The organism is Betaproteobacteria bacterium, assembly GCA_016720925.1.
Classification (GTDB): Bacteria; Pseudomonadota; Gammaproteobacteria; order Burkholderiales; family Usitatibacteraceae; genus UKL13-2.
The window spans coordinates 807,403-847,896 of sequence record JADKJR010000001.1; the positions used below are offsets into that span (position 1 = coordinate 807,403).

22 protein-coding genes and 1 pseudogene (1 of these 23 only partly in view) are annotated in these 40,494 nt (G+C 60.5%); 9 read left to right on the forward strand and 14 right to left on the reverse strand.

The annotated features are described in order from the left end of the window. The 7 genes from IPP88_03865 to aceB all read right to left on the reverse strand — a co-directional run. Window positions 1-2,193 carry the 5' portion of an EAL domain-containing protein gene (locus IPP88_03865; protein MBL0121884.1) on the reverse strand. 261 nt of this gene lie to the left of the window's left edge, so 2,193 of the gene's 2,454 nt are visible here — the first part of the coding sequence; it begins with the start codon at window positions 2,191-2,193; the stop codon falls past the left edge of the window. A gap of 448 nt (window positions 2,194-2,641) precedes the next feature. Further along, complete coding sequence (locus tag IPP88_03870) at window positions 2,642-6,943, reverse strand: hypothetical protein (protein ID MBL0121885.1); 4,302 nt, start codon at window positions 6,941-6,943, stop codon at window positions 2,642-2,644. Window positions 6,944-7,312: 369 nt separating this feature from the next. After that, the gene (locus IPP88_03875) at window positions 7,313-10,951 is read right to left on the reverse strand and encodes a tail fiber domain-containing protein (protein MBL0121886.1); all 3,639 of its coding nucleotides are present in this window, start codon (window positions 10,949-10,951) and stop codon (window positions 7,313-7,315) included. Between the two features lie 37 nt (window positions 10,952-10,988). After that, window positions 10,989-12,071, reverse strand: a complete 1,083-nt coding sequence (locus IPP88_03880; protein ID MBL0121887.1) for a hypothetical protein — start codon at window positions 12,069-12,071, stop codon at window positions 10,989-10,991. 424 nt (window positions 12,072-12,495) lie between these two features. Next, entirely contained in the window at window positions 12,496-15,084 is a 2,589-nt protein-coding gene (locus IPP88_03885; GenBank protein ID MBL0121888.1) for a serine/threonine protein kinase, read from the reverse strand. 63 nt (window positions 15,085-15,147) lie between these two features. Next, window positions 15,148-15,699, reverse strand: coding sequence for a sigma-70 family RNA polymerase sigma factor (locus IPP88_03890; protein MBL0121889.1), 552 nt, complete (start codon window positions 15,697-15,699; stop codon window positions 15,148-15,150). A gap of 339 nt (window positions 15,700-16,038) precedes the next feature. Then, a complete protein-coding gene (aceB, locus tag IPP88_03895) occupies window positions 16,039-17,640 on the reverse strand; it encodes a malate synthase A (protein ID MBL0121890.1) in 1,602 nt (533 codons plus the stop codon). A gap of 170 nt (window positions 17,641-17,810) precedes the next feature. On the opposite strand from aceB, the gene IPP88_03900 reads away from it, so the two are divergent. After that, on the forward strand, window positions 17,811-18,725 hold the full coding sequence (locus tag IPP88_03900) for a LysR family transcriptional regulator (protein ID MBL0121891.1): 915 nt from the start codon (window positions 17,811-17,813) through the stop codon (window positions 18,723-18,725). 93 nt (window positions 18,726-18,818) lie between these two features. Here the strand turns inward: IPP88_03900 and IPP88_03905 are convergent, their stop codons facing one another. Next, window positions 18,819-20,789 carry a hypothetical protein gene (locus tag IPP88_03905; GenBank protein MBL0121892.1) on the reverse strand — a complete coding sequence of 657 codons (1,971 nt, stop codon included), beginning with the start codon at window positions 20,787-20,789 and terminating at the stop codon, window positions 18,819-18,821. A 273-nt stretch (window positions 20,790-21,062) separates the two neighbouring features. Here IPP88_03905 and IPP88_03910 point away from each other — a divergent pair, with 273 nt between their 5' ends. The 4 genes from IPP88_03910 to IPP88_03925 all read left to right on the forward strand — a co-directional run bounded on the left by IPP88_03910 (window position 21,063) and on the right by IPP88_03925 (window position 29,410). Beyond that, window positions 21,063-24,236 (forward strand): hypothetical protein, encoded by a 3,174-nt coding sequence (locus tag IPP88_03910; GenBank protein ID MBL0121893.1) that lies wholly within the window; start codon window positions 21,063-21,065, stop codon window positions 24,234-24,236. A 282-nt stretch (window positions 24,237-24,518) separates the two neighbouring features. Continuing rightward, window positions 24,519-25,337 (forward strand): ferredoxin--NADP reductase, encoded by an 819-nt coding sequence (locus IPP88_03915; GenBank protein MBL0121894.1) that lies wholly within the window; start codon window positions 24,519-24,521, stop codon window positions 25,335-25,337. A gap of 247 nt (window positions 25,338-25,584) precedes the next feature. Further along, window positions 25,585-27,708, forward strand: coding sequence for a S9 family peptidase (locus IPP88_03920; protein ID MBL0121895.1), 2,124 nt, complete (start codon window positions 25,585-25,587; stop codon window positions 27,706-27,708). A gap of 25 nt (window positions 27,709-27,733) precedes the next feature. Next, on the forward strand, window positions 27,734-29,410 hold the full coding sequence (locus IPP88_03925; protein ID MBL0121896.1) for a hypothetical protein: 1,677 nt from the start codon (window positions 27,734-27,736) through the stop codon (window positions 29,408-29,410). 57 nt (window positions 29,411-29,467) lie between these two features. Here the strand turns inward: IPP88_03925 and IPP88_03930 are convergent, their stop codons facing one another. Genes IPP88_03930 through IPP88_03940 form a run of 3 tightly spaced genes read right to left on the reverse strand, consistent with a single transcriptional unit; the run spans window position 29,468 to window position 31,918 of the window. Next, complete coding sequence (locus tag IPP88_03930; GenBank protein ID MBL0121897.1) at window positions 29,468-30,700, reverse strand: hypothetical protein; 1,233 nt, start codon at window positions 30,698-30,700, stop codon at window positions 29,468-29,470. 49 nt (window positions 30,701-30,749) lie between these two features. Beyond that, on the reverse strand, window positions 30,750-31,283 hold the full coding sequence (locus IPP88_03935; GenBank protein MBL0121898.1) for a hypothetical protein: 534 nt from the start codon (window positions 31,281-31,283) through the stop codon (window positions 30,750-30,752). After that, window positions 31,280-31,918: an RNA polymerase sigma factor gene (locus IPP88_03940; GenBank protein ID MBL0121899.1), complete on the reverse strand. Its 639-nt coding sequence runs from the start codon at window positions 31,916-31,918 to the stop codon at window positions 31,280-31,282. The genes IPP88_03935 and IPP88_03940 overlap by 4 nt, the downstream gene beginning before the upstream one ends. Window positions 31,919-32,251: 333 nt before the next feature. On the opposite strand from IPP88_03940, the gene IPP88_03945 reads away from it, so the two are divergent. Both IPP88_03945 and IPP88_03950 read left to right on the forward strand, forming a co-directional pair. Next, on the forward strand, window positions 32,252-32,590 hold the full coding sequence (locus IPP88_03945) for a hypothetical protein (protein ID MBL0121900.1): 339 nt from the start codon (window positions 32,252-32,254) through the stop codon (window positions 32,588-32,590). Window positions 32,591-32,622: 32 nt separating this feature from the next. Beyond that, window positions 32,623-33,060, forward strand: coding sequence for a hypothetical protein (locus tag IPP88_03950; protein MBL0121901.1), 438 nt, complete (start codon window positions 32,623-32,625; stop codon window positions 33,058-33,060). A 147-nt stretch (window positions 33,061-33,207) separates the two neighbouring features. On the opposite strand, the gene IPP88_03955 is transcribed toward IPP88_03950, so the two are convergent. The 3 genes and pseudogenes from IPP88_03955 to IPP88_03965 all read right to left on the reverse strand — a co-directional run bounded on the left by IPP88_03955 (window position 33,208) and on the right by IPP88_03965 (window position 38,734). After that, on the reverse strand, window positions 33,208-34,863 hold the full coding sequence (locus tag IPP88_03955) for a Mur ligase (GenBank protein MBL0121902.1): 1,656 nt from the start codon (window positions 34,861-34,863) through the stop codon (window positions 33,208-33,210). A gap of 185 nt (window positions 34,864-35,048) precedes the next feature. Continuing rightward, window positions 35,049-37,883 carry a cyanophycin synthetase gene (gene cphA, locus IPP88_03960; GenBank protein MBL0121903.1) on the reverse strand — a complete coding sequence of 945 codons (2,835 nt, stop codon included), beginning with the start codon at window positions 37,881-37,883 and terminating at the stop codon, window positions 35,049-35,051. 10 nt (window positions 37,884-37,893) lie between these two features. Beyond that, window positions 37,894-38,734: pseudogene (locus tag IPP88_03965) on the reverse strand (cyanophycinase). Window positions 38,735-38,884: 150 nt separating this feature from the next. On the opposite strand from IPP88_03965, the gene IPP88_03970 reads away from it, so the two are divergent. Continuing rightward, entirely contained in the window at window positions 38,885-39,787 is a 903-nt protein-coding gene (locus IPP88_03970; protein ID MBL0121904.1) for a recombination-associated protein RdgC, read from the forward strand. A gap of 91 nt (window positions 39,788-39,878) precedes the next feature. Further along, the coding region (locus IPP88_03975) for a glutathione S-transferase family protein (GenBank protein MBL0121905.1) at window positions 39,879-40,494 on the forward strand (616 nt) is incomplete at its 3' end.

The window sequence follows — 40,494 nt, forward strand, 5'->3', positions numbered from 1 at the left end:
AAACGAACTCATGCCGCTGCCGAAGTCATCAAGCGAAAACTGGCAACCGATGCGTTTGAATTCGTTCATGAAGCGGATGGCTTGGCCAAGGTTTGAAATGGCAGCCGTTTCGGTAATCTCGAAACAGATCGACCGCGGGTTAATGGGGAATTGCGCGAACTGCTCATGCAAAAAATCCGGGAAGTGCTCATCGCCCAGCGTTTGGCCGGAGAGATTGATGGCGGCTACGATGGTGTGAGGGGCGCCTTCATCCTGGTGGCGCGCCAGATTCGCCGCGAACGTCGCGCTGACGACCCATCGATCGATCAACGGCATTAGTCCAAAATGCTCGGCGGCGGGAACAAAAGCCATCGGGGCGATGACATTTTTCCCGGCGCCAGACATCCGCAGCAACACTTCATAATGGGTCGGCTCTCCGACTTGCTCTCGCAGCGGCGAAATGGCCTGCCAATAAAGGTGAAACTGGTTGTGTTCCAGTGCATGGAGAATGCGTTCCCGCCAGTCGATCTGACTGCGCCGCAGGGCGATCTCATTGTCGCCCGGCTGGAAAATGCTGATGCGGTTACGGCCCTTGTTCTTGGCTGCCTGGCAGGCGGCATCGCCCGCGGCAAGCAGGTCGGCGACATTTTGCCCCTCGAGGGCCACGACGCCAATGCTGACACCCATCGAAAAGGACTGGTCTTTCCACGCAAATCGGGTGGCATGCACGGCTTCGCGAATGGTCTCCGCCTGTTCGCGGGCCTGTTCCAGCGTCACGTTTTCGAGCAACACGCCAAATTCATCGCTACTCATGCGCGTCAGCATGTGTCCACCCGCGACGTTGGCGCGAAGTATCGCCGCAATCTGGCGCAGCGCCTCGTCGCCGGCTGCGTGGCCACAACTATCGTTGATCACCTTCAGCAGGTCTACATTGAGATACAGAAGGATATGGCTTGCACCGGATATATCGCCTGAAAGTGTCCGCAGGCGTGCCTCGAGTTCGCTGCGGTTCAGCATGTCCGTGAGTGCATCATGGTGGATCATGTGGCTGATGCGGCTTTCCGCCTCGACGTTCTCGGTGATGTCCCGTGAGAGCGAGTAGCAACCAAGGACACGGCCCTCGGCATCGATGTCCGGTATCAGCGTGACTTCGACAAAGCGAAGGCGGCCGTCGGCGAATCGCACATCGCGCTTGTAGCTGACCGCAGAGCCGGCCAACACGGCTTCCAGATAGGGATGGTATTGCCGGTAAGTCGATGCCCCGATCACATCGCGAATGTGCATGCCGACAATTTCTTCGGGGTCCACGCCGAAAAAATCGGCGTAGCGTTTGTTGGCGAGAAGGTAACGCAAGCTGGTGTCGGTATAGAAAATCATCGCGGGCACGTTGTCGAGCACCAGGCGAAGCTGCGCTTCCTTGAATCGCAGCGAGCTCTCGTCGTGTTTGCGCGTGCTGATGTCGACAATGGTGCCGGACATGCGAATCGCGCGGCCGGATTCATCGTGACCGGTCGTTTTGCCGCGCACCTTGATCCATTTCCACCAGCCGGATCGCGTCATGACGCGAATCTCGACGCCATTGCTGTTCAAGTCTGTGTTTTTCAGGACGCCTTTCAGGGCGTCCAGCGCCACCGGCTGATCATCCGGGTGTGTCAATGCCAGCAATGTGTCCAGAGTGGCGACGGTATCTTCGACGGGTTGCCCGAGCATCTCGGCCCACATGCTGCCCAGGAAAATTTGCCCGGTGGTCAAGTTGGCGTCCCACATCGCAAGATTGGATGCGCGCATCGCATAGTCGAGGCGTTCCTTGGCGTGCGTCATTTCAGCGTGCGCGATCACCGAATCCGTCACGTCCGAAGACAGCGAATAGACGCCAATCACACGTCCGGCCGCATCAATATCCGGCACCAGGTTGACCCTGACATGGCCGGACTGGCCGATTGGCCTGACGTGTTCGCGTTCGTAGGAAACCGCTTCGCCCTGATACGCGCAAGTGAAGAAGGGCTCGATGGCACTGAATGCTTCCGGGCCTGCCAAGTCTCGCAGATGCATACCGGCCGTATCCTCGATCGCGATGCCAAACCAGTTCGCGGCCGCAAGGTTGAAGTAGCGAATGCGCCAATCGGCATCGTAATAGGCAATCAATGCCGGGACGTTTTCCACGATCAGGCGTAACCGTGCGTCGGTGGTGGCGGGAATGGTTTTGGCGTGCATGGGCGTCAGTGTCTCATGGGCATCGCCTGTTGGCGCGGAGGTTAGGCTAAGCGATGATGGCTTTGTGCTGGCCGGGAGGCACTATTCTTATGCCGTCGGAATTAAGGACTTCTTAAATGCGGGCGAGAAAAGTAAGCGATTGCGCAACGTTGTTGCATTGCGCAATGCTGCTTACCGCGCGACCAATCGGGAATTTGTAGCCTGTCGCACAAACAAAGGCGCCCGCAAACTGCGGGCTCCTTTTCGACGCAAAAATTCTCGGGCTCTCCGTTATGCAATCGCCCGGTATGCCGGCAAGGTCAGGAACCCTTCGCGGTCGTCGTCGATGTTCGGTTATTCAAACATGGCCGCGCAGAGCAGGGCTTGCGCCTTCAGCGCCTCACTGAAGCTGCGATACATTTCCCCGTCCTGATTCCAATGGCGGATGCGCGCTTTTGCGGATCTCAAACTACGGCGCACCACCCTGCAGGTTTCTCAGGATGGCGCCGCCTTCGCCGCCGACCAGCACGGTGTTCGCGTTGAGCCACGTCGCTGAATAGAGGTCGAAAGAGATCGGCAAGTTTTGCCGTACCCAGGTCAAGCCGAAGTCGGTGCTTCGCAGGATGCCGTCGTAGCCGACCGCGATGCCGATGCCGGTACCGTTGAAGGACGCCCCAAGCTGGCTGCCCAGCACCGCGGTGTAGACCCGAGTCCACGTTTGCCCGCCGTCGGTGGTGCGCTGCCAGCCCGTGCCGTCGGCGACGATCGCGATGGTATCGCTGACGTGGGCAATGCTGTTCACCCCTGCCATCCCCGCCGGGTTCAGCAGCGACCAGCTCGCGCCCGCGTCGGTGCTCCTGAGCAATCCGGAATAGCCTCCACCGGCCAGACAGAGCGTGCTGGTCAGGCAGCGCACCGCCCGGATCACACCTGTAATGCCACTGGGTGCAGCGCTCCAGTTCATGCCGCCATCGGTCGTACGCAGGATGCGGCCGTTATCGCCGACGACCAGGCCGATGCTGGCCGTGATCATCGTGGTGCTGGTTAGCGTCTGCGGCCCGAGCAGATTTTCGTAGACAACCGTCCAGGTCTGGCCGGCATCGGTGGACCGCACAATCCGGCCGTCCGGGTTGATTGCGATTGCCACCTGCTCGCTGGCAAACGACGGCGCGGTATAGCGCGTGCCGGTGCTGGCCCAGGTGGCACCGGAGGTGATGCTGCGCAGAAGGAACCCGGCGTTGGCGATGGCGCCCGCCAGCACCACGCTGCCACTGGGAGAGACGGACAGTCCGGTGATCCGTTGATCGTAGATGCCGCCGCCGATGATCGACCATGATTCACCACCATCGACAGTACGGGCGATTTGACCACCGTTGTAGCCGACCGCTAGTCCGGTGGTCGGGGTCGCAAAACGCAGGCGGTAGACATTGCTGCCACCGCCAATGAAACCGACGTTCCAGGTCTGCCCCGCGTCGGTGCTGCGCATGGTTTGCGAGAGATTGCCCATGACCACGACGGTGTTGTCGTCGGCGAACGCGACCGCGGTGCCCGCATCACTCATTGGCGTAATCACCTCCTGCCAGTTGTCACCGCTACCGGTGCTGCGCGCCACCTGTCCACTCGGACCGACCGCGATGCCCACACCGGCCGAGTTGAACGCCATGTCGTAGTAGGTTGATGTGATGGCCGGGTTGCTCACATCGGTCCAGTTCAGGCCGGCGTCGGTTGATCGCAGGATCGTACCTTGTCCGCCATAAATCAGTACTGTGGTCGCATCAGCCCACGCCACGCCGCCATAGAAATCCGTCACCACGCCGGCCGTAGAAGGTGCGTTGCTGACACTGCTCCAGGTCTGGCCGCCGTCGTCGGTCCGCCAGATGCCGAGATTGCCCGCAGCGACGCCCACCAATGCATCGGCAAACGCAAGTTTCGTGACCGCAATCGTGCCTGGAAAGCCGGCATCGAGGCGACGGGTCCACGTCACCCCGCCGTCGGTGCTGGTGAATATGCCGGAATTCTGCGTCGAAAAAACACTGAACCATCCGGCGGCGACCAGCAACCCCGGCGCCGGGTTGGCGACATCACTCCAGTTAGCCCGCCCGGGCTCAAACGACGTTTGCCAGGTATTGCCGGTATCACTGGTCCGCAAGGTGGTGCCGGCGCGACCGACCGCGGTGAAGGTGCCGCTTCGATAAACCAGGCCACCGATTCCATTGGCCTGTGGCAGCGGCGTGGCATAGCACCAGCCAATCGTACCGGCCAGGCAGGCACCGCTGGTTGCGGTCGGTATCGCGTTGACGGCGAGCGCTGCCGGGATGCTGGTTGCGCTGGGGTTGATGCCGTTGCTCACCGTCACGATCAGCGCGAGGCCGTCACAGGCGGCGGTGAGGTTGGACAAGGTGATGGTGGTATTGCCATTGCTGTAGGTCACCATGCCGCTGCAGGTACCGCCCGGCACGGCGAGGGCGAACCCGCCGCTGACCGATGGCAGATTGGCGGGATTGCCGGCGAACCGCCAAGTGAAATTGAGCGTCGAGGTACCGGTTGCGGCAACGCCAAAGGTGGCGCTGCCACCGACGGTGGTGGTTTGCGCTGCCGGCTGCTGGGTGATCTGCGGCGCCACCGGGGTCGAGGTGACCGTTGCCGTCGCAAACGTACTCGGCACCCCGCCAGGCGCGGCAACATTGGTGGCCACGGCGCGATAGCGTTTCCCGTTGTCGCCGATTGCCACCGGCACGGTGCAACTGGCGCTTACGCTGGATGAATATACCGACTGCGTGCCGGGACCGCAGCTTGCCTGGACAGGCAGGTCGGTGAAGGTGGTGGTTGAGGCCGGTGCCGACTGCCACTTCAGCTGCGGTATCGGCTGGCCGCCTGCGATGACGCTGAAGCTGACCGTCTGGCCAGCCACCACCGATCGATCGACCGGATTCAACGTGAACACCGGCGCCGAGGCGGATGCCAGGACCGACAGCGTGGCCGGATTGGAGGGAACGCAGGCTGTCGGCGATGAGCAGACCAGCACCTGGAACTGTGTGCCGTGATTGGCAAGTTGCGCCGCAGCGAGCGTGTATGTCGGCGAGGTGGCCCCGTTGATGGTGGCGAATGCGGCGTTGGCATTGGCCCGGCTTGACCACTGGTAGGTCAGATTCGCGCCGCTGGCGACAACCGTGAAACTTGCCGCCTGGCCGACGATCACGCCGATATCGGCTGGCTGTGCGGTGATGGTTGGCAGCACGCCGTTGTAGCGCACCAGGATCGGAATGTCGGTTTCGAAACTGAAACCAACCGGCACGTTGCCGGTGCCGATGCGAAATGCGGTGGTCGTGTAATCAGCGATGGCGGTGACGCGCAGCAGACGGCCGTTGGCGCTATTGGCGCCGGGAATCTGCGCGGGGTCGATGGTCACAGTGAAGGGGATATTGACGCTGGTGGTCACATCAACGGGGTTCGGGTTAAAACCGCCTCGTGCACCAAGCACGGAAATGCGGTCGGTGCGAACGGTGCCGGCCGGCCGCGTCCACCAGACCATGAAGGTGCGGGTCTGGGGCACATCCGTTACATACCACAGGGGCAACTGCACGCCGTTTGGGCCGCGCAGCACCTGTACGATCGTGCCCTGCTGGTCAAGCAGGGTCAGCCGCAGCTCGTGATTGGCAGGGCACCCCACGCCGCCAACCGTCCATTCATCTGTCGGGACCGCTGAGCAGGTGCCGATCACAAAGTAAGACAGACCATCGATATCGGCCGCCATGCGAGCCGGATCGGTGCTGATATTGCGCATGACGCGCCAGTTGCCGCCGAGTTCGGACTTCAGCAGGATCGGCGTCGCGCCGGCCGGAATCTGCGCCGCCGCAAGCGGGATCGAAAATACCGCGCTACCTTCGAAGAGCTGGCCATGCGGTGTGACGGCATAGACAGGCGTCAGTGCGTTCAGGCCGGCAAGCGCGGGGGCGCCAGTGTCGTTGCGGTCCACGCGGAAGGTCACCGGATCGGTGACGGCATCGGGCGGCACCACGACCTGCACGCCATCGGGACCGTTGATCACGCCACCGCCGGCGCCAATCGTCGCGCCCACCAGGACCGGTGGCACCGCCAGGGCCAATCCCGATCGGGCCTTGACGGCCGCGATGTCGGCTGCCGTGATCGCGCCGGACGCGTTCACGTCGAACCGGGAATTCGCGGCGCCGGCCGCCTGGCCCGATCGCGTTTTCACGGCAGAGACATCTCCGGAATTGATTGAGCGCGTGTCATTCACATCGCCGACCAGGAAACCGAGCGAGGCCGAGACGTTCAGCCCGATGCCATTCACGTTCGTCAGCGTTACGGTGACGCGCTTGTTGTCGGCGATGGCGGGGAGGGTGACGATAACCTCGCTGCCGGAAGGCGCGGCTGTTGCACCGGCCATAAGCGCGAGGCCATCTTCAACCACACTCAGGTTGCCCACTGAAGTGATCGGGCCATCAAACTGGAACACCACCGCGTGCCCGGCGCCGGTGGCACGCGGTTCAATGGTGATAACGCCGGATGTGCTTTGCGAGGTGTCAATCGGCAGATCGAACGCGCCGGCACTGGCCTGATGCGTCTTCCGCGCCTGCACGCCCGTGAGCGTGATTGCCTGTGCCGACAGGGCGCCAAGCGTGAGTGCGATTGTCAGCAGCGACAGCGCCTTCCTGCGAATCATCTTGGCGGTGTGAAGGCCGCGAGATGTCGGTGAGAAAACGCGATTGCCAACGCACGTGGCAGGGTCGATGCGCGGGAGGTGAGTCATGTTCGTCTTCCTTCGTTTGTGCGGCAGTTCAAAGGCGGTAAGTCAGGCACGTGGTGCTGCGAAGTTGAGATGACACATTCCGGAACGCTGTATGGCGGGCGTATCGAAACCTGAACATCAAACTCAAGCATTGGTGAGGTGTCTGGGCCACTTTCATCCTGAGAGGCGCATGGGTGCTAGGTTTTGTCATCGAAAGCCAAGAAAACTCGTAGGGCGGGCAAAGCGCAGCGTGCCAACGTACGCCGCCGCGGTTGGCACGCTGCGCTTTGCCCGCCCTACGTAAAGTTGTCTTCGCCGCACCTGTCAGCGTGATGGCGATGAGCAACCGTTTCTGCATCGTTCGATTCATGATTTGCACCCCTGCTGGTTTCACTTCAACCCCAGCGCGGCCTTGATGCGCTGCAGCTCAAATTCAAGTCCCGAAATGCGCGCTGCCTGTCCGGCAATCGTTGAGTCTTTTTCTTTCATCAGTTGATGCAGTCCCTGGATCGCCGCCATCGCCACGCCATCGGCATCCACGGTGGCAATGGTCTTGTCGTCATAGCCCACGCCAAATGCCGCACGGAAATCCTGCGCGGTCGGGCCGATGTGGCGGATTTTTTCCTCGTTGCGGTATTTCCACGATTGCAGCGGCATCTTCACCAGCGCAGCCAGCACCTTGGCGCCATCGACCAGTTCAAACGCTTCTTTGGTGGCGCGATCACTGGTGGAGGTGAAGGTCTGCGCGCGGGCCACGCCGCTGACCGCCGGTAGCGATGTCGGTAAGCCGACGGTGAGCGTCATCAGCGCTACACCGGCTGCCCCTGGCGCAAACACCGTATCGCTATGTGTGCCGCCTTGGTACCAGGCGAAGTTGCCTTCGCTCCGCTGATACAGCGTGTCGGATTGCACACCGATGCCGTAGGAACTCGGCCCCCACAGGTTGAGCATCTGCCGTGTGGTGCTGCCGAAATCGAGTTCGCTGTTCGGGTTGATGCGTAGCCTGCGCGTGGGGTTGCCAAGGCCGTCGATGGCGGTGACGAAGCGCACGCCGCCGGTAGCGCGGGCGGAAAATTCATTGTGCGCGTCGGAGTAGAAGTTATGGCCATTACTATCCGACCAGACGAATGCGCCGTCAGTTTCTGCCTTGGCACGGGTGCCAGCAGCAAAACTGTTTAAACCACTCGCGAAATTGTTTGACCCTCCTGGGATCATGGCGCCGCTGCCACCTGCGATGTTGGACGAGCCCCCGCTGACAGTGCTGCCTTCACCGGATGCCGTGTTGAAAGTTCCGCCACCAACGAACGCAAAGGCGCCCGCCGTGTTCTTCGTGCCGCCACTTATCGTTCCGCCGCTGCCAGTCACCAAATTAAAGTAGTTAATGACGCGATCACCGCCGCCGCCTATCGTCGCACTACCTACTCCTGGGCTTACCTGATTTGTTGCGATGCCCCCAATAATGTTGGGACCTGAGGATCCAGGTTCGATCCGTATGGCGCGAATTCCGCCTGCAAATAGATTTAGTGCCGCATCGTCTGTCGTACCCAGCACCGCATCCGCCCCAAACGTATTACCTCCCTGCTTGAAAAAATTCCCGGTGAGTGTCGCCGAATTTGGATCGACCGCAATCGTGCCGCTTCCAGTAATCGTCCCTCCGCTCAAACCCGCGCCCGCCGTGATGCTGGTTACCGTGCCGCCGGAATTGGTGTCCGCATCGGTCGCACACGCCCATAAGCTGCCGCTCCATTTAGGCACCTGGTTGGTTGAGCAGGCGGTGGTTGGCAGCAGGTTGGTGGCCGCTAGGTTGATCGTGCCAGTTGTGCTGATCGGCCCGCCGGTCAGACCCGCGCCGGTGGCGACATTCGTAACCGTGCCGGAACTGCTGGTGGGCGTACTGCACTGCCAGTCCGTCCCGTTCCATTGCAGGAAGCTGCCACCGGTACATGCCGCAGCCGGCACGCTGTTGGCGTCAGCGGCACACGTCCACGCGCTGCCGTTCCACTTTGGAATTTGATTGGCGCTGCAAGCGGTCGGTGGCATCAGTTGCGTGGCCGCGAGGCCGATGGTTCCGCTTGCTGTGATCGGGCCACCCGTGAGCCCGCTGCCGGTGGCGACGTTGGTCACCGTGCCGCTGCCACCAAGTGTCGCTGCCGTCCCAAGTTGCCCGTTGCTGTCGATGATGACCGGCAGCCCATCGGACGCGCCAGGCGTCACACCGCGAACGCCGGCGATGAACGCGCGCGTTTGCACGGACCCGATACGGGTTGTAACCGTATCCGATGCGGTCCCCGAATTGCCGATGGCGATATTGCCACCGCCAGATATGATGCTGGCGCCTGCACCGGTACCCAATGCAATATTATTGTTTCCGGCCACGTTATTGACGAGCGCGTTTGTGCCGAGCGCGGTGTTGTTGACGCCGCTTGTATTGTTTTGAAGAGCGCCGGCACCGCTCGCCGTGTTGTTGTTCCCGCTCGTGTTACTGCGCAACGCATTACTGCCACCGGCGGCATTGGCGAAGCCGCTCGTGTTGGCGCGGAGCGCACTGGCACCGAGCGCCGTATTGCCGGTGCCGGTCATCGTAAAGTTGCCTGCGTCCAAACCGACATAGGTGCTGTCGAAACCGAAGTTGTGCATGAACGGCAAGCCGTCCTTTACGATGTTGCCCGTGAAGGCCGAGGACGAATCCACCATCGTCAGATTGCCGGTGATGTTGTTCGGCCCGGCAGGACCTTGAGGACCTTGGGGGCCGGTTGCTCCCGTCGCACCGGTCGCACCCGCAGGTCCGGTCAACCCGATCGGACCTTGCGCGCCTGCCGCACCGGCTGCCCCCGTGAGCCCGATCGGCCCCTGTGGACCGGCAGGTCCCGTGGGCCCGACAGGCAGCGATGCCAGCGTGCCGAGCTGTCCTGCGCTGTCGATCACCACCGGCAACGCCGCGCCGGCGGGCGTGACGCCGCTGATGCCGGCGATAAATGCCTTGCCTTGGCTCGCGTCGCCAATGCGGATGGAGCCCGTTTCCGCCGCGGTGCCGGGATTTCCGATGAAGATGTTGTAGTTGCCGGCCGTGAGGTTGAATCCTGCGCCCTGACCCAGTGCGATGTTGTAGGTTCCCGTTGCATTCCCCGGCAATGCACTCCCGCCGATGGCCACATTACCGACGCCGCTGGAATTATTCTTGAGTGCGCCGTCACCGACAGCGGTGTTGTTGCTGCCGGTCGTGTTATTGCGCAAAGCATCGACACCGGATGCCGTGTTGACGAAACCGGTGGTGTTTGCCGTGAGTGCGTTTGCGCCAAGCGCGGTGTTGCCGGTTCCCGTCATGGTGAGGTTACCCGCGGCCATACCAACGTAGGTACTGTTGAAACCGAAGTTATGGATGAACGTCGCGGACCCCTTCAGGATATTTCCTGCCGACGCGGTCGAATCCACCATCGTCAAATTGCCGGTGATGTTGTTCGGCCCGGCAGGACCTTGCGAGCCGACGGCTCCTGCTGGGCCAACGGGTCCTGTCAATCCGATCGGCCCCTGGAGTCCGCTCGGACCTGCCGGGCCGGCTGGACCCGCAACGGCCCCGATGACATTCGCCACCGGAATCGTTGCTGTCGTGATCGAACCACCAATCTGCGAACCGGCAAGTGTCGCACTACCATCGAGAGCGGCAGCGCGAAATGCGTAAGGACTGCTCGACAGCGGCTGGCGTGGCGCCATCTCCGGGTCGGCGTTGATCGATACTGTCAGCCAATACGGCACGTTGAACGGCAATGGAATCGGCGTCGTTGAGCCGATGAGCGCGTTGAAATTACCGTTAATGACCGTGACGGCAGGGTGTGTCTCGGTATAGAGCAAGGCGCCGCCGGTGGCGGCATCGTAGAGCTTGAATGTTATTGCCACCGCGCCGTTGATGGGCGTGCTGCCGGCATTGGTAAGGTAGCCTTGGTAATTGATCGCCCGCGGTGGCGCGGCGAGGGCGAGTGGTGCGAGCGCGCTGAGGCCAATGGCGAGGATGAAACGCAGAAGAGTAATCATGTTTGATATGCTTCGTCGTTGATGGCGGTCGAATGCCTCATGGCGATTTCCGGGGTGGATTCTCAAGGCGCGCGGCGGCGGCTTCGGATTCGGCGACCGAAGGCAAAGGTCTGCCGAGCAATGCGCGCATGCGTGACTGGTCGATGGCGTCGAACAATGCCTGCCTCGGCGCGCCTGGCGGGATTGGCACGAATTGAGGGCCGGTAATGGTCGCGCTGACGTTGCTGGCCTTCAGGCTCCCGTCCGGGCTCGGGCTGCCGACACTTGCAATGGCGGCGCTTGCATCCGCCGTCGCGAGGCGGTTTGTGTTCATGCGGAAGGTGAGCAGCAATTCAACCACACTCGGCTGCAATGCATCAGCCGCAATGCGCAATGGCTCAGTCCGCGGTTTTACGCCCGCCCGATGCGTGCGCTCGATGGCCTTGGCCTGTTCTTCAAGCGCCCTGCCTTCGGCAACCTTCTCCTCGGCGAGTTTGCGATCCGCCGCCGACAGCTCCGGATCGCTACGCCTAGCCCTTTTCGGCTGACTGTTGTAGGCAGCGCGCGATTGTTCGCTCAGTTGCTGGTGACGAGCCGCCTGTTCCAGCGGCAGCGTCTCAAGGGCGGCGATCTGGTCAAGGAGTTGCCGGCGTTCTGCATACCTGCGGTCCTGATCGGCCTTCGGCCATGTGAACAGATAGCTGGCGCCATGGGCTATCTCCCAGCTGCGATCCTTGCGATCTTTCGAACACGGCGAACCTTCGCCCGCAATCCGCGGCGGCGTCTTGAAGTCGTAGGGTTTGCCACGCAACGTCATGTTCGCCGGCGTTGCTGGAATCAGCGCCGCCAGCGCGGCAACCGCACGCTGGTGGTAGTCGTTTTCGGCCGTCGTGGGCTCGCGCGCACAGTTGCCATCGGCGCGAACGATGGTAGTGAATACGCTCAACACCAGCGACGCCGCCACCTTGGCGTTCGTGCGCAGGAAACGTTTGGTTGTTGATAAATGGTTCTCCCTGACGAAGCGGTTTGCCGTCGCGGCGACCAGCGCGGTATTGGCGCTGACCCGCGTGTTGGCACAGGGCCTGAACGTGGTGGCAATGTCAAAGAAGGCATTGGCGGCCTTGCGGAATAATCGATGCATGCTGGACTCCGGCATTTGTGACGTGAGCATTGGCTTCGGGAATCGGCCCTCAATACCAGGCACGCGGACGGCGACGTCACTTCATGACGACACGCCCGCCGGAAATCTCTGAAGTCCGATCTGAATGTCAAAACGCGGTTTTTGGCGGGAACCCGCCAAAATAACCCGTGGCGGCACGCGGAAGCGATTCGCGACAACGCTTGCGGAAATTTTCAGGGCAGTTTTGTACTCGATCGGTGGTGAGCGCGCTGGGCGAAGCGCACTTTGCGCGTCAATTTCCCTTGATGCTCTCGTGCGCGGCGTGATTTGATGCCAAGCGTGGGGCGAAGCGTTTGTGTTTGGTTCGCGTTGCCGGCGCAGTGGTCAACAAATCTTCGCACCGGATACAGCCACCATCAATTTGGCACGCTAACGCCCAAAGTCGTCACCCCACGCGAATGAGCGAGGCGATCAGCTCGTCGCACTTTTTGATCTCGGCACTAATTTCTTCGACAGCCTGCGCCGCAAGCTGGGCATCTATTTTGCGATCGACTAATTCCTGCCGGAAAGCCCGCGATAGCAGATATTGCGCGCGCGCCTCTTTGATGTATTCCACGCGGCGCGACAACGGAAGAGCGGTATTCCGCGCCAACTCGTAGCGGGCACGACCGATTTGGGATCGAGCAGACGCCACATTGGCGCGTACCTGTGCACCTTCCCTCGCTTCGGCAGACATACGCGAATGCACCGCAATCGCCTCGCGCGCATATTCGACGGCCTGTTCAAATCGGCGCTGCGCGTACTCGACTTTGCTCGACACGGCCAGCACCCGGACATAGGTGAGCGCATAGGCTGCGTTCGCCGGCTCGACCGCCAAAAGTCGTCTGCCCTGTTCGCGCGCTTTTTCAATATTGATCGACGCACCCTTGCTGTCGCCGAACTGTTGCATCGATTCGGCTTGATTGCTATATCCCTTGACGAGCGACAGGAGATGGGATTTATTGCCAGCGTCATCGCGTACGAGCGTCTCCAGCGTGGCAATCGATTTTTCCGTCAGTTCAATGGCACGCGGCAAGGCCTCATTTCTGCTGTTCAATTCGATGCCTATTGCAGCCCGTGCATAGGCACGCGCAAGGCTTGCACGCGCGAGCAAGTCTCCCGGTTGGTCGCGCAACAGTGCTTCCAGTATTTCAATGGCGCGTTCCAGTTGCATGGTTGCGGCAGACCTGTCCGAATTGACGATAGTAAGAGACCAGCCATATTCAGCCAATGTTTCGCCCAGATTGCGCCGATCGACAAGGTCGGCTCCCGGCAAACGGACAATTTTTTCAGCAAGGCGTGCGGCTCTTTCAGTCTCTGGCAGCGGGCTCTCACCCGCATTGGTTTGCAGGCGGGCGCCGAGTAATGCCAGCACCCGTTGCTCACGCATCAACCGGATATTTTCCGGCTCGCGCAAAGCGAGCGAGTCCAGAATGGCGCGCGCACGCTCAACATTTTGTTTCGCGCTAACGGACTCCCCCAAGTACGAACCGTAAATATCGCCCTTTATTTCGGCGAGCTTTCGATATGCACCCGCGACTTCAAGCGCCAGCTCAGGATCATCACTACTTTCATTGGCGAGACTATCCAGATATTTTAGTGCCGTGCCCACGAGGACTTGTCGCGCTTTCAATGTGCCGGAGAGGTTTTCGATTTCGCTGTGAACGTCGAATACGAACGAGTTGGCGAGCGTTCTCACACTGGCAAAATGCTTCTCCGCGCGTGCCTTTTCGGCTACCACCTGGCGCCGCTGGGTCTCGGCCACGCCCAACCCGGTCGCCAGCGCAATCACCACCGCCACGCCGGCGCGGTGACGCGCGAGGTAACGGCCGAGCAGGTAACGGCGGGTGCCTTCGCGCGCCGAGACCGGACGCCGCTCGAGGTACGCGGCAAGATCGGCGTCGAACGCTTCGACACTCGGATAGCGTTGCGCGGGGTTCTGTCGCAAGGCTTTCAGGACGATGGCATCCAGATCGCCGCTGAGCGAGTCAGCAGCAATACCTGCGGGCATGTTCTCGAGCGCGGGTCCGGGCTTCAACGTCGACGGGAGCTGAATTTCCTCGGTGGTGATGACCAGTTCGGTGAATGGCCGGCCTTCGCGCACTGCGCGGTAGGCGGGCTGGCCTGTCAGCATTTCGTACAGGATCAGGCCGAGCGCCCAGACGTCAGTGGTGGTGCTGATCAGTCCGCCGGTGATTTGTTCAGGTGAGGCGTAGCGCAGCGTCAGCGCCCGCCCGCCGGCCTGCGTGAGCTCGGTCTGGTTGGCGGGTGATGTTTCATCGATCAATTTGGCGATGCCGAAATCCAGGAGTTTCACCGCGCCTTCGGCATCAACGAGGATGTTGGCGGGCTTCAGATCGCGATGCACCACCAGGTGATGATGGGCGTGCGCAACAGCGGCGAGAATCTGGCGAAACAACCGGATGCGCGTTTCGCAGTTCATCGTTCTGGTGGAAAGGTATTGGAGGAGCGGCTCGCCCGTGACCATGTCCATCGCCATCCAGGGCTGTTCCCTTCCGCCATCGATGTGGCTGACCCCGGCGTCGATCAGTCGCGCAATATTCGGATGGCTAAGTGAGGCCAGGATGCTGCGCTCGCGCAGGAATCGCGCGGCGGTGGCCGTGCCCTGCACGACGTTGACCGGCAGCTTGAGCGCAATTTCGCGATTGACATGTCCGCCCGTTTGCGCGGCGCGCCAAACCTCACCCATTCCGCCGCGGCCCAGCAAACTGACCAGCCGGAATGGGCCAATAATCTGCCCGGCGGCAAACGGGCTGACCGTTGGCGGAGGCGGCGCGAGCCGCGGGATGGTTTCGAATTCGGCTCGGCGGGTCGCTTTCTCATGGTTTTCAATCAACCGCCGTAGTACCGGCACCAATGCCGGCTCGTGCAAGTCCATTTCCGACAGCCACGTCGTGCGCGTGTGAGCGTCGAGCGACAGCGCGGTGCTGAGATGGGGTTGGACTTTCAGCCAGGTTTCGCGGTCGATTTGCATGATTGAAAGGCTAAACGTCTTTTCTTGCCAATCCCCGCCACGCGGGGGCAAACTGCCAGGCGTTCACGGCTCGATCAACGTCATCAGCAGGGCTCGCGCCATGTTCCACTCGCGTTGCACCGTGCGCACGGATACGCCCAACGCCTCGGCAAGTTCGGACTCGTTCAGCCCGCCGAAGAAGCGCATTTCGACCAGCCTGGCCAATGCAGGGTCGATCTTGGCGAGCGCATCCAGCGCGCTGTTGACCGTTTCGATGTCGAGGTTCTCCGGTACCGCAGCGCCGCTCGCCGTGTCGAGGGTAACGACAGCATGGTCCCCGCCACGCCGTTGCGCGCGCTCCTTACGAACAATATCAAGCACAATGCTGCGCACCGTGCGCGAAGCGTAAGCAAGAAACTGCAGTCGGTTCTCGAATGTCCGCGCGCCGCCCGCCGTCAGTTTTACATAGCAGTCATGCACTAGCGCGGTGGTTTGCAGGCTGCCTTGCTGCCCGGTGCGGGTGATGCGTGCATGGGCGATCCGCTTCAGGTCCGGGTAATTCTCGGAGAACGCCTGGTCCAGATCCGCAGCGGAAATCTGGTCCAGCGTTTGTAACGCTTCGGCAATCTCGCTCATGGGCTGGCACGCGGGCTGGCTGAATCGACCGGGTGATTGTAACAGCCACCGGATCAGGCCAGTCGGCGCAATGATGCCGACCGTCTATGAACGGCGCGCCCGCTGCGGTGGTGAGCGTCGCACGTTTTGGACGTGCCGTTTTGTGCCGCGAAAACGGTAAAGACTCAAGCGCTGGCGGGACTTTTCTGGCATTTATGGCCTGGAGGGCGCGACAGTGCTTGACTTTGGCATTGGCACACGGAGCCATCGGCGCTAATTCCTGTCGTTTCCGGTTGTCCGCAAAAGACAAAGCCCGCATCAAGCGGGCTTTGTCAGGTTGCGTAAATCAGGATGCGGGTATCAAGCAATCGCCCGGTACGCGGGCAAGGTCAGGAACTCTTCGTAGTTGTCGTTCAGGATCAGCGTCTCGAACATGGCCGCGCCTTCGGCGTATTTTCCCGCCGCGTAGGCGGTGTCGCCCACAATGCCGGGCGTTTTTTTCAGTTCATCCGCGGTGAGCTGGAAGACCATTTCCTTGGTGACCTTGCGGCCATCAGCGAGAACGCCTTTCGGTGATCGTATCCATTGCCACACCTGCGAACGCGAAATCTCGGCGGTGGCGGCATCTTCCATCAAATTGAAGATCGGCACGCAGCCGTTGCCGCCCAGCCACGAGCCCAAGTACTGGATTCCCACCTGGATGTTGTTGCGCAATCCGGCTTCGGTGATGGGGGCTTCCGGACGAAAATCGAGCAAGTCCTTCGCGGTGAAATTGTCGTCGTCGCGCTGGCGATGAATCTGGTTGGGCGTTTTCATGTGTTCATCAAACACCGCTTTGGCAATCGGTACGAGGCCCGGATGCGCGACCCATGTGCCATCGCAGCCGTCGGTGACTTCGCGTAACTTGTCGGCGCGCACTTTCTCCATGGCAGCATCATTCGCGGCGGGGTCGTTCTTGATCGGAATTTGTGCCGCCATGCCGCCCATGGCGAATGCCTGGCGCTTGTGGCAGGTCTTCACAAGCGAAAGTGCGTAGGCGCGCAGAAATGGCGCCAGCATCGTCACCTGGCTGCGATCGGCGAGGCAGAAATCCTTGTTCAGCCGGAATTTCTTGATTGCCGAGAAGATGTAGTCCCAGCGGCCGATATTGAGGCCTGCGCTGTGTTCGCGCATTTCGTAGAGGATTTCGTCCATCTCGAATGCCGCAACAATGGTCTCGATCAGCACGGTGGCCTTGATGGAGCCCTGCGGTACCCCGAGTTCATGCTGTGCCATGACAAAAATGTCGTTCCACAGGCGCGCTTCCAGGTGCGATTCCATTTTCGGCAAATACAGATATACGCCGCTGCCGCGCGCCAGCAGTGTCTTCACGTTATGGAAAAAATACAGCGCGAAATCGAAGATGGCGCCGGAGACGGCCTTGCCGTCGAGCGTGACGTGCTTTTCATCCAGATGCCAGCCGCGCGGGCGCGGAAACAGTATGCCGGGCTTGTCGATGAGTTTGTACTGTTTTCCGTTCTGCTCGAAGGCGATGGTCCGCAGGTTGGCGTCGCGCAGGTTGATCTGGCCTTCGATCATGTTCTGCCACGTGGGGCAATTTGCATCTTCAAAGTCGGCCATGAAAGTGTTGGCGCCGGAGTTCAGTGCGTTGATCACCATCTTGCGGTCGGTAGGGCCGGTGATTTCCACGCGGCGATCCTGGATGTCGGCTGGGCAGGGCGCGACGACCCATTGGCCGTCGCGAATCCGCTTTGTTTCCTCCAGAAAATCCGGCAGATGGCCGGCGTCGAATTCTTTTTGCCGCATGGCTCGGGTCGCCAGCAGGGATTGCCGCGCGGGATCAAATATGCGCGCAAGCTTGACGAAAAAGGTAAGCGCGTCCGGCGTCAGAATGCTTGCGTATTCTGGCGTGACCTGAGCGTTGATAGCGAGGCCGGCGGGCAATGAACGTACGGTATTCATGATTACTCCTTGTACTGCGACGAGATTCGGTCAGGGAAATGCTGAATCGAGCGGAAAACTTTCGACATTACGCGAATTGTATTACCATACTGAAACAATGATAATCGCCAATAATACATAAGCATTTGATACCGGCGAACTTGGGGCGTGATCATTTTGGGAGGCGATACGTGGATCGATTGAAAGCGTTGCAGACATTTCTGGATGTTGCCAAAACCGAGAGCCTGTCAGCGGTCGCGCGCGACGAAGGCGTAACCCCGGCGATGGTCGGACGCCGTATTGATCAACTTGAGGAGCAGTTGGGGGTAAAGCTGTTCAAGCGATCCACGCGAAAGATCACGTTGACGCCGGAGGGCGTTTCATTCCACGATGACGTGCGCAATATTCTGAACGAGTTACGCGCCGCCGAGGAGTCTCTGACCGCCGGGGCACGAAGTGCGACCGGTCGATTGATTGTTTCGGCGCCAACGTCATTCGGGCGCAAGCACATTGCGCCGCATTTGCCGGCGTTCGTTGCGGCGCATCCAAATCTCAACGTCACGTTGCATTTGTCAGAGCGGATTGTGGACCTTAAGAACGAGCGCGTCGATCTTGCAATACGTATTGCCGACCTGAAGAATGCCGACCTGATCGCCACCAAACTCGCGTCCAATCATCGCATTGTCGTTGGTTCGCCCGAGTACTTCAAGCGCAATGGAAAGCCCTCGGTACTTGCTGACCTTGCCAAACACAATTGTCTGGTGACGGCGACCGAGGAGGGATTGTCCGACGGCTGGTCATTTCGCGACAGCGTGCGCAATGTCACGGTGAAAGTCAGTGGGCACTTGCATTGCAATGATGGAGAAGTGCTTACGCGCTGGGCTCTTGCCGGGCATGGACTTGCATGGCGCAGCGCCTGGGAAGTTTCCGAGGAGATTGTCAAAGGGCGCCTCACCGAAGTGCTGCCGAAATTCGCCGCGCCCGGCCACGATATTTATGCGGTTTACCCTGACCGCAAATTCCTGCCGGCAAAGGTCCGCCTTTTCATCGATTTCATGAAAAAGGCTTTTGGCGACCCGCCTTATTGGGAATCAATAAAGAAATGAGTCACCAGCGACGCGCCATTTGTGACGCGCAACGTTGAAGTGGTTCAGCAGCCGGGCTATTGAAGCTGCAAGCAAAGGCCCCACGTCGCCGAACTAATTCTTGGCTTGACCGCCTTCCGTCGGCCCTTCATGGCGCGGCTTGGTCACGTGCTCGGGCGACGGCTTTACGGCAGGTGGCCTGGCATCCCTGACATCCTTGTTGGGCGGCGACTGGGGATAAGGCGCTGACTGTCGCGGCACGCCAGTCGGCACGGCAATCTGTGGCGTGGGTTGAGACTGCACGTTTGGCTGCGGCCTTTGCTCGCGGGAATATGGCATGCGTACTTCCCGATCTGTCATCACCGGTGCGGGCTCGATCCTTGACGGTCGCGCGCTCGGCGTGGCGCCGGTTTGAGGCGGGACGTATGTCGGCTGCTGACGCGATTGTGGCGGCGATGGGGGCGATGTGGTCGAAGAGGGCGGGCTAACACCCACGGCGGGCGCCGGGAATGCGCTGCCTTGCCCTTGAAATCCGTGTATGCCGTTTGCACTTTGCCCCGGTATCGCTGGTGCGGGCTCGGGCGTTGCCCGGCGCGCCGGAAGTGGACCGCCGGCACTTGGTTCGGCTGCCCGGATTTTCGGTGTCGGCGTGCCAGGAACAGGACGGGTTTGCCCTGGACCCTGCATGGGTGGCGGGACATTGGTAAATCGTGGGTTAGGCGCAAGGTTGCCCCGCTGGCCGTCGTCGCGACGGTCCGGCATTTGCGTCACCGTGTTCCTCGGCAGTCGGGGAGTGTCTGGCGCGGCGATCGGTCCCTGGCCCGCGATGACATTGCGTGGCAGGTGCGTTCTATGGTTGCCGACCGGATTGCCATTCATGAATACCTGATTTGGCACGATGGTCGCGCCCGGCACTTGGTTCCGATAGCGGTTTGGCGGGTTGATGGTGATGTTGTTTGTCACGTTGTTGATGCGCCGAAGATATTGCGGACTCGTGTTGTAGTGGGGAATGAAGTGTTCGCGTGGCGCCAGCGGGAACCAGCCAACGGCCGGGCCCGACGCAATGCGCAGGCCAGCGCCGGGGCTGCCGAACCAGGCAACCAGCGCCGGCGCATAGACCGGCCGGCCGACATATGGCCCGGGCCACCAGCACCAGCGCGAGCGCACCTGCACCCAGCGCCCGTAGTGAAATGGCGCGAATCCCCACGGCGCATCGTCGATCCAGGTCCAGCCCCAGGGGCGCACGTTGGTCCAGCGTCCATACCGGTAGGGCGCCCAGCCAGCCACCACCAAGCGTGGCGCCCACAGGCGGCCATATTCATTGTCGTCAATCCAGTCGCCGTTTGCGTCGAGATCCTCATAACCCGTCATGTATGGCGAAATGAGCGCGTCGCTGACCCCATCGCGTGTCTCCACGCGCGCATAACGCTGGTGCGTCTGGTCCCACAACTGATCGCGGCTGTCCGCCCAGCGGTCAAACGGCGATTCCCGTGCTGCATCGTAGCGAAAATCAATGGCGGTTCCGGAGATGCGAACAGTAAGTTGCTTGCCCGCATCAATGGTTAGCCGTGTGTCCTCGCCATTGGTGCTTTCAAATCGTGCCCTGCCGGAAAAGACCGACACACGGCTTTCATTGTTGTCTGGCAGCACGTCGAGCCGGTACCGCCCATTGCCCTCAAGCATGAAACGGCCCTCGCTGGTATCGATTTGCAGGTTCTCGCTTGCATCGAGGTTGCCGAGTTGACGCAGGCGCGCGTTGATTGAGCCGCGTTGCAGAAATCCGATCGCGATATCATCCTGCAAATTGATGACATCAAGGACTGAATCGTCGTTGATGCGGATTGCGGAAGGGCCGATTCTCACTTCGGCGCGGGCATTGCCTTCTGTCCAAAGCGAGTTTTCGCTTGTGACGGGATAATTGAGCTGCGCCTTCTGCCAACCGTCTTCGCGGTCGCCATAAAATGAAACGGTCCCTTCAATGAATGAAATCCGCCCGACGCGGCCCGGCGGCTCCGCCCAAACAGACGCCGAAACCAACGTACATGCTGCAATGCACAAGCCGCGAAAGAGCGTTGACACATTCATGATGATTCCCATATGTGGAAGACGGAATTTTCATGGATGTAACGGGCAACACTGACTGTTCGTTGACGCACGTTCCGGGCGATGACGAATCGCGGACACCGCATGCGTCAGGCCGGGGCCGACGGCTTGAGCTGCCGAAACGCAAGGATTCATGAGAAGATTGATCCTCAGGATCGAGCGCATCCGGCGATTCCATTCGGAGTGTGCCTTCAAAACGCATCGATTCCAATTCCGGCGCTACGTTAGCTGTCTTTTTTGAAAAAGAGTGACGCGATGGATTTGAAAACGATTTTCACCAAGACCGCCAAGGGCGTGACACAGGTCAATCAGAAGACCCAGTCGCTGTCGCGCGATCTGATGAAGGTGCTTAAGGCCATTGATGGCAAGTCAAACGTGAGCGCGTTGGCCGTAAAGGCCGACTATCCCGTGCCCGCGCTGGAAAAGGCGCTCACGGCGCTGAAGAAAGATGCCTTTATCAAGGTATTCGAAGTCAGGCAGGAAGCGCCGTTGTCGGATTTCGGTGGCGATGATGACGATTTCGATTTCACCGCGCCGAAAAAGCCGGCGGCGAAGCCGATTGACTTGAGTGCCACCCAGGGATTCAAACCCTCGCAGTACCGGACGCCAGCGTCCGCCAGTCAGGTAGAACGCGCCAGCGCGCCGGCACCAAGCTATGAGGCGCCGCGGCCCGACCCGGCCCTTGAAGCCGCGCTTGCCGCCGCGCGCGAAAAGGCGCAGACGGAAGCGCGCGCCAAGGCCGAACGCGAAGCGCAGATCCGGGCGCGACTGGAAATTGAGGCACGTTCGAAACGGGAGGCCGAACAGCGCGCGATGGAGGAAGCCAAACGCGCGCAAATCGCCGCTGAAACGGCGCGTGTCGATCTTGAAGCCAAGAAAGCGGCGGAAAAGAAGCAAAAGGACAGTATTTCCGACACGCGCGACCGGTTGACGCGCGAACAGATGGAGAAGGAATCCCAGCAGCAGCGCGCGCTCTCCGAGGCGCGTGCCAAGGCGGAAGCCGAAGCGCACGCGTTGGCGCAGGCGCGCATCAGGGCCGAGGCCGAGGCCAAGGCCCTTGCGGAAGCGCGTGTGCAAGCGGAAGCCGCGGCGAAAAAGCAGCAGGAAGAGGTCGTCGCCGCGCAGCGCGAATTGCGCCATCAGTTGAAAGAAGAAATCGAAGCCAAGATTCGCGCCGAGATGGCGGAGAAACTTGCGGTCGAAGTCGAAGAGAGCGGACGCGCCGAAGTTGAAGCCGCTGTAATGGAAGAGGCTCGCGAAGAGGCGCGGCAGATGCTGGAAGTGCGCCTGCAGGAAGAGCGTCTGTCACTTACCCGTGCGACGGAAAACGCAAAACGCACCGCCGAGGACGCTGCCAAAGTGATGCTGGCCGAGCAGGAAGTGCGGATCCGCGCCGAGATGGCCGCACAAATTGCCGCCATTACCGCGGAGAAAACGCGTGTGGAAGTCGAGGCACGCAAGGCGGCCGAAGCACAGGCCGAGCTCGCCGCAAAAGCAGCTGCCGAGATGGGCGCGCGCTTGAAGGCCGAAGAGGACGCGCGCAAGGCGGCCGAGGTGGAGGCCGAAAACCGCAAGAAACTTGACGCGCAAAACCGTCTGCGCATGGAAGCGCGTGCACGGGAAGAGGCCGAGGCGCGGGCAAAATCCGACGCGGAAATGCAGGCCCGGCTTACCGCCGAGAAGGAAGCCAAGGTGCAAGCGCAGGCGCGTGCACTGATCGAGGCCGAGATGCGCGAGAAGTCCGATCGCGAAAATCAGATCAAGATTGAGAACGAGCGACAAGCGCGCGAAGAAGCCGAAAAGAAGGCGGCGGCCGAAGTCAAGGCACGCGAGATCGCGTCACGTGCCGCTGCTGAGCAGGCAGAAGCACGCGAGCGGGTTGAACGGGAGGCAAATTTGCGTCTCGCGGAAGAACGCCGCGAAGCCGAGGAGCGACTCTCGGAAGAACGGCGCGAAGCCGAAGAGCGCCTGTCGGAAGAGCGCCGTGAGGGTGAAGAGCGCCTCAGCATTGAACGCACGGCGCGTGAAAAGGCCGAAGAAAAATCCCGTGCTGAAGAAGAAGCCGAGGCGCGACAACGTGCCTCGCAAGTTGCGCGCCTCAAGGAATTGTCCGACCAGCATGAATACGAGGTATCGCAAGGCATTGACCCCGACGCGGCGAAGAAAGCAAAGCGCTATGCCAAGAAGAAGTCCGGCGGAACGCTGCGCTGGGTCGGCGTGGGCGTGATGGCGCTGGTAATTCTTGGCGTGACCGCGCTGCATTTTGTGCCGCTCGGCGCCGTCAATTCGCGTTTCGACAAGGCGCTCACCGAGTGGATACATGATGACGTGTCCTCAAGCGGTCTGCGCATCGCACTGCTGCCGAGCCCGCATGTCAATCTGGACCAGCTGGCTTTGGGCAAGGTATTGGATGCCAAGGCAGCCAGCGGCAAGATCTACATGGATGTCGGTACCTTGTTTGGTGACAAGTTTGTCATCGACACGCTTGAGCTATCAGGCATATCGATCGCGCCCGATGCGCTGCCACGCGCCATGAAGTGGGCGAATGCGGAAGGCCGGGGAAAAAGCATCGAGATCAGCAAGATTGCGCTGCGAGCGGCCAGGATTGAAGTCAAGGGCGTGACCATCTCTGATTTTGATGCGGATCTGCAGATTGACAAGAGTGGCAGGATTGTCAAAGGCAGTGCGCGCGCCAGGGACGGCAAATGGTCGCTTGACGTATCGCCCAACAAGGCCAGCAGCGGTGACGCGGCGGGCGCGAGCGGTGAATGGATTGTTGAGTTTTCCGGCCGCAACCTGAATCTGCCGATGGGCGCGCCGCTGCTCTTTAGCAGCATCAATGCCAAAGGGATCATGTCCGGCGATAGCCTGAGTTTTCCGCAGGTCGACGCGCAATTATTTGAGGGAACCGCGAGCGGCAATCTGCGCGTCGACTGGAAGCAGGGCGTGGCGTTCAGCGGCGAATTCAGCGCCGACAAAATCAAGGTCGATCAATTGACCGACGTGTTTACCCGCGACGTCGCGCTCAAAGGCCGGCTTGAAGGCCAGTTCACCGCCTCCGGAAACGCGCCGACCGTCGGGGAATTGTTCAACATGCTGTCCGTCCAGGGCGTATTCATGGTGAAAGACGGGGCGATTGGCAACGTCGATCTGGTTCAGGTCATGAGATCACCAGGCAGCGTGGGTGGACAGTCGAAGTTTGCAGAGCTTGCCGGACAATTGCGAATTGGCGACGGTGTGATCCACTACGACAAGCTCAAGCTCACGGGCGGCGTCCTGCATGCCAATGGCAATGTCGCCGTGGTGAATAGCAGTAGTGCGCTTTCGGGCAGCGTGAGTGCCGAGATTCGATCTACCGTCGCGCAGGACCGCGCAACGTTCAGCGTTACCGGCAAGGTCGCGCGCCCGGCGCTGAGGCGAGGCGGCTAGCCAGGAAACCCTGAATCGTAGAGAGCACAGAGGCCACGGGAAAGTTCTGGAATTTCAGCTTTTGCTTCATGTTCTCTGTGCTTTCCGTGTTCCAGGGCTTTCCCGCAAGAATTTAACAAACGCCAACACTGGCGCGCCTTATCGGGCACAAATGCCTGAAACGCCCCGCCAAATGGCGATCTGCGTGTTCTTATCATGGTTAACGCAGTCGCACTGGCGTTAATTCCGAGTAATTTGATAAACTATTACAATCCCGCGCCGTTGCGCAATCAAAAGTCCTCAATGTCAGACGTTTCCGCCACCGGCACGACCGCCGTGTCCGCCAGCCCCGCTGCAAGATTCACGGAAGAACCGGTCGTCTGGGTGCATCGCTGGAGTGCGGGCTTGATGTCGTTCCGTGTCCGCCGCGATCCCGCCTATCGATTTGCCCCGGGTCAATTCGCCCGCATTGGCCTGCGCAAGGAGAACGGCGAACTGATCTGGCGCGCATACTCGGTCGTCTCCGCGCCGCACCAGCCGTTCCTTGAATTTTTCCTGGTCATTCTGCCGACCGGCGAATTTTCCAGCCGTGTCGGTAGATTCAACGTCGGCGACAGCATGCTGGTGGAACAAGTGCCCCAGGGATTTCTCACGGTCGATCGCTTCAAGCAGCCGGGACGCGAGCAGGATTTATGGCTGATGGGTACCGGCACTGGCCTGGCGCCGTATATCTCCATGTTGCGCGATGAAGTCGTGTGGCAGCGCTTTGAACATATCGTGCTGGTGCTATCGGTCCGTGAGCGCCAAGACCTGGGTTACACGGAAGAACTCGAGCAGTTGGCCGCCGCGCATGCAAAGGAAGGGCTGGCGAAATTCCATTTCGTGAAAACGCTGACGCGTGACACCCTGCATGGTGCCCTGCATGGACGCATCAATGCGCTGCTCGAATCAGGCGATCTGGAATCGGCGGCCGGCGTGGCGTTATCCGATGCACGGTCGCGGTTCATGCTTTGCGGTAATCCGCAGATGGTCGAGGGCATGCGCACGCTGCTGAAATCTCGGGGGTTCCGCATGAATCGCAAGCTCGAGCCTGGGCATATCATTGTCGAGAACTATTGGTAAATTTTGATTCTGGCGCGATTTTTTGGCGCATTTTGCACAAACGCCCTGCCGCGTGCTAGCTTCATCCCCTGAAGATAATTTGCCAGCGGAGTCGACATTGAAATTCAACGCTCGTGGAATCAGCGTCATCACAGCCTGCTTGTGGATCGCCAGCCTGCTTGCTTCCTGTGCAGCGCCGCCTCCAGTGGAGACTCCAAAGCCGGCAGCAATTGTCGCGCCTGCCCCACCAGAGCCTTCGAGAAAGCCGGTGCCGCCTGTTGCCGCAGTCAAGCCTGTGACCGAGGTTTTTTTCGGCCAGAGTGTCACCGATCCCTACCGCTACATGGAGGATGTGAAGAGTCCGGAGACGATTGCATACCTCCGCGCGCAGGGCGAATTCTCGCGCAAGACCCTGGATGCACTGCCTGGCCGCAAGGCCATGCTGGACCGCATTAGTACACTCTCCGAATCGACGACTGCCATCAGCGGCGTGCAAGTGACTGGCGAAGGTACCCAGCCACGCGTGTTCTACTACAAACTTGCCCCAGGTGACACAGCGCGAAAACTATTTGTGCGCGACGGTTTCGCCGGGGCTGAGCGCCTGCTATTTGATGCCGCAGCAATTTCGGGGCCCGGTCGGCGTTTTGCAATCGATTCGTTCATCGCGTCACCCGACGGGCGCAATGTCGTGGTAGGCGTCGCCGCGGGCGGATCCGAGGAAACGAGCTTGCGTATTGTCGATGCCACGACGGCGCGTGATTCCGGCGTCGTCATCGACCGCATCGGATTCCCCGACATAACGTCATGGGCTCCGGACGGCAAGTACTTTTTCTACAATCGCCTTCCCGAACCGAAAGTCGGCGCGCCGAAAAATCGTTATCTCCATAGCATGGTTTTTCGGCACGTGTTGGGACGCGCAATCGAAAAGGACGAGCAAGTATTCGGTCCGGGACTCGACACCCGGATCAACTTCGCCGACATCGATATCCCGAGCGTAACCATGACGGCCGATGGAAAATTTCTCGTCGGCCAGATCCGGCATGGCGACATGCACGAGCTGACGCTTTACGTCGCAAATGTAATGACGTTTACGCAGGGGCAAACCTGGCGGATCGCGGTCGAACCGAGGAATGAGGTTATCTCATTCGCGGTACACGACAATGCACTGTTTCTGCTGACGCACAAGGATGCCCCTCGTTTCAAACTCGTCCGCACCGGTATTCAGCGCCCCGACTTCGACAAGGCAACGACAATCGTCGCGCACGGCGATACCGTCATTCGAGAATTGGCCGTCGCCCAGGATGCACTCTATATACGCGAACTCTCCGGCGGGCTCGATCGGTTGCAGCGTCTCAATTTCAGCCAAAGCGTATTCAGCGGCGGCAAACTGGAGTTTGTGCGCTTGCCATTTGATCTGGCGATACGACAGATGATCGCTCATCCCAAGCGGCCGGGTGCTCTACTCAGGCTGGAAGGTTGGACCGAAGCGCCGCGCTACGTCAACATCGAGGAGCGCAGCGGCAACCTCATCGACACCAAGCTGCATCCGAAATCAAACGTGGATTTCGATTCGATCGACGAAGTCCGCTTGATGGCCACGGCCAGGGACGGCACGAAAATACCCGTCTCGCTGATGTACAAGAAGGGCACGACCCTCAATGCGGATCGCGCCACATTGTTGCGTGCTTATGGCGCATACGGGATCACGCAGTCGCCCGCATTTTCACCGACAACCCTGGCGTGGCTGGAACGAGGTGGCATTATCGGCACTTGTCACGTGCGTGGCGGTGGCGAATTTGGTGAGGCTTGGCATAAGGGTGGCCAGAAACTCACCAAGCCAAATACCTGGCGCGATCTGATCGCCTGTGCCGAGTACCTCGTCGAGCGCAAGTTTACACGCAAGGAAAAGATGGCCATTCAGGGCGGCAGCGCGGGCGGCATCACCGTGGGCCGTGCGTTGACGGAGCGGCCCGATCTGTTCGCGGCCGTCGTGCCGGCCGTGGGTCTGCTCGATGCAATGCGCGCGGAATTCACACCCAATGGACCGCCGAATATTCCCGAATTTGGCAGCGTGAAAACCGAAGCGGGATTCAAAGGCTTATTCGCGATGAGCTCATTGCATCAGGTGAAGGATGGAACCCGGTATCCGGCGGTGCTGCTGATGCACGGCGTGAATGATCCCCGCGTGGAAGTCTGGCATTCCGCGAAGATGGCGGCGCGCCTGCAAGCGGCGACCGCGGCTGACCGTGATGCCAATCCGGTCCTGCTGCGATTGGATTACGATGCGGGACACGGCATCGGCTCAAGCCGGTCGCAACGCAACGGGGAAATTGCGGATATTTATTCGTTCCTGCTGTGGCAGTTTGGCGATCCTGCCTTCCAACCGAGATAGAACAGTTCAGCCGGATTTTTCATCGATGACAACCGTGTCCGAAAAAGTCGTCCGCGAATTCAACCACACGCTGCTGTGGCCGATAACCTTGCAGCCTTTGCACCGTGAGGCGGGTGGTGCGCTCGTGTCTTTCTGGGACATGCTGAAGCGCCGTCCAGGGCCATGGGAGTTCGTCGAAGACGCGCTGTTGATCGAGGACGAGTCATGCCTCGCTGGCTACGAAGAGTTTGTCTATTTCCTGCCCTATGTGCAGAGATTTTTGTATGGTGTTGGCGATGGCGGTCGCGGCGCGCAGTCTTCGCTCCACACCTTTCAGCGCCATGATCTGAAAGAGGTTCGCCTGCGGACGGAACCCGGTGCGGAAGAAATCTCACTCGAGGTGCGGCGCGCGCGGCTGTATTTTTTCTATGACATCGAGGTCGCGCTGGCGGTACTGGAGGTGGCGGGCGAGAACATCCCGCTCGATATCGCCGTCGAAATCATGGATCGCTTTGGCCGCCCGTATCCGCCCGCATGGGAGGCGGATGGCCGTGGCGCGCATTGCCTGCACAGTGTTGAGTTCTGGGGCCATGACGCGACGGGCGCGCCGGCGCTGCTTTCCAGCTCCGATTATGGGGACCGTGAAAAGTATCTCGAACTGGTGCGAAACCAGCGCCAGACGCCGCTGTCCCTTCACTGGGAGTATTTTCTTTCGCCGCTGATTCCAGCCTATCTGCCCGGTGGCGTGCTGAAGTATCACCAGATCGAGAACAAGCGCATTCCGATCATGAGTTACCTTTCGTTCGACGACCCGCGCGCCTTGTCGCGTGGCGACATGGTGCGCATTGGCTTTGCGGCCAAGTGGGGCGAATCGGATACCTTGCCGTACGCGTCTGGATTTCTCGCCGGCTTTGAGCGCGATTACGCCTACGACCGTTATTGGGATCCCGGCAATCAGCAGTCAGGGATGAGTACGCGCTATTTTTTTTGTGGCGTGGGGTTTTCCATGATCACGCCGTACCAGCGTGACGATTTGTTGTTGCGGCAGTTCCGCCACCAGTTTTTTCAAATTGGACTGATCGCGCATTTTCACAAAGCCGCATTGCTGTCGCTGTCCAATCGCTTTTCACGCGCGGTGGAGCGGCTCAACGTGCGTGACTTTGAATCCGTGAAGCAGTTCAAGAAACATGTGCGCGAAACGCTGGAAGTATTCCTGCGTTTCAATCACCGTTACTGGTTCCACGAAATTTCCACCCAGGTGCAGGCCAGCGATTTTTTCAAGCGCTGGAGCCACCAGCTCGGATCCGATGCGCTGTACAACGAAGTGCGGGAAGAGGCGCATGACATCAATGAGTACCTCGATACCGATCGCGCCCGCAAGCAAACGGACAACGCGATGCGGCTGACGGTCGTGTCAGCTTGCGGCATGGTTGGCACCATCGCCACCGGATTTCTCGGCATGAATCTCTACGCGCACGCGGATCTGCCCGCCATCGATAAATTTCTGATTTTCGTGGTGGTGGTTGTACCGACAGTCGCGCTGGGGGTGTACACGGTGGCGATCTCCAAGCGTATTGCCAATTTCATGGAGGCTCTCGCCAGTGAAGGCCTGAGCTGGAAGGAAAAATTCGGCACATTCCGGCAGATCTGGTACTCCAACAAGCGCGAGAGGGTCAGGGAGCGTCGCGAAAAGGGCGAAGCGGGATTGTCCTCCGGCGAATAAGAAAAGGGCACGCCTGCCGGCGTGCCCCGTTAACCGCGCTCTCGCTTGCCTGGCCGCTTATTTTCCCTTCGTGCTGAAGGATAATCCGGGCATTTCTTTCACGCTGTAACCGTCGGGCACGGTGAACAGCGTGGCAGACTGTTCGCTGCGTTTGACATTCGCCAAACGGTAAATGGTCTCACCGACCCGCGGGTCGCTGCTCTTCGAGTACACCGTTGCCTGCAAGTCGGGCGAATACCAGGTCTCGGTGGTCACGATGATGGGATTCTTGTTGCCGATTTCCCCGGCGGGAATGCTGTAACTGACACTTTTTCCATCGACGCGAACGCCTTCAATTTCTTTCGTACCCAACGCCGTGGTGGTGGATTTCGACGACCATTTTGCATCCTGGAGCGACATACCGATTGGCCCGAGGCGCATCGATTCGCCGAGCGCGCGACCGATGTCGCCATCTGCAAAGCCATGCGCGAAGGCGTTCGCTGGCCCCGATCCGTTGGCACGAATGATGTTGACGTTGACTTCCTCGCGCATCTCTTTCTTGCCGTCTTTCGCGGGAAGTTCAATGCGCTTGATGATGATTTCCTGGCCCGGACCCGGATGCTCGATGATCGTCGTCGTGCCGTCCTTGGCCATTGCCTTCGCCTTTTCCTTGGCTTCCGCGACACGCTTGTCGAGTCTGCTCTCGGCGATATGCTTGACGAACTCGTTGTTCATCTGCATTTTGGTGGCGGTCTTGCCGGCGGGGGAAAGTACGTATCGCGTGCCCTCGACACTGTCATTGATATGAATAGTCTTTACGTCTCCTTTCGCATCGCGCGTTTCCTGGCGCGTGCGCCCGGCACTGTCGCGATAGGTTATCGTCACGGTGCGCCTGGAAATCTGGTTTCCATCCGGCAGCGTCTGGCTTTTTTCAGTGACCACTTCCGCGCTATACGGCGCGTTCTTCACGGTTTTGGCGAGCGGTCCGTGGGCCGCGCCGGCAAACGCCTCCGACATGGCGCTGGACACGAGGGCGTCGATGTCGGGCAAATCATGGAGGCTTGCGCCGGAGGTGATGATCTTCACGTGCTTCTTCACATGGTCCGGACTGGCCTGGGCGAGGAAAATTTCCGGGCCAGGGCCGCTGGAATTTTCGACGATGTTGCCATTCTCGATCACGATGGTGCGCGTGTTGGTAATGATTTCCGGCTGCGGATTGGACGTAGCGACCGCGGCGGTTGCGCCACACGTGGCCAGCGCACAAATTGCGGCGACATGCGGAAGCAAATGGGAGGGTAGGTGGAATTTCATGATCGTTTCCTTTCGGTGGATAGTTCGTGTTTTTTTGGAAAAAAGTCAATCAAGGTACGAAACGCATCGCCAGCGGCTGGCCGCTCGCGCTTACCAGCATTTCGGCCCGCAACGAATCGCCGGCAGACTGTGGATCGACCGGCACGCCATACGAGGCCAGCCACATGCGCGGCACGGCGGTCTCGATCAGTCGTGGCCGCGGCTCCAGTGCAATTTGCTCGAGTGACTGCAAGGCAATGAATGGTGTATCGGCGTACATCAGGGCACTCGCCGCGGTGAACGCGGAATGCGCGCCGGAATCAAGTGCAGGGCCGGCCATCGGTGTAAACACCATCCACGCCGATATGCAGGCGCTCGCCGCCAGCGCGAGCCCCGGCGCGAACCATTGCGCGATAATTTCACTGCGGCGCTTGCCAGCGCGATGTCTGGAATGATGCGCTTTGAAAGCCGACATCAGTTGCGCCTCCAGCGGCGCTGGTGCCGCAAGTGACGCCGTGGCGGACTGAAGGGATGCAAGGCGCTCATCGAGCAACTTTTCCTGCTCGGGTGCGAGTGCGTTTATCGGGGTAAGTGTCGGGTTCATGATCTTGCCTCCTGTTGAGGCGATTGGGTTTGTCGCGCGTTCGAGGCGACCGTTTCGGGGAAATCCGGCTGTAGCAGTTCGAACAGTTTGGCGCGTGCTCGCGACAGGCGCGAACGTACGGTGCCGATATCGATATTGCAGATCTGCGCGATTTCGACATACGTGAGATCGTGCATCTCGTAGAGGATCACCACATCGCGATAATGGGGCGCCAACTGCTGGAGCGCGCGACGCACCATTTCCGCCTGTTCATGGTCAAGCAGCCGTTGCGCGGGTTGCGGCGCCGGATCGATGATGGTGTCCTCAATGTCTCCGGCGTCTTCATTTTCATGATGCTTGCGGGTCACATAACGGCTCTGTGCCGCGTCCCGTTTGAGCGCCAGGTTGCGCGCCACGCCAAACAGGAATCCTTGCAGCGCACCTCGCGCCGGATCGAATTTCAAGACATTGGAAAGCAGATTCATGAATATTTCCTGGACAATATCCGCCGCCGTATCCGGCGAGCCGCTGCGCAACAGCGCGAAGCGATATAGCGGCGCCTGATGCCGGCGGAACAGCGCTTCGAACGCGGTCGCATTGCCGCCACGCATCTCGGTTAGCAGCGCCAGATCTTCGGTGGGGTCGGTCAAGGACATGTTTTTTTCGGGAGATTTCCTGTATTCCGGCGCGGGGCCGAAAAAGTTCCTGTGGGTTTCCGTATGGCAGGGTAAAGTTTTTACCGGTTTTTGCGCGTGACGCCAAGCACAAGCGCTGGCGAGCCTCTCCGGCCATAAATGGCTTAGACACCGCGCCAGTGCTTGTGTTTGGCGTTGTAGCCTGGCGCGGGCACGCGTTTTTGCATGCGCAAGTCCCACCCGCTCGGGTAGGGACAGCAAGCCGCTTCCACGGCATTATTCCTGCAAATGCGCGGGCTCTGGCAAGCCGGCGCACGACGATCAATGCGAAAGTAACAACCCAGGAAGCCGGACATGAATTCACTGACACAAATACTTGAAGAAGCGCGCGCAATGCAGTTGCGCAATGGGTTCAGCATGCGTGAAGCACTGGCGATCGCCATGGCCAGACGGCGGCGATTGAGCCACATGCCGGAAGCCAGCCTCGAAGAAGGCGGCCCGGTGCCGCTGCGGATTCAGATGCCGGCGGCGTTGAGCCTGGATGCGCTCTTGCCACGCGACCGCGAACCGACCATCGAGGAGATTCGCGAAGCGTGGAAGGAATGCGTCGAGCAATCCAGCCTTTATGGGGGTGCGGAACGCTACGAAGTCGTTCCGGAGACTTCCGCTGACATACATGCGGAAAAAGCGTGAATCCCTCGGCGGCGGCATCTGAAGAGGACATCATGGCCATTCGCATCACCAAAGCGCCCCCGCGATTTTTCGTGGCCCTGGTCAGCGGCGGCCTGGTCGCGGGCGTGCTGGTGTTCCTCGCGGTCCAGGCCACACCCATCCTGGGCTGGATCCTTTGGGCAGTCGTCATTGCCACTGTTGGTATTTGCGTGATGCTTTGGTGCAAATTCGAATTTGCCAAGTTGCGGCAGACCGAAGAGGAGAACCGCACAGCGACGCGGCAAAAGGAATCGGACCGGACCAAGGCGGAGTTGCGGCGGCAACGTGGTCTGCGCCGAACTGAACTAATGGCGAAATACGCAGGCGATCAAAACCTCGTGGAACGCATTGTGCAGGGGTTTTATTGGGAAGGGCAGACGGCCGGCCAGCTCAAGGATTCCCTTGGCAACCCCGCGGATATCGCCGCCAGATCCTCAGCGCAAGCGCAATGAAATCTGGAAGTATCACGCGACCGGCGGTGATCGGTATGCGCTATGGATTGAACTGGAAGATGATTTGGTCGTGCAGTGGGAAGAGCGCGTGTGAGTGAGGGTAGCCAGCATGCCATGGCACGCGCACCAGGGCAATTTGCGGCTTGTCTAAGGCAGTGGCGATCCTGCCTGCCAATGGTTATTTTCCATTTCATCAAGTAACGCAGACAGTTCCAGGCGCGCTGCTGATTGATGAATCGGCAACACCAGCACATCACCGGGTTGTGCCCAGCGCAATAAATAGCGTGCAGCGTCGAATTCGTCAGCTTCAACATGAATGTTGTCGGTTGGAAAGCCGGCGGCGAGCAAGCCCGCTCTCAATAGCGCCGGCACGTCACCCAGCTTGCGTCCGCGCAGCATGCTGGTGATTTCCTTGATCACGACATAGTCCGGCTGAAACGTGGCGGCGGTATGTGCCAGTTTATTGATGGCTTCATTGCCACGATTGCCGGCCTGGCCGAGCAGGAGGCCGACGCGACCCTCGATTCCGGTTCTGGAAATCTGTTGGAGGCGAATCGTGTCGCCGCCGACCAATAATTTCGCCAATCCATCCGGATTGTGCGCATAGTCGATGAGCACCGTGGTATCGGCGAGAGTCCAGTGATCGAGCCGTCCGGGGTTGTCGTGCCGCGTGCCACCAAACCGTTGGAGTTCGGCGGCGATGACGGCCGGTGTCACGCCGCTTGCCGACGCGGCCAATGCCGCCGCGGCAATATTGGCGACATTGAAGTGCGCCGCGCCATTCAGCGTCAGCGGCATTTTCCGAATGTCGCCGAGCGAAGTGCGGACGCCGATATCGGTAAGCCATAGCTGGTCATCGACAAGCCCGCAGGTCGAGCCGCCTGCATTTCGATGTGCCACCAAAGCAGGATGCGCGTCGTCAAACGCAAACAGGGCAACCTTGCAAACCTGACCCGCCGCGCGCGCCAGCAATAGCGGATCGTCCGCATTGAGTACCAGTGTGCCGCTCGTGCCCAGCGCATGCGCGACCACCAGCTTGACCTCCGCAAGATCCTCAAGCGTATCGATGCCGTATTCACCAAAATGATCGGCGCTGATGTTGGTGACGATGGCCACGTCAGCGCGCTCGACCGCCAATCCGCGCCGCAGGAGGCCGCCGCGCGCTGTCTCCAGCACCGCCGCCGCGACGCGGGTATCACGCAATACCAGGCGCGCCCCCGCAGGCCCCGAAAAATCGCCCTCACCGGCATGCTGCCCGCCGATCATCACGCCTTCCGTGCTCGAATACCCGACGCGGTTCCGATACCTGGAATCGCTCGCCTGAATCAGCGCCGCCAGCAAACGTACGGTGGTGGTCTTGCCATTGGAGCCGGTGACGATGAGGGTGGGCACATCATGCAGCAATTGCCAGGGTACGCTGCCGGCATTGGGCAAATCCAGCACGGGCCAGGTGCGGCTGCCGGCGCCGGCGCCAAGCGAGACTTCGCTGTCGTCGGCAAGAACGGGTATGCCGCGCCGCCGGGCCTCATCACGCAATGCCGCCAACGAAGGATTCTTCTCCACACCCGCGCGTGCGGCAAATGCCGCGACCACCAGGGAAAAGTCGCTGCCCAGTGGATGCAGTTGATCGAATGGCGGATTGGTGATGCGCTCGACGCCTGGCGCAAAGATCCCGCTCGCCTGTTCCCACGCCCATTCGTTGACTTCGGTTGCGGTGAAGAGCGCGTCGACGGGTGCGGAAATGGCCAGCAGTGTGCCGCTGGCGTATCGATGCGCAACGGCGGGGCCATCAGGCCATCCCATTGCCGCACGCAGCGCCGTGACCGACGCGCGCCAATGCTCGTGGGCGTCCGCATTCTGGGCCGTGGGACCAAGCGCTTCGAGTACGGCGCCGGAGCCGGCGAAGAAACGGTTGTGACCCGTGAGGCGGCGCGAATCGGCAAAGCAGGGGTTTGATTCGGGCGGTTCGCCGCCTGACAGTGGTGTATTCAGTCGTCGCTTTCTTTGACGAATCGCAGGCCGCGTTCGTCACGGATAAATCCCGCTGCTTCGATAGAGGCATCGCCTGCGGTGGGAGCATCTTGTTCTTCCGGCGTTGCCTTGCGGCTTTCGCTTGTACGTGTGCCTGGTTTTGGCGCGGATGTCCCCCTGTCCGTTGAATGCGGGGCCGTCGCGCCCGCTGGCCGGAATTTGGTGACCTGCTTCCATGAACGCGCCAGTGCATCCGCAAAAATCAGTAGCAGGTCGCCGTGTTTGCCCATGTTCAAAGCGGCGTCGATCGCATCCTGCTCGTCGGGAATGATGCGGATGTTGCTCTCCTGCACGCCGCGCGCACGCAGGACCTTGGCAATCATGCCAGGAATCTCGTCGCCGTCACGGCCGCGCAGCGAATCATCACGGCGGCAGATGTAGTGATCGAAGCGGCCCGCAACCGCCGCTGCGATGGCGGTCACATCTTCATCGCGCCGGTCGCCAGGCGCTGAGATGACGACAATACGCCGCCCCTGTACATCAAGCCTTCCGGCCAGATCCGCCATCACGCCGACCGCATGCGCGTTGTGGCCATAGTCGAAGATCACCTTGAACGGATGTTCGTCGAACACATTCATCCGACCCGGCGCCTGGTAAAAAGTGGTGTCGAACGTGCGCAGGCCCTGGCGGATGGCATCGAGCTTGATGCCGAGCGAGAACGCCATGGCCGCCGCGAACATCGCGTTTTGCACGTTGTGCATGGCGCGGCCCTCGAGAGTGGCCGGGATGAGATGGGTCCACATCAGCGGGATGTGTCCACCCTTGTCGTAAATCGTGATCATTTGGCCATTGACGCCGGCTTCGAGCGCGCAGGCGCGGCCACCGGCGCGAATGTGCTCGCGCACCACCGCGTGCTGCGGGTTAAGCGTGACGTAGCAGATGCTCTTCGCTTCGGTGTCGGCCGACATTTTGATGACGTTGACGTCGTCGGCGTTGAGCACTGCGCAATCCTTCGCGACTTCGACGATGATGCGTTTGACTTCGGCCAGTTGCTCAAGTGTGTCGATGCCTTTCATGCCGAGGTGGGCGGCCTCCACATTGAGCACGGCGCCGACATTGATGATCGGCACGCCCATGCCCGCGCGCAGCAGGCCGCCGCGGGCAATTTCCAGGATGGCGATGTCGACCCGCGTGTCCGCGAGCACCATGCGCGTCGCCACCGGCCCGGTCATGTCACCTTCGACGGTGCGCTGGCCGTCGATGTACACGCCGTCGGTGGTGGTGAGCCCCGGCGTGTAGCCAGCCATCTTGGTGATGTGGGCCAGCATGCGCGCGGTGGTGGTCTTGCCGTTGGTGCCGGTGATGCCGGCGATCGGCACGCGCGACGGTGTGCCGGCGGGGAACAGCATGTCGATCACCGGCCCGGCCACGTCGCGCGGCGTGCCTTCGGAGGGCGCCACGTGCATGCGGAATCCAGGTGCGGCATTGACTTCGCAAATGCCGCCGCCGACCTGCTTGTAGCTTTCGGTGATATCGGGGCTCAGGAAATCGACGCCGCCAACATCCAGGCCGATGGCCGTGATCGCGCGCACCGCCATGTCGCGATTGTCGGGATGAATTACGTCGGTCACGTCGGTGGCCGTGCCGCCGGTGGAGAGATTGGCGGTGGAGCGCAGCATCACCACTTGCCCGCTCGTCGGGATGGAATCCGGCGTCATGTCCACGCGTGTGAGCATCATGTCCGCCTGCTCGTCGAGTTCGATCCGGGTCATAACTTTTTCATGGCCGATGCCGCGACGCGGGTCCTTGTTCACCGCATCGACCAGTTGTCGAATGGTGGAGATGCCGTCACCCACCACGTGGCCGGGCGTGCGTCGGGTGGCGGCAATCAGCTCGCCATTCACCACGAGCAGGCGGTGGTCGTCACCGGTCAAATAGGTTTCCACAATGACCGACGAAGAGTGTTGTTCCGCCGCGGCAAATCCGGCACGGACTTCTTCCTCGTTCGTCAGGTGAATTGAAATGCCGCGACCGTGATTGCCGTTGTACGGTTTGGTGACCACCGGATAGCCGAGGCGTTTCGCGGCCGATACCGCACGATCCGCCGAGCGCACCAACTCCTGGCGCGGCACCGGCAACCCGCGCATCGCGAGAATCTTGTTGGTCTCTTCCTTGTCGCCCGCCAGTTCCACCGCGATGTAACTGGTGCGGCCGGTCACCGTCGCCTGGATGCGCTGCTGCCATTTGCCGTACCCGAGCTGGATCAGCGATTGCTCATTCATCCGCAGCCACGGGATGCCGCGCTGTTCCGCCGCGCGCACCAGCGATGCCGTCGATGGCCCCAACGCACGCCGCTGCGAGTAACGAATGTACTCGTCGCGCGCCTGCGGCCACGCCCAGCCTTCGGGCAACGCATTGGCGGGCCGAAGGTTTTCCGGCAGTAGCGAACACAGCAATTTCAGCGCCAGTTCGCCGGCTTCGATGCCTTCGTCTTTTTGCGCGTATTCGTATATCACGCTATAAACGCCGGGACGATCGGTGCTGCGGGTTTTGCCGAAGGTAACGTCTTCGCCAGCGACATTCTGCAATTCGATCGCCACATGTTCGAACACGTGCCCAAGCCACGTGCCATCGCCTTCCAGCATGCGGCGGATCAGGCCACCGGGTTCGCGGTAAGAGCAGCCGTGCTCCTGCAGGCTGGGGAGGGCGGCGACCAATTCCAGGACATAGCTTGTGCCGAGCCTGCCAGTGGGCCAGTCTTCCAGCGGCCCGAGATCGAGATCCAGCCGGATCACCGGAAAATGCGCATACAGCGACGGCCCCACATACACCGAACGATCGAGAATACGCATGATTTGTCCCTTATTTTTTTGTTCGAGCCAGTGAGCCTGCCGAGGCTTGCCGCGTATGGAGATTGAATGTCGCCCCGGCGATCAGGATGTGGATCGAGATACCGAGCATGCACACCGGCTGCCCTTCTGCGGCAGTATCCATCGACGAGAACTCGATACCCGACGCATCAACCACGGTAATGCTGCCGCTGCCCGCGGCTTCGAGCGTATTGTCCGGGCCGATGAATGCCGCCGTGTCTTCGTCCAGCCCCAGGCCAATAGCGAATGGATTGAACGCCAGCGCCGCCAGCAGGCGACCCAGCCGGTCGCGCTGGCGAAAATGCTGGTCAATGATGAAGCGGTTGGTCAGCCCGAGCCCGGGGGCCAGGCGCACCGCGCCCGCGACCGGGCTGGCGCCTTCTTCACCGAAGGCGATCATGTGTTCGCTGATGAACGCCGCGCCCGCGCTGGTGCCCGCCATGTGTACGCCACCGGCGTTCATCAGCCGCAGTGCCTTTGCCACCGAGGTGCCGCCGAGAATGGTGGAAAGCCGCAATTGATTGCCGCCGGTGAAAAATACGCCGGTCGCCGATTCCAGCCGCTTGAGCCGGCTGGGTTCTTCGCAATCGCGTCGCGTATCGAAATCCATCGCCGTGACACGCGCAACACCAAGTTCGCGGAATATGCGCTCGTAGCGCGCACCGGTATCGGCCAACTGGCTGGCTGTCGGGATGACCACAATATCGGCGTCTCCACTGGCGCCACAAAGCTCCACAAACCGCCGCAGTATCTGCGGGGAATTTTCTTTTTCTTCGGCGCCCCGATGGGAATGATCCACCACGTTCCGCGCCCTCGGCGACCTTGCTTGGCATTCGTACGGCTCCATGTCGATTGGTACGAGATAATGCCATTGGCAGCGAACGAGCGCCAAACCCGGCAGAAATCATATTTCCGGAATTAGCCGTTTCATCCCGTTCGCTCCGCCCCATTCGTATAAACTACGACGCTTTTCGCGGGGCTATATGTGGTTCAGAAATTTACAGGTTTATCGCTTTCCCGCGCCGTGGGATATCAACGCTTCCAGCCTTGAAGAGCAACTCGGCCGCCAGGTGTTTCGCGCGGCGAGCGGGTTCGAAATGCAGACGCAGGGCTGGGCATCACCGCGCGACGATGGCGGACTGGTGCACACGGTTCATGGTCAGATGCTGATTTCGCTTTGCACGGAAAAGAAGCTGCTGCCGGCATCGGTGATCAAGGAAGTCACCCGCGAAAAGGCAATTGAAGCCGAAGAACGGCAAGGCTTCAAACCCGGACGCAAACAATTGCGCGACCTCAAGGAACAAGTCACCGATGAACTCCTGCCACGCGCCTTCAGCGTGCGGCGCCGCACCGGCATCTGGATCGATCCGGCAAATGGCTGGCTGGTGATTGACTCCAGCTCTCCCGGCAAGGCCGACGAAATCGTCACCCTGTTGAACAAATCGATCGACGACTTCGTGGTTGAGCGCCTCGACACCGTCACGTCGCCGGGCGCCGCCATGACCGCGTGGCTCGCCAATGACGATGTGCCGCCGGGATTCACGATCGATCAGGATACCGAGCTGCAATCGCCGGTCGAGGAAAAAGCCACGGTGCGCTTTGTGCGTCACGCGCTCGACGCCAAGGAAGTGCAGCGCCACATTGCGGCCGGCAAGCAGTGCACGCGCCTCGCACTCACATGGGCAGAACGCGTGTCATTTGTCCTGACCGATACGCTGGTCCTGAAGCGCGTCGCGCCCGTTGATGTGATTCGCGAGACCGAAGATGGGCAGGCACAAAACGACGACGAGCGTTTCGACGCGGATTTCACGCTGATGACGGGTGAATTGCAGCGCATGATGGCGGACCTGGTGGAGGCGCTGGGTGGCGTGACGCCCGGAAAGTAGCTTCCGCAAGCGTGGCGGATCTTTTTGCCGCGCATCGGTTCCGCCCGCTACACTTCGTGTCTTCGACTCGATGGAATCGTGAGGGCACAACATGTACACACTCTTCTACTCTCCCGCTACCGCCAGCATGGTGGTGCACCAGGCCTTGCTGGAAATCGGCGCGCCGCACGAACTCAAGCGGGTTGATTTCGACAAAGGCGAACAGCGCGACCCGGCGTACCTGAAACTCAATCCACAGGGTGTGGTGCCGACGCTGGTGATCGATGGCAAGCCGATGGTCGAGTCCGCGGCGATATTGATGATGCTGGCGGATCGCCACCCCGAAGCGCGCCTGGCGCCAGCATTGGGCACACCCGAACGCGACGCCTGGTATCAATGGATCGTGTACTTAAGTAACTCTCTGGCGGCGACCTACCGCTTCTGGTTTTATCCCACCGACCTTGGCGCACCGGAACACACCGCCGAAGTGCGCGCGGCCCTGCAACGCAAGATTGAAAGTGTGTGGGACCGGCTGGATGCGCATCTCGCCGCCAATGGACCCTATCTGCTTGGCGAAAACTTCAGCGCCGCAGATTTGCTGCTGATCATGTTGATGCGCTGGTCGCGCAACATGCCGCGCAGCGCGCTGGAGTGGACAGCGCTGAAGGAATATGCGGGACGGATGCGGGCGCGCGCGAGTTGGAAAAGATGTACGAGGTGGAGGGTTG

What these genes read in the sequence shown, in the direction of transcription:
- IPP88_03870 (MBL0121885.1), bottom strand. Translation starts at nt 6,943, where the DNA reads ATGACTCACCTCCCGCGCATCGACCCTGCCACGTGCGTTGGCAATCGC.
- IPP88_03875 (MBL0121886.1), bottom strand. Translation starts at nt 10,951, where the DNA reads ATGATTACTCTTCTGCGTTTCATCCTCGCCATTGGCCTCAGCGCGCTC.
- IPP88_03880 (MBL0121887.1), bottom strand. Translation starts at nt 12,071, where the DNA reads ATGCATCGATTATTCCGCAAGGCCGCCAATGCCTTCTTTGACATTGCC.
- IPP88_03885 (MBL0121888.1), bottom strand. Translation starts at nt 15,084, where the DNA reads ATGCAAATCGACCGCGAAACCTGGCTGAAAGTCCAACCCCATCTCAGC.
- IPP88_03890 (MBL0121889.1), bottom strand. Translation starts at nt 15,699, where the DNA reads ATGAGCGAGATTGCCGAAGCGTTACAAACGCTGGACCAGATTTCCGCT.
- aceB (MBL0121890.1), bottom strand. Translation starts at nt 17,640, where the DNA reads ATGAATACCGTACGTTCATTGCCCGCCGGCCTCGCTATCAACGCTCAG.
- IPP88_03905 (MBL0121892.1), bottom strand. Translation starts at nt 20,789, where the DNA reads ATGAATGTGTCAACGCTCTTTCGCGGCTTGTGCATTGCAGCATGTACG.
- IPP88_03910 (MBL0121893.1), top strand. Translation starts at nt 21,063, where the DNA reads ATGGATTTGAAAACGATTTTCACCAAGACCGCCAAGGGCGTGACACAG.
- IPP88_03915 (MBL0121894.1), top strand. Translation starts at nt 24,519, where the DNA reads ATGTCAGACGTTTCCGCCACCGGCACGACCGCCGTGTCCGCCAGCCCC.
- IPP88_03925 (MBL0121896.1), top strand. Translation starts at nt 27,734, where the DNA reads ATGACAACCGTGTCCGAAAAAGTCGTCCGCGAATTCAACCACACGCTG.
- IPP88_03930 (MBL0121897.1), bottom strand. Translation starts at nt 30,700, where the DNA reads ATGAAATTCCACCTACCCTCCCATTTGCTTCCGCATGTCGCCGCAATT.
- IPP88_03935 (MBL0121898.1), bottom strand. Translation starts at nt 31,283, where the DNA reads ATGAACCCGACACTTACCCCGATAAACGCACTCGCACCCGAGCAGGAA.
- IPP88_03940 (MBL0121899.1), bottom strand. Translation starts at nt 31,918, where the DNA reads ATGTCCTTGACCGACCCCACCGAAGATCTGGCGCTGCTAACCGAGATG.
- IPP88_03945 (MBL0121900.1), top strand. Translation starts at nt 32,252, where the DNA reads ATGAATTCACTGACACAAATACTTGAAGAAGCGCGCGCAATGCAGTTG.
- IPP88_03950 (MBL0121901.1), top strand. Translation starts at nt 32,623, where the DNA reads ATGGCCATTCGCATCACCAAAGCGCCCCCGCGATTTTTCGTGGCCCTG.
- IPP88_03955 (MBL0121902.1), bottom strand. Translation starts at nt 34,863, where the DNA reads ATGGGATGGCCTGATGGCCCCGCCGTTGCGCATCGATACGCCAGCGGC.
- cphA (MBL0121903.1), bottom strand. Translation starts at nt 37,883, where the DNA reads ATGCGTATTCTCGATCGTTCGGTGTATGTGGGGCCGTCGCTGTATGCG.
- IPP88_03970 (MBL0121904.1), top strand. Translation starts at nt 38,885, where the DNA reads ATGTGGTTCAGAAATTTACAGGTTTATCGCTTTCCCGCGCCGTGGGAT.